The 40,823-nt window shown below is 65.8% G+C and carries 34 protein-coding genes, 1 tRNA gene and 1 pseudogene; 27 read left to right on the forward strand and 9 right to left on the reverse strand.

Features of this window, described 5'->3' with window-relative positions:
• Positions 1-191: 191 nt before the first annotated feature.
• The gene (locus M3C25_RS08345) at positions 192-890 is read right to left on the reverse strand and encodes a rhomboid family intramembrane serine protease (RefSeq protein WP_102163139.1); all 699 of its coding nucleotides are present in this window, start codon (positions 888-890) and stop codon (positions 192-194) included.
• 140 nt (positions 891-1,030) lie between these two features.
• Between M3C25_RS08345 and mfd the strand changes: the two genes are divergently transcribed.
• From mfd to M3C25_RS13165, 19 genes and pseudogenes are all read left to right on the forward strand, one after another.
• Positions 1,031-4,684: a transcription-repair coupling factor gene (mfd, locus tag M3C25_RS08350; protein ID WP_259855809.1), complete on the forward strand. Its 3,654-nt coding sequence runs from the start codon at positions 1,031-1,033 to the stop codon at positions 4,682-4,684.
• A complete protein-coding gene (locus M3C25_RS08355; RefSeq protein WP_259855811.1) occupies positions 4,681-5,583 on the forward strand; it encodes a MazG nucleotide pyrophosphohydrolase domain-containing protein in 903 nt (300 codons plus the stop codon). The genes mfd and M3C25_RS08355 overlap by 4 nt, the downstream gene beginning before the upstream one ends.
• Positions 5,558-6,331, forward strand: a complete 774-nt coding sequence (locus M3C25_RS08360; protein ID WP_259855817.1) for a tyrosine-protein phosphatase — start codon at positions 5,558-5,560, stop codon at positions 6,329-6,331. The genes M3C25_RS08355 and M3C25_RS08360 overlap by 26 nt, the downstream gene beginning before the upstream one ends.
• Positions 6,332-6,394: 63 nt before the next feature.
• Positions 6,395-7,675 carry a phosphopyruvate hydratase gene (eno, locus tag M3C25_RS08365; RefSeq protein ID WP_259855818.1) on the forward strand — a complete coding sequence of 427 codons (1,281 nt, stop codon included), beginning with the start codon at positions 6,395-6,397 and terminating at the stop codon, positions 7,673-7,675.
• 320 nt (positions 7,676-7,995) lie between these two features.
• Positions 7,996-8,565 carry an FtsB family cell division protein gene (locus M3C25_RS08370; protein ID WP_102163135.1) on the forward strand — a complete coding sequence of 190 codons (570 nt, stop codon included), beginning with the start codon at positions 7,996-7,998 and terminating at the stop codon, positions 8,563-8,565.
• Positions 8,562-9,065 carry a DUF501 domain-containing protein gene (locus M3C25_RS08375; RefSeq protein ID WP_259855822.1) on the forward strand — a complete coding sequence of 168 codons (504 nt, stop codon included), beginning with the start codon at positions 8,562-8,564 and terminating at the stop codon, positions 9,063-9,065. Before M3C25_RS08370 ends, M3C25_RS08375 begins: the two co-directional genes overlap by 4 nt.
• A gap of 46 nt (positions 9,066-9,111) precedes the next feature.
• Positions 9,112-10,101 carry a Ppx/GppA phosphatase family protein gene (locus M3C25_RS08380; protein ID WP_259855824.1) on the forward strand — a complete coding sequence of 330 codons (990 nt, stop codon included), beginning with the start codon at positions 9,112-9,114 and terminating at the stop codon, positions 10,099-10,101.
• Between the two features lie 11 nt (positions 10,102-10,112).
• Complete coding sequence (locus M3C25_RS08385; protein WP_259855827.1) at positions 10,113-11,456, forward strand: S8 family peptidase; 1,344 nt, start codon at positions 10,113-10,115, stop codon at positions 11,454-11,456.
• Positions 11,457-11,502: 46 nt separating this feature from the next.
• Positions 11,503-12,876 carry an NAD(P)/FAD-dependent oxidoreductase gene (locus M3C25_RS08390; RefSeq protein ID WP_259834870.1) on the forward strand — a complete coding sequence of 458 codons (1,374 nt, stop codon included), beginning with the start codon at positions 11,503-11,505 and terminating at the stop codon, positions 12,874-12,876.
• Between the two features lie 130 nt (positions 12,877-13,006).
• Positions 13,007-13,083 (forward strand) — tRNA-Leu (locus tag M3C25_RS08395).
• Between the two features lie 289 nt (positions 13,084-13,372).
• Positions 13,373-14,050, forward strand: a pseudogene (locus M3C25_RS08400) (alcohol dehydrogenase catalytic domain-containing protein); the annotation flags it as partial.
• Between the two features lie 253 nt (positions 14,051-14,303).
• Entirely contained in the window at positions 14,304-14,876 is a 573-nt protein-coding gene (locus M3C25_RS08405; protein WP_375545107.1) for a DJ-1/PfpI family protein, read from the forward strand.
• Positions 14,873-15,175 carry a putative quinol monooxygenase gene (locus M3C25_RS08410; protein WP_170275047.1) on the forward strand — a complete coding sequence of 101 codons (303 nt, stop codon included), beginning with the start codon at positions 14,873-14,875 and terminating at the stop codon, positions 15,173-15,175. The genes M3C25_RS08405 and M3C25_RS08410 overlap by 4 nt, the downstream gene beginning before the upstream one ends.
• A 141-nt stretch (positions 15,176-15,316) precedes the next feature.
• Positions 15,317-16,447 carry an NAD(P)/FAD-dependent oxidoreductase gene (locus M3C25_RS08415; RefSeq protein WP_259855831.1) on the forward strand — a complete coding sequence of 377 codons (1,131 nt, stop codon included), beginning with the start codon at positions 15,317-15,319 and terminating at the stop codon, positions 16,445-16,447.
• 521 nt (positions 16,448-16,968) lie between these two features.
• Positions 16,969-17,346 carry an ArsR/SmtB family transcription factor gene (locus M3C25_RS08420; protein ID WP_259855833.1) on the forward strand — a complete coding sequence of 126 codons (378 nt, stop codon included), beginning with the start codon at positions 16,969-16,971 and terminating at the stop codon, positions 17,344-17,346.
• Positions 17,347-17,384: 38 nt separating this feature from the next.
• Positions 17,385-18,332, forward strand: a complete 948-nt coding sequence (locus tag M3C25_RS08425) for a cation diffusion facilitator family transporter (RefSeq protein WP_259800220.1) — start codon at positions 17,385-17,387, stop codon at positions 18,330-18,332.
• Positions 18,333-18,554: 222 nt separating this feature from the next.
• A complete protein-coding gene (locus tag M3C25_RS08430; RefSeq protein WP_259855835.1) occupies positions 18,555-18,926 on the forward strand; it encodes a hypothetical protein in 372 nt (123 codons plus the stop codon).
• Between the two features lie 158 nt (positions 18,927-19,084).
• Positions 19,085-19,585: a hypothetical protein gene (locus M3C25_RS08435; protein WP_259855837.1), complete on the forward strand. Its 501-nt coding sequence runs from the start codon at positions 19,085-19,087 to the stop codon at positions 19,583-19,585.
• Positions 19,582-19,794: a hypothetical protein gene (locus tag M3C25_RS13165; protein ID WP_375545108.1), complete on the forward strand. Its 213-nt coding sequence runs from the start codon at positions 19,582-19,584 to the stop codon at positions 19,792-19,794. Before M3C25_RS08435 ends, M3C25_RS13165 begins: the two co-directional genes overlap by 4 nt.
• Before the next feature lie 69 nt (positions 19,795-19,863).
• Here M3C25_RS13165 and M3C25_RS08440 read toward each other — a convergent pair whose 3' ends face one another.
• The 6 genes from M3C25_RS08440 to M3C25_RS08465 all read right to left on the reverse strand — a co-directional run bounded on the left by M3C25_RS08440 (position 19,864) and on the right by M3C25_RS08465 (position 25,454).
• A complete protein-coding gene (locus M3C25_RS08440) occupies positions 19,864-21,204 on the reverse strand; it encodes a TIGR01906 family membrane protein (RefSeq protein WP_259855839.1) in 1,341 nt (446 codons plus the stop codon).
• Between the two features lie 119 nt (positions 21,205-21,323).
• Positions 21,324-22,250: an AEC family transporter gene (locus tag M3C25_RS08445; protein WP_259855841.1), complete on the reverse strand. Its 927-nt coding sequence runs from the start codon at positions 22,248-22,250 to the stop codon at positions 21,324-21,326.
• Between the two features lie 320 nt (positions 22,251-22,570).
• Positions 22,571-23,041 carry a hypothetical protein gene (locus M3C25_RS08450; protein ID WP_259855843.1) on the reverse strand — a complete coding sequence of 157 codons (471 nt, stop codon included), beginning with the start codon at positions 23,039-23,041 and terminating at the stop codon, positions 22,571-22,573.
• 65 nt (positions 23,042-23,106) lie between these two features.
• Complete coding sequence (locus M3C25_RS08455; protein WP_259855845.1) at positions 23,107-24,048, reverse strand: sporulation-delaying protein SdpB family protein; 942 nt, start codon at positions 24,046-24,048, stop codon at positions 23,107-23,109.
• Between the two features lie 39 nt (positions 24,049-24,087).
• Positions 24,088-24,636, reverse strand: a complete 549-nt coding sequence (locus M3C25_RS08460; protein ID WP_259855847.1) for an SdpA family antimicrobial peptide system protein — start codon at positions 24,634-24,636, stop codon at positions 24,088-24,090.
• 86 nt (positions 24,637-24,722) lie between these two features.
• Entirely contained in the window at positions 24,723-25,454 is a 732-nt protein-coding gene (locus tag M3C25_RS08465) for a sporulation delaying protein family toxin (protein WP_259855848.1), read from the reverse strand.
• 533 nt (positions 25,455-25,987) lie between these two features.
• On the opposite strand from M3C25_RS08465, the gene hrpA reads away from it, so the two are divergent.
• Entirely contained in the window at positions 25,988-30,118 is a 4,131-nt protein-coding gene (gene hrpA / locus M3C25_RS08470; RefSeq protein WP_259855857.1) for an ATP-dependent RNA helicase HrpA, read from the forward strand.
• Positions 30,119-30,157: 39 nt separating this feature from the next.
• Here hrpA and M3C25_RS08475 read toward each other — a convergent pair whose 3' ends face one another.
• Positions 30,158-30,841 (reverse strand): FadR/GntR family transcriptional regulator, encoded by a 684-nt coding sequence (locus M3C25_RS08475; protein WP_375545109.1) that lies wholly within the window; start codon positions 30,839-30,841, stop codon positions 30,158-30,160.
• 257 nt (positions 30,842-31,098) lie between these two features.
• Here M3C25_RS08475 and M3C25_RS08480 point away from each other — a divergent pair, with 257 nt between their 5' ends.
• From M3C25_RS08480 to M3C25_RS08490, 3 genes are read left to right on the forward strand one after another with little or no spacing between them, the layout of a single operon-like run.
• Positions 31,099-32,001 (forward strand): proline iminopeptidase-family hydrolase, encoded by a 903-nt coding sequence (locus tag M3C25_RS08480; protein ID WP_259855859.1) that lies wholly within the window; start codon positions 31,099-31,101, stop codon positions 31,999-32,001.
• Between the two features lie 46 nt (positions 32,002-32,047).
• Positions 32,048-33,442 carry an APC family permease gene (locus M3C25_RS08485; RefSeq protein WP_259855860.1) on the forward strand — a complete coding sequence of 465 codons (1,395 nt, stop codon included), beginning with the start codon at positions 32,048-32,050 and terminating at the stop codon, positions 33,440-33,442.
• A gap of 2 nt (positions 33,443-33,444) precedes the next feature.
• Positions 33,445-34,398 (forward strand): acetamidase/formamidase family protein, encoded by a 954-nt coding sequence (locus M3C25_RS08490; RefSeq protein WP_259855861.1) that lies wholly within the window; start codon positions 33,445-33,447, stop codon positions 34,396-34,398.
• Between the two features lie 120 nt (positions 34,399-34,518).
• On the opposite strand, the gene M3C25_RS08495 is transcribed toward M3C25_RS08490, so the two are convergent.
• The gene (locus M3C25_RS08495) at positions 34,519-34,905 is read right to left on the reverse strand and encodes a hypothetical protein (RefSeq protein WP_259855863.1); all 387 of its coding nucleotides are present in this window, start codon (positions 34,903-34,905) and stop codon (positions 34,519-34,521) included.
• A 104-nt stretch (positions 34,906-35,009) separates the two neighbouring features.
• Between M3C25_RS08495 and M3C25_RS08500 the strand changes: the two genes are divergently transcribed.
• From M3C25_RS08500 to M3C25_RS08515, 4 genes are all read left to right on the forward strand, one after another.
• Positions 35,010-36,605 (forward strand): peptide chain release factor 3, encoded by a 1,596-nt coding sequence (locus M3C25_RS08500; protein ID WP_259855865.1) that lies wholly within the window; start codon positions 35,010-35,012, stop codon positions 36,603-36,605.
• 210 nt (positions 36,606-36,815) lie between these two features.
• Positions 36,816-37,901 (forward strand): inositol-3-phosphate synthase, encoded by a 1,086-nt coding sequence (locus tag M3C25_RS08505; protein WP_259855869.1) that lies wholly within the window; start codon positions 36,816-36,818, stop codon positions 37,899-37,901.
• Between the two features lie 234 nt (positions 37,902-38,135).
• Positions 38,136-39,800: an AbgT family transporter gene (locus tag M3C25_RS08510; RefSeq protein ID WP_259855871.1), complete on the forward strand. Its 1,665-nt coding sequence runs from the start codon at positions 38,136-38,138 to the stop codon at positions 39,798-39,800.
• Positions 39,801-39,988: 188 nt separating this feature from the next.
• Positions 39,989-40,792 (forward strand): Bax inhibitor-1/YccA family protein, encoded by an 804-nt coding sequence (locus tag M3C25_RS08515; RefSeq protein ID WP_170275059.1) that lies wholly within the window; start codon positions 39,989-39,991, stop codon positions 40,790-40,792.
• Positions 40,793-40,823 lie beyond the last annotated feature (31 nt).

A 40,823-nucleotide genomic window follows, 5' to 3' on the forward strand; every position in this document is an offset into this window, starting at 1 on the left:
TGTCTGCTCGAGTCCGGCGGCTTCAGACCGGTTCTACACTCTCAATTACGATGAGCCCGTTTGGCTCAGCCCTAGCTCTTCTCACCAGTGACTTTGCTCAGCGCTAGCCATGCTCAGCTGCAGCGGGCTGCGTGCGCGGGAGAAGCTTCACTCGGCAGCGAGCGGCAGTGGCAGCTATGAGAACGCGGCCCTCAGTACAGTCCGCCGGTGCGGCGCGGGGCGGTGGTCTCACCGCTGAGGGACTGCCAGCGCGGATGCCCGGCGATCCAGGCCGCCAGCCCGCCGCCGATCGCACCGAAGAGGTGGCCCTGCCAGGAGATGCCGGGGAACAGCGGCAGCACACCGGTGAGCATCGAGCCGCCGTAGAGGATGATGACGAGCAGGCCGATGACGCCGAACATCAGCCGGCGCAGGATCGAATCGGTGAAGACCGCGCGCATGATGAGATAGCCGAAGTAGCCGAACACCAGACCCGAGGCGCCGACGGTCAGCGTGCCGGGCAGGTTCACCGCCCAGGCGCCAAGCCCGCTGACAACGGCGATGACGGAGGTGACGAACCAGAAGCGGCGGATGCCCTCGGCGGCGACGAGCAATCCGAGGACGAGGAACGGGATCGTGTTGGCGATCAGATGCGGCCAGCCCGAATGCAGCAGCGGAGAGAAGACGATGCCGATGAGACCGGTCGGATTCCATGAGCGGACTCCGAAACCGTTGAATGAGCCCGGCAGCACGAAATCGGCGGCAGCAATGACCCACATGAGCCCGAGCAGCACGATCGGCTGCAGCAGCCGGGCCCCGACATTCGCACCGGGCAGGTCGAGATCGTACCGGATTCTCGATCCGGTCTGCCGGGCAGGCGTGCGGCTGAGGTCAGAGGGCTCGAAGCTCATGGGCTCATTCTCGCAAGCGAAACTGACAGGGCCCTCCACAGCGGAGCCGTGCGGCGCAGGCCGCAGGTTCCGCACCGGTGTCATGAGCCTCACCGCCAGAGCGGGCCCGCCGGACGCGGAAGCCGAGTAGACTTTACGGCGTGTCTGTGACCGGAATCTCCCGCCTGCTGCAAACCAACACCGCCTACAGTGCTGTCCTGGCAGCGCTCGCCGACAGCTCGACGGCAGGCGGTTCGATCAGCGCGATCACCGGGCTGTGGCCCTCGCTCATGTCGGAGGCCGCCGTGGCCGGGCCGCTGCTGGCCGTCACCGCCACCGGCCGGGAGGCCGATCACCTCGAACGGGCACTGGCCGACTACCTGCCAGCCAGCTCCGTCGCGGTCTTCCCCAGCTGGGAGACCCTCCCACACGAGAAGCTCTCCCCGCGCTCAGACACCGTCGGCCGCCGCCTGTCCGTGCTGCGCCGCCTCAGCCACCCCGGCGATGAACCACTGAATGTCGTCATCGCCCCGATCCGGGCTCTGCTGCAGCCGATCGTCACCGGTCTCGGCGAACTCACCCCCGTCCAGTTGAAAGTCGGCGACGAGGTCGAACTCGCCGACCTCGCCGAACAGCTCTCCGACCTCGCCTATTCGCGCGTCGACATGGTCTCCCGGCGCGGTGAGTACGCGGTGCGCGGCGGCATCCTCGACATCTTCCCGCCGACGGATGACCAGGCGCTGCGCATCGAGTTCTTCGGCGACGAGGTCGATGAGATCCGCCCGTTCTCCGTCGCCGACCAGCGCTCCCTGCCCACTGCTGACGACGCCGTCTACACCCTATGGGCCCCGCCGTGCCGGGAAGTGCTGCTGACCGCCGAAGTCCGCGAACGCGCCCGCGACCTCATCCCAGAGCTGCCGCAGGCTACTGAGATGCTCGAGAAGATCGCCGACGGCGTCGCTGTCGAAGGCATGGAGTCCCTCGCCCCGGTGCTCGCCGGAAAGATGGAGTCCTTCGTCAACACCCTGCCGGCTGGCACCCGGATCCTCGTGACCGCCCCGGAGAAGGTCGCAGCCCGGGCCGAGGACCTCGTTGCCACGACCGAGGAGTTCCTCGCCGCCGCATGGACGTCTGCCGCTGCAGGCGGGAAGGCGCCGATCGACCTGTCGCCGGCCAGCTTCCGCACCCTGGAGGAGACCCGCGAGGCCGCCGCTGCGCGCAGTCTGCCGTGGTGGGAGATCGGCGGCTTCGCCCGCGATGCCGAACTGGCCGAGTCCACCGGTGAGACCGTACTCGAGGTGCCCGGCCGGCAGCCCCGCGGCTACGCCGGCGACGTCGAGGCGATCCTCACCGATGTGCGCGCTCTCGTCCACGACAGCTGGGACGTCGTAGTCCTCACGGAGGGCCGCGGTCCTGGTGAGCGGATGGTCGAGGTGTTCTCCGAAGCCGATGTGCCGGCCCGGTTCGTCGACGACCTCACCGAGCCCACCACCTCGGGCGCGGTGACCGTGACGACGGCCGCGGACTTCGGCGGATTCGTCATCGACACGATGAAGCTCGCCGTCCTCACCGAGGCCGATGTGCTCGGCCGCGCCGCAGCCACCTCGACCCGGGACATGCGCCGCCTGCCGGCCCGCCGCCGGCGCCACCAGGTCGACCCGCTCGACCTCAAACCCGGCGACTACGTCGTCCACGAACAGCACGGGGTGGGCCGGTTCGTCGAGATGGTCGCCCGCACAACGGGCCGCGGGCCGCAGGCCCACACCCGCGAATACCTCGTCATCGAATACGCGCCGAGCAAGCGCGGCCAACCCGGCGACCGCCTTTACGTGCCCTCTGACTCCCTCGACCAGGTCACCCGGTACGTCGGCGGGGAATCACCGTCGGTGAACAAGATGGGCGGCTCGGACTGGGCGAAGACGAAGTCGAAAGCCCGCAAAGCGGTCAAAGAGATCGCCCGCGAGCTCATCCACCTGTACTCGGCCCGCCGCGCCTCCTCCGGGCACGCCTTCGGCCCCGACACCCCGTGGCAGCGCGAGCTCGAAGACGCCTTCCACTACATGGAGACCCCCGACCAGCTCACCACCATCGACGAAGTCAAAGCCGATATGGAGAAGCCGATCCCCATGGACCGACTCATCTGCGGCGATGTTGGGTACGGCAAGACTGAGGTGGCGGTACGTGCAGCGTTCAAGGCGATCCAGGACGGCAAGCAGGTTGCCGTGCTCGTGCCGACGACCCTGCTCGTCCAGCAGCACTTCGACACCTTCTCCGAACGCTACTCCGGCTTCCCCGTCACTGTCGGCAAGCTTTCGCGCTTCCAGTCCCCGGCCGATTCGGAGAAGACGAAGAACGACCTCAAAGACGGCAGCCTCGACCTCGTCATCGGCACCCACCGGCTGCTTTCCGGTGAGGTGCAGTTCAAGAACCTCGGGCTCGTCATCATCGACGAGGAGCAGCGCTTCGGCGTTGAGCACAAGGAAACACTCAAGGCGCTGCGGACCAATGTCGACGTGCTCGCCATGTCGGCGACCCCGATTCCGCGCACCCTGGAGATGGCGGTGACCGGGATCCGGGAGATGTCGACTCTGGCGACCCCGCCGGAGGACCGCCACCCGGTGCTCACCTACGTCGGCAAATACGAGGACAAGCAGGTCACCGCTGCGATCCGGCGCGAGCTGCTGCGCGAAGGCCAGGTCTTCTTCATCCACAACCGCACCCAGGACATCGAGAAGACCGCCGCCCACTTAGCCGAACTCGTCCCGGAGGCGCGCATCGCCGTCGCCCACGGCAAGATGAGCGAGCAGCGCCTGGAGCAGGTCATCGTCGACTTCTGGGAGAAGCGCTATGACGTGCTCGTGTGCACGACGATCGTCGAGACCGGCATCGACATCTCGAACGCCAACACCCTCATCGTCGACCGCGCCGACCGGATGGGCCTGTCCCAGCTGCATCAGCTGCGCGGCCGCGTCGGCCGCTCGCGTGAGCGCGCCTACGCCTACTTCCTCTATCCAGCTGACATGACGCTGACCGAGACCGCCCACGACCGGCTGCAGACCGTGGCTGCCCACACCGAGCTCGGCGCGGGCATGCAGGTGGCGATGAAGGACCTGGAGATCCGCGGGGCCGGCAATCTGCTCGGCGGCCAGCAGTCCGGCCACATCGAAGGCGTCGGCTTCGACCTCTACGTCCGCCTCGTCGGCGAGGCGGTGGCGAACTTCCGCGGCGAAGGCGAGGAGGAGGTCGCGGAGATGCGCATCGAGCTGCCGATCGACGCGCACCTGCCGACCGACTACGTCGAGCATGAGCGGCTGCGGCTGGAGGCCTACCGCAAGCTCGCCGCCGCCACCGATGATGCCGAGATCGCCGAGGTGCTCGCCGAGCTCACCGACCGCTACGGTCCCTACCCCGAGGCGGTCGAGGTGCTCGCTGAGATCGCCCGCCTGCGCATCCGCGCCCGTGCCTCCGGCGTGCAGGAGATCCTGTCGGTGGGCAACACGATCCGCTTCGCGCCAGTCGAGCTTGCCGATTCGCAGATCGTGCGACTCAAGCGGCTGTACCCGAAGTCCCTCATCAAGCCGGCGCTGCGGGCGATCCAGGTGCCCAAGCCGCAGTCCGGGGTCGGGTTCGACAAGAAGGACCTCGTCGACCGGGAGCTCATCGACTGGGTGCACCAGTTCCTCGATGCGATCCTGCCCGCTCCCGAGGCGGAGGCCGGGTCGGCAGAGACGGCCGGCGCTGCTGAGAAGGCCGGTGCAGGGAAGAAGGCCGGTGCAGGGAAGAAGGCCGGTGCAAAGGTGGAGACGAACGCATGAGCACTCCGCGCTGGCAGCGTCCGGACACCACCGGCATGACGGCGGCTGAGGCCGTCGCCTACCTGCTGGCGCGCTGCCCGTGGGGTGCCGCCCAGACCCACACCGGGCTGCAGAAGCACCTCATCGAGGAGACCCACGAGCTCATCGGCGCCCTTGACGACTACGCCGCTGACCCGCACGAGCACACCGCCGCCGAGGTGGAGGTCGAGCTCGGCGATGTGCTCTACCAGGTGCTCTTCCACGCCGCCCTGCTCGACCGGCAGGCCGCCGGCGGGCAGGCACTCGCCTCGATGCGCGACCACGACGATCTGCCGGGCGAACCCCTGACACCTGCGGCGATCCGGCGCGTCGATGCGCGGCTGACAGAGAAGATCATCCGCCGCCACCCGCACGTCTTCGACTCGACTGCGCCAGTCGACATCGACGAAGTCGAACGCCGCTACGAAGCGATCAAGACGGCCGAACGCGCAGCCGCCCGGCAGCTGGCACCCGACCCCGATCCCGCTGGGGAGCACGCCGCTGGCCAGCAGGCCGCGGCCGCCGCCCGCGCCTCGTTCGACTCCCTGCCCGCCAGCGTCCCTGCTCTCACCCGTGCCCAGGCGGTGCTCGGCCGGATCGAACGCCTCGCACTCGACCAGCCGGACACCTCAGGCCCGGACGTCCCGGACCCGGATACCTCGGGCCTGGACACCACCCCAGGCCAGGCGCTCGCCGCCTCGGGAGCGGAAGCCGAACTCGGCCGGGCGCTCTTCGCGCTCGTGAGCCGGGCCCACGCGCAGGGCCTCGACGCCGAGGCCGCGCTGCGTCGGGTAACCTCCGAAGTGGAGGACGCAGCCGTCGAGCAGGCCCGCAGGCAGGGCGTGGAAGGTGGAGATGACACAGCAGATGCACGTCGCTGAGCGGATCCCGATCCCGGGTACGTTCAACTTCCGCGACATCGGCGGCTGGCCGACCAGCAGCGGCACCGTCGCGCGCGGGCTGCTGTACCGCTCCGACGGCCTGCACAACCTCACCGACGCATCCCGGGCAGCGCTGCGTGAGCTGAACCTTGCCACCGTCATCGACCTGCGCGAAGAGCGCGAATCCCACCGCGCCCCCGATGCCCTCAACGGGCTCGACGTCGAGCACATCTCACTGCCGGTCTTCGACAACCGCTACTATCCGCTCGACCCGAACGCCGCGCGCGTCGAACTGCCCGATCACAGCCTGCCGACGATCTACCAGACGATGATCGACGAATTCGGGCCCCGCCTGGCCGCCGGTGTCGAGACGATCGCGGAGCGCGTGCGCACCCCGGTGCTCATCCACTGCTCGGCCGGCAAGGACCGCACCGGCGTGCTCTCAGCCTTCGTGCTCAGCCTGCTCGACGTCGACCGCGAGCACGTCGTGACCGACTACACGATGACCGAGCGCTATCTCGGCGCCGAGTTCGTCGCAGCCCTCGGCGCGAAGTTCGCCCAGGCGGGCATCGTCGCCGACATCTCGAAGACCGCCACGCAGGCACCCGCCGGACTCATCATCGGGGTGCTCGAGAAGCTCGATGACGAGTACGGGGGAGTGGCCGGCTACCTGCGCACCCACGGCATGAATCCCGAGGCGGTCGACGAGCTGCGCGCCGGTCTCGTCCGCCCCGCGCGTGTCGACTAAGCTGAGCCGCGTAGACCCCGTTCCCGCCCCACAGCCGATGCATCAGGCTTGAAGGAGACCACAGTGGCCGAAATCATTGCTGCCAATGCCCGCGAGATCCTCGACTCCCGCGGCAATCCGACCGTCGAGGTCGAGGTGCTGCTCGAAGACGGAGCCGTCGGACGCGCCGGCGTGCCCTCGGGTGCCTCGACCGGTGAGTTCGAAGCCGTCGAGCTGCGCGACTCCGACCCCGAGCGCTACCTCGGCAAGGGCGTCCAGCAGGCCGTCGATGCCGTGCTCGACGACCTCAACAACGCCATCGCCGGCTTCGAAGCCGAAGAGCAGCGCCTCATCGACCAGGCGATGATCGACACCGACGGCACCGACAACAAGTCCCGGGTCGGCGCCAACGCCATCCTCGGTGTCTCACTCGCCGTCGCCCGCGCCGCCGCCCAGTCTGCAGACCTGCCGCTGTACCGCTACCTCGGCGGCCCGAACGCCCACATCATGCCGGTGCCGATGATGAACATCCTCAACGGCGGCTCGCATGCCGACTCGAACGTCGACATCCAGGAATTCATGATCGCCCCGATCGGGGCCGCCAGCTTCCGCGAAGCCCTGCAGTGGGGCACCGAGGTCTACCACGCGCTCAAGGCTGTGCTCAAGGATCGCGGCCTGTCCACCGGCCTGGGCGATGAGGGCGGTTTCGCCCCGAACCTGGAGTCGAACTCCGAGGCGCTCGACCTCATCATCGAAGCGATCGAGAAGGCCGGCCGCAAGCCCGGCAAGGACATCGCGCTCGCCCTCGACGTCGCCTCCAGCGAGTTCTTCAAGGACGGCGCCTACCAGTTCGAAGGCGAGACGAAGACCGCCGCCGACATGACCGCCTACTACGCCGACCTCGTCGAGCGCTACCCGCTCGTGTCCATCGAGGACCCGCTGGATGAGAACGACTGGGACGGCTGGATCGAACTCACCGCCGAACTCGGCGAGAAGGTCCAGATCGTCGGCGACGACCTGTTCGTCACCAACCCCGAGCGGCTGCGCCGCGGCATCGAATCCGGTGCCGCGAACTCCCTGCTCGTCAAGGTCAACCAGATCGGCTCGCTGACCGAGACCTTCGATGCGGTCATGCTCGCCCAGACCAACCGCTACACCTGTATGATCTCCCACCGCTCCGGTGAGACCGAGGACACCACGATCGCCGATCTGGCTGTGGCCACGCAGGCCGGCCAGATCAAGACCGGCGCCCCGGCCCGTTCGGAGCGCGTCGCGAAGTACAACCAGCTGCTGCGCATCGAAGAGCAGCTCGCCGATGCCGCCCGCTACGCCGGACGCTCGGCCTTCCCGCGCTTCCGCGACTGACACCGACCGACCACCGGCTGCACTCCCGCCTCGCCAGGCGAGTGCGGCTGAGGCGACCCGCTCCCGAGGTGGGGTGTACGACCGTGCGTGCACCCCACCTCGTGCATGGGGCGCGCGACGTGGGTTGTGGGGCGCGCGACGTGGGTTGTGGGGGTGGGGCTGCGGCCGGGGGGGGGCGTGGGGCGCGGCCGGGGTGCGCATACGCCCATCTCACACGTGCTCGTGCGAACACGCCGCACCAAATGAGGGCTGTCGGCTGCAAGGCCAGGCAGACTTGGTGCCACACACCTTTCTTCCCCTGATCAGCTCATGAGGTGGCAATGGCTCCGACGTCCTCTGCAGCACAGCGCCGCGCCCTGGCTGCCAAGCGGAAGTCCGCTGCCTCCCGCAAGCCGAAATCCGCCAAGGCCCAGGCGCCTGCTGCCCGCACACGCAGAGCCCAGCCGGTCGTCGACCTCTCAGGCACCGACATCGACGCGACCGCGGCCGGGCGCCGCCTGCCGGCGCGCACCATCATCCTCGGCGTCATCGCCGCGATGCTGCTGACGATGTTCCTGCCCTCGATCTCGACCGGGATCGCCCAGTACCAGCAGATCGCCGCCCTGGAGCGCGACATCGAGGTCACCGAGCAGGAGGTCGCCGATCTCAAGGAGCGGCAGGAGCAGCTCAAGGATCCCGCCTACCTCGCTCAGCGGGCCCGCGAGGACTACCACTACGCCAAGGACGGTGAAGAGGTCTACATCGTCATCGACGACACCGGCGAGGAGGTCGCCACCGAGACCGCGGAGGCCGGGGCAGGGGAGAAGCGCACCGTGCGCAGGCAGCCGTGGTACATCGAGCTGGTAGATTCTCTCAAGGCCGTCGGTTTCGCAACAGAAGAGAGCCCATGATCACCGAATGCACCGAAGCGGACTTCGAGACGATCCGCGCCCAGCTCGGCCGGATCCCGCGCGGCGTCGTCGGCGTCGCTGCACGCTCGAAGACCGGTGAGCCGCTCGTCGTCGCCACCGCGCCCCGGCTGGAGGACGGCACGCCGTTCCCCACCACCTTCTACCTCACGCACCCGGACTACGTCACCGAATGCTCCCGGCTCGAAGCCGCCGGTGTGATGGCGCAGATGAGCGAACAGCTCGCCGCCGACGAGGACATGCAGGCCGCCTACCGCGGAGCACACACCTCCTACCTTGCCGCCCGTCGGCAGATCGGCATTGACGCAGGCATCGGCGAGGTGCTGGAGATCGATGACTTCTCCGCCGGTGGCATGCCCACCCGCATCAAGTGCCTGCATGCGCTCGTCGGCCATGCCCTGGCCGCCGGGCCCGGCGTCAACCCGGTCGGTGACCTCGCCCTGTCGATGATGGACGGGGTGCCGCCCGTCGCCGAGGTGTGAGTCACCTGAACCGGCAAGCTCCCCTGCGGCGTCTAAGCTGGATGGCATGACCCGAGCTGCTGCCATCGACTGCGGAACGAACTCCATCCGCCTCCTCATCGCCGACATCACCGCCCCCGCTGACGGCGGGCCGCTGCAGGTGAGCGATGTCGTACGCGAGATGCGCATCGTGCGCCTCGGCCAGGGCGTGGATGCCACCGGACGGTTCGCAGAAGAGGCCCTGGAACGCACCTTCGCGGCCTGCGAGGAATACGCCGAGCTCATCCGCACGCACGAGCCCGAGCATGTGCGGTTCGTCGCGACCTCGGCCAGCCGGGACGCCGCCAACCGCGAGGAGTTCTTCGCTGGTGTCCGTGAGCGCCTCGGTGTCGAGGCTGAGGTCATCACCGGCATCGAAGAGGCCCAGCTGTCCTTCACTGGCGCGACCGTCGGCGTGCAGGCAGCCGCCGACCCAGCACCGGCAGGCCCGTTCCTCGTCATGGACTTAGGCGGCGGTTCCACCGAACTCGTCACCGGCAGCGTCACGGCCTCCGGGGCTGAGCTGACCGGAGCGCACAGCATGGACATCGGGTGTGTGCGCTTGACCGAACGGCACCTCAACTCCGATCCGCCAACCGATGCCGAGATCACCGCGACCATCTCCGATATCGACGCTGCCTACGAGGCCGCCCGCACTGATGTCGACGTCTCAAGCGTGCGCACGGTCATCGGTGTCGCCGGCACCATCACCACCGTCACCGCCGCGATGCTCGGACTTGAGACCTATGAACCCGAGGCGATCCACGCCGCCCGCCTGGCACCCGACCAGCTGCGAGCCACCTGCCAGGACCTGCTGCACATGCCCCGAACCGAACGCGCGAGCCTGCCGTTCATGCACCCCGGCCGCGTCGACGTCATCGGTTCCGGGGCGCTCATCTTCGAGACACTCATCGACCGCATCACCTCTGATGCCCAGCAGCCTCCTGCGATCTACGCGAGCGAGACCGACATCCTCGACGGCATCGCCATCGGCCTCTTCCAGCGAGCCGGCACCTGAAGGCAGCCGTCATGACCACCGCCGAACCAGACGCCGCAGGCCACCCGAACACGCGGGCCGGTAGCGCTGCGTGGCAGAAGCTCGCCGCCGGTGCCGCAGCCCTCGTACTGGCCACCGGTGCGGGACTTGCCGAGGCGACCCTCACCTCGGGCCCGGTGCAGGCGGCCGAACCCGAGGCGGGACCCGGGCAGTGGTTCATCGCCGACTACGGCATCGACGAGATGTGGAAGACGACAACCGGGAAGGGCACAACGGTCGCTGTCATCGACTCCGGCGTCGATGCCGCGCACGAGAACCTCACCGACACCGTTGTCAAGGCCAAGGACTTCTCCGAAACCGGTGCGGACGGCACCACCCCTCTCGGCGACGGGTCGATCATCCACCACGGCACCGCCGTCGCAGGCGTGATCGCCGGCAACGGTTCCGGGCCAGGGCCGATGGGCGTGGCCCCGGACGCCGACCTCCTCTCCGCCTCGATGTGGCTGGGCAGCAACCGGCCCGACAGCTCCCCGCCGTCCCGGCAGCAGGCCGCGGCCGCGCTGCGCTGGGCCGTTGACGAGGGAGCCGATGTCGTCAACATGTCCCTGGGCTGGGACGACCCAACCTGGGACCCAGACTGGGACGAGGCCTTCGCGTATGCCTTCGAGCACGACGTCGTCGTCATCGCGTGCGTGGGCAACCGCTCACAGGGCGCGCGCAGAGCCTGGGCACCGGCGACTGTGCCCGGTGTGGTGGGCGTCGGCGGGCTGGGCGCCAACGGGCAGGTGCGCGCTGAATCGACCGCCCCGGGCATCGCCGTCGACCTCATGGGACCGGCCGAGGACATCCCCGTCCCGCTGCCCGGCGGCGAGTACGGCACCGGCGACGGCTGTTCGTTCGCCGCACCCGTCGTCGCCGGGGTCGCCGCCCTGATACGCAGCAACGACCCGGATCTGTCCGCCGATGAGGTCGTCGCCAAGCTCTACACCACAGCCACCCCGGTCCCCGGTCACGACGGCACGACGACACCCGAGCAGCCCGACCCAGTCGTCGGCCACGGCCGCCTCGCCCCAGGTGCAGCGCTCAGCGCCGATGTGCCTGACGACGTCCCGCAGGCCAGGCAGCAGCTGGCCGACTGGGTGACGATGCACCGCCGAGCACCGGCAACGACCGAACAGGCCGAGCCGGGCGCCGATTCCGGCAAGGAGACCTCCACTGAAGGTCAGGCGCAGATCACAGCGGCCACCGCCTCGGCGGCGGGGCCGGCTGTGCTCATCATCGGCGCGCTGGCTGGTGCGGGGCTCATCGCCGCCGGGATCGCCCGGATGCGGCGTGTGCGGCCATCTGACGGGGATTCCGCAGCACCCGGGGAGTGAAAGTGAAAGTTTTCACAAACCTTGGGGCGGTCGCTAGTATGGGGTCATGGCACTGATTCGAAACAGCAAACTGCGTCCTCGTATTCTCATCGTCGGAGGCGGCTACCTCGGCCTCGTCACCGCCCAGAATCTGCTGAAGAACCTGGGTCGCGGCGAAGCGACGGTCACTGTCGTCGACCCCAACCCCTACATGACCTACCAGCCGTTCCTGCCCGAGGTGGCAGCCGGCTCGATCGAGCCGCGTCACGCCGTCGTGCCGCTGCGCCGCAACCTCAAGGGTGCGGAGGTCGTCACCGGCTACGTCCGGTCGATCAATCACGCTGACAAGTTCGTCACCGTTGAACCCGAAGGCGACGAGCCCTTCGAGCTCGACTACGACCAGATCATCCTCGCCGCAGGCTCGGTGGCCCGCACCCTGCCGATCCCGGGTCTGGCCGAGGAGGCCATCGGCCTCAAGCGGATCGAAGAGGCCGTCGCCCTGCGCGACCACGTCCTGAACAACATCTCCGAGGCCTCCCTGCTTGAAGACGACGAAGAGCGCCGCCGGCTGCTCACCTTCGTCTTCGTCGGCGGCGGCTTCGCTGGCATGGAGGTCCTCGCTGAGCTCGAGGACATGGCTCGTGCCGCCGTTGCCCAGTACGAGACCCTGACCGAGGCTGACCTGCGCTTCGTCCTCGTCGAGGCGATGGGCCGCGTCATGCCCGAGGTCGGCGAGGCTCAGGCCCGTTGGGTCGTCGAGCACATGCGCGAGCGCGGCATCGACGTCTACCTCGAGACCTTCCTGCAGGATTGCACCAACAAGCACATCCAGCTGTCCAACGGCGAGGAGTTCGACTGCGACACCGTCGTGTGGAGCGCCGGTGTCAAGGCCAACCCGGTGCTCGTCGATTCCGACCTGCCGCTTGACGAGCGCGGCCGCGTCACCGTGCGCGCCGACCTGCGCGTCGAGGGCGATGAGGGTGTTGTCGAAGGCGCCTGGGCTGCTGGTGACAACGCTGCTGTGCCGGACCTCTCCGGCGGCGGCGTGGGCGGCTACTGCGTACCCAATGCTCAGCACGCTGTGCGCCAGGCTCCGGTGCTGGCTGCCAATGTGCTCGCTGCGCTGCGCGGTGAGACCGAGTTCCGCCAGTACTTCCACAAGACCATCGGCACGGTTGCCGGTCTGGGCCTGTACAAGGGTGTCTCGCAGATGGGCGACTTCGAAGCCCGCGGTGTGCTCGCCTGGGCGATGCACCGCGGCTACCACGGCTACGCCATCCCAACCATCGACCGCAAGGTCCGGGTGTTCGGAAACTGGGCGCTCAACGTCGTCTTCGGCCGCGACGTTATGCCGCTCAAGGACCTCGATGTGCCGCGCAAGTCGTTCGTCGACGCCGCACACTCGAAGCCGGCCCCCAAGAAAGAGCCGGCCAAAGCCTGACCGTGACGCTCATCTGAGCTGCGAACACTGCTCGTGGGGATCCCGTCTGGGGTCCCCACCAGTGTTTTCTATGCGGTGGCCTGGGTGGAGGGCGTTGGGCGGCGCTGACTCGGTTAGACTGTCTGCCGTCGCCCCTATAGCCCAATCGGCAGAGGCAGTCGACTTAAAATCGATTCAGTGTGGGTTCGAGTCCCACTGGGGGCACCAAAAATACCAGCACAAAACGCCTGTTCAGCCGCTCAATCAGCACCGTGAATTGTCCCGGGTTTCATTCCGAGATGGTGGTCGAAGACGGTTCACGCCAGACATTGCGATAATTCATCTCTAGTAAGTGCGCTGCTTCAGCTGTAGTGTCGGAACGAGACCCAGGACAGATCAGTTCTGAAGGTCACCACACAAGGATTGGAGACTCGCCGTGAAGGCTGTCGTCTATCAGGGCCCCAGAGATGTCGCGGTCACGGATGTTCCGGACGCCAAGATCGAGCGGCCCACTGATGTGCTGGTCAAGGTGACAGCAACCAACATCTGCGGTTCGGACCTGCACATGTACGAGGGCCGGACCTCCTTCGAGCAAGGCCGGACCTTCGGTCACGAGAACATGGGAGAGGTGGTGGAGGTCGGCCAGGGAGTGGAGAAGGTCAAGGTGGGCGACCGGGTCGTGCTGCCCTTCAACATCTCGTGCGGTTTCTGCAAGAACTGCGAGCGCGGGCTCACGAACTACTGCCTGACGACGCAGCCTGACCCGTCGGCCGCCGGTGCGGCCTATGGGTTCGCCGAAATGGGCTCGTACGGCGGCGGGCAGGCAGAACTGCTCCGGGTGCCCTTCGGCGACCACAACGCGCTGCGCCTGGGTGAGGACGCGGAGGAGAAGGAGAACGACTACGTCATGCTCTCCGACATCTTCCCCACCGGCTGCCACGCCACCGAGATGGCCGGCGTGGTCCCGGGCGACAGCGTCGTCATCGCCGGGGCCGGCCCCGTGGGACTGATGGCCGCCTTGTCCGCGACGATCAAGGGCGCCGCGAAGGTGATGGTGGTCGATCGCCACCCCGACCGGCTGGCGCTGGCCGAGCAGATCGGCGCGATTGCCATCGACGACTCCAAGACCGACCCTGTGCAGGCCGTGCTGGACGAGACAATGGGACTCGGAGCCGACCGCGGCTGCGAGTGCGTCGGTTACCAGGCCCACGATCCCCAGGGCAACGAAGATCCGGCTGCCACCCTGAACATGCTCATCAACTCGGTCCGTTTCACCGGCGGGATCGGAACCGTCGGCGTGTTCGTCCCTCAGGATCCTGGGGCCAAGGACGACCTGGCCAAACAGGGCAAGGCGGCTGTCGACTTCGGCTTGCACTGGTTCAAGGGGCAGACCATGGGCAACGGTCAATGCCCAGTCAAGAAGTACAACCGCCAGCTGCGCGACCTGATTGCGGCGGGGAAGGCGAAGCCGTCATGGATCGTCTCCCACGAGATTTCGCTGGAGCAGGCCGCCGACGCCTACAAGAACTTCGACTCCAGGGCTGAGGGCTGGACCAAGGTCGTCATCAAGCCCGGCATGTCGAGCGGAGAGAAGGCGAGCTGATATGGCCGCGGATCTGGCGGGCACGTTCACCGTCGACGGGGTGGTCGCCGACGCCTCGGTGGGCGACCACGACGCCCTGCTGCTTCCCGGCGGCACGGTAAACCCCGACCAGCTGCGGGTCGACAAGGACGCCGTTTCCTTCGTCCGCGACTTCGTCCGGAGCGGCAGGCCAGTGGCGGCGATCTGTCACGGGCCGTGGACGCTGATCGAGGCTGGCGTGGCCGCCGGTCGCACCCTGACGTCGTTCCCGAACATCCGCACCGACCTGTGCAATGCCGGCGCCGACGTCGTCGACCAGGACGTGGTGGTCGACAAGAATCTCATCACCAGCCGCTCGCCGGAGGACCTACCGGCGTTCTCCGAGGCGATAGTGTCCCAACTCGCGGGCACCACGACAATGGAAGAGGAGAAGCCATGAGTGTGACCAAGGGATTGCTGGTCAGGTTTGACGCGTTACCCGGGAAGGAGGACGACGTGAAGGAGTTCCTTGACAGCGGCCGTGCGCTTGTTGAAGACGAGCAGGCGACCACCGCGTGGTTCGCGATCCGCCTCGGGCCGACCTCGTTCGGGATCTTCGACGTGTTCCCGGATGACGCCGGACGTGATACCCACCTGTCCGGCCCTGTTGCGGCAGCTCTCGGCGAGCAGACCGGCACGTTGTTCTCCGAACCCACGATCGAAAAGCTCGACGTACTGGGCTCCAAACTCCCCGCCTGACACCACAGACCGGGAGTACTGGCTCAGAGAGGAGGGGTCGCTGCGCGCGGTGACTTCGGGCTAACGCAGCCCGCTGACGTCGTGGCAGCGGCCCCTTCTCCTGCGGCCTATCGCTCGTCACCAACAGATCAAGGAAGCGCGATGACAGGAACTGACGACGGCGTGGCCACGACGCGTTCACCCGAGGTAGCAGTGATCGGGGGCGGGATCGTCGGTCTGTCAACGGCGTACGCGCTGCGGGAGCAGGGCGTGCCGGTGCGCTTGTACGAGGCGGGTCTGCCCGGGACAGGTCAGTCTGCAGGCGAATCGCGGATCTTCCGGCATGCCCACGACGATCCGCGACTCGTCGCTTTCGCGCGCGAAAGCCGCGGCGTATGGGATGAGTGGGCCGAACACTTCGGCGTCGAGCTGGTCTCATCAGACGGTGTCGTCGCGATCGGCGACAGCGCCCTGGCGCGGCTGCGGGTGCTCGACCAGGTCGGCGGCGTGGTAGCGCACGAGATCGACGCTGCCGAGGTCGCCCAGTGGATGCCGCTGCTCGCTGGGTACTCGGGACCAGCAGTGCTCGACGAGTCGGGCGGGGCGATCCGCACCCGCGCCGCGATCACGACACTCACGGGTGCCCTCGCAGATGCGGTCACCACCAGTGAGGTCATCTCCATCGATCCCCGCGCCGACGGGACGGTCGAGGTGCGCAGCGTCACCGACCGGGCTGTCTACTCCACGGTGGTCGTGTGCGCCGGCCGCGAAACCGCCCGCCTGGCACGCAGCGTCGGCCTGTCGCTGCCGGTTCGCCTTGCCGCACACGTCCGGCTGACCTTCGACGTGAAAGCCGCCGCCCCGGCACGAGTCGCGTGCCTGCAGGACAGCAGCGGCGTCTTCGGCGAAGCCGGCGTCTACGCGACGCCGCTACCGGGCAACAGCAGCTATTCGGTCGGACTCAGCGACACCGTCGGCGTCCGCGACGACGGAACATTCATCGACCCAGCGGCGATTCGATCGCTGGACGAACGCGCACGCGACTACGTGACACGGGCGCTGCCCGGTCTCCATCCAGAGCCGCGCGACTTCCTTCACTGCTGGGTGACTGACCTCCCGTGGAGCGAGGACGGCGTGGCCGTGTGGGAGGCAGGCTCGGTCTTCTTCGTGGCCGGTCACAATCTATTCAAGCAGGCGCCGTCGCTGGGTCGCGCTCTTGCCCGAGCTGCGACCGGCGGCGGACTCCGCGCCGAGCTCACGCCCGAAGCCCGCCTCGGCGAGGCCCAGGGCTAGCCTACGGTGGTCTGCGGTTGTCGCACTGCGCCCGCTGGGGCGAATTCCGTGGTCTTTCAACGTGAGTGGACCGACCACCAGGCCCGGTTCGAATCCTGAACGCTGAACCTCTTCGGGATGTTCAGAAGACGAACCTCGAGCGGGACCGTGGGGTCACGTCCCCGGGCGTGGTGCAACGAACCATCCTTCGGTGTGGGGTCAGAAAAGGGCTGCGCGCCGTCGGCGAGCTGGGTATCGCGGCTGGTGGGCCTCCAATCGCGGTCGGGGTCGAAGAAGTCCTCGGCGAAGGGTTCGGGCTGGCCCGCTGCGGTCAGCCCTTCCTGGCGCCCGACGCCGTCCGCGTGGCCTGCGCCTGGAGCTCAACGCTGTACTTCCTCGGTGCTGCCATGCTCCTCATCCGCTTGTGGGATCAGAGCCTCGACCAGACCCGGGGCGAACCAGGATGAACGGCCCAGAAGCCGTCCCAGGCAGAGCGGCTCCCGGATGGAAGCGGAATCACCTTTGAGTGATACCATCGCTCTATGGCGATGAAAGCTGATGTGATATCAATCGACGAAGCGGCCACGATCGCGTACGCCCATCTATTCCAGGCGCTGGCCGAACCGACCCGCCTGGCGATCGTCCAGCACCTGGCCTCCGGCCCGCACCGGGTGCGCGACCTGGTGGCGCACATGTGCCTGGCGCAGTCGACGGTGAGCAAGCACATCGCCTTCCTGCACGAATGCCGGCTGCTCACCGCCCGGCCCGAAGGCCGCGCCACCTGGTACGCACTGGCCGAACCCGAGCTGCTGCGCGGGCTCATCACCGCAGCCGAACGCGTACTGACTGCGACCGGCGCCCACGCGGTGCTCTGTCAGCACCTGCACGCAACCGAACCGCACCAGCCGGCCGCCGGCTGAACCGAGCGCCAGCCACAGCATCAGGGGAGGAGGAGACCATGGGAGCACACCACAACCACAGCCACGCACCCAGCGCCGCCGAAGCCTCACACGCTCCGGGCATGCGCCGCCGACTGCTCATCGCCTTCGGCCTCGTCGCCTCCATCGTCGTCGTCCAGCTCATCGGCGCCTGGCTGTCAGGCAGCCTTGCCCTGCTCGTCGACCTCGTCCACTCCTTCGTCGACTCCTCCGGTCTGCTCATCGCCGTCGTCGCCGTCACCCTCATCGCCCGCCCGCCGTCGAATGAGCGCACCTGGGGCTACCGGCGGCTTGAAAGCCTCGCGGCCCTTGCCCAGGGCCTGCTGCTGCTCGGTGTGAGCATCTACGCGATCATCGACGGCATCCGCCGCTGGGCCGCCCCGCCCGAGGTGGCCGCCGGTCCGCTGCTCATCGTTGCCGCACTCAGTCTGGTCCTCAACGTCGCTGCGATGCTCGCCCTGGCAGCCGGGCGGAAGGCGAGCCTGAACATGCGGGCCGCGTTCCTCGAAGTCCTCGTCGACGCCCTCGGCACGCTGGCGGTCATGGTCTCGGCGATCCTCATCCTCACCACCGGCTACACCCGTGCCGACACTCTGGCCGCCTTCCTCATCGCCGCCCTCATCATCCCGCGCGCGGTCGTCCTGCTGCGTGATGCCGTCCGGATCCTCATGGACTTCACCCCGGCAGGCCTCGACCTCGATGAGGTCCGCCGTCACATGCTCGCCGTCGATCACGTCATCGACGTCCACGACCTGCACGCCTCGACCGTCGCCTCCGGGCTGCCGACACTCAGCGCCCATGTTGTGCTCGACGACTCCTGCTTCAGCGACGGCCATGCGATCGAGATCCTCGACGGGCTGCGCCGCTGCATCGCTGAGGACTTCGAGGTCTCGATCGAGCACACGACGTTCCAGCTAGAAACTGAGGACATTCGCCGGCGTGAGAGCCGCGACACAGTTCATCCGTAACGAGAAGGCCCCGCGCAGCATCACAATTCGGTAACGTCGGCCGAGCGGAGAAGTTGCGCACGCCACACTCAGCCCTCCTGCCAGCGGCGGGGCGTTGAGGGTATGTCTCAATCCCGTCATGTGCGGCACGAGACGATAACACCGGCTGATTCGCAGAGTTCACTCAGCTAGCCTTGTCACTGACGCGGCATGCGAAACGCCGCACCAGGCCCACTGACTCCCATGCACAACTGCGAACCTGCCGAAGCCGAAAGAAGCACGATGCTCAAAGAGCTCATCATCCGGTTCCTTCTCGTGGCCGCCCCCGCCTGCGCCGTCCTCTGGATGTTCGCATTCACCTCTGGGGAGCTGCGCACGCCCGCCGGACTCACCGACCACCTGACGATGACCGCCACCCTGCTCGGCATCATGGCAGCACTCTTCGGCATCATCTTCCTCATCGCAGCCCTCATGAGCCGTCTCGCACCACGCCCGGTGCGCGTCGAATCCCAGCCCCTTGAAGCCCCGGCGACCCCCGCCCCGGCGCCGGCACCGGCGGCCTCGAAGACCGCCGCACCCGCCGAGCCGCGGCTCATGGCCGGCGCGCAGCAATAGCCGACACCGCCGCCGTCAGGCGGCACGCACCGCCCCGCGCCCCTGCGCATATGCGACACTGACATCAGGATGAGCGAGGCGAGGAACACCACACAGAGGCGTCACACTGCGGTGCCGCCGAGCGTTACCAGCGGTGGCAGCAGCTGACCGAATGGCCGATGGCGATCGCCGCTGTCATCTTCCTGGGCGCCTACGCCTACGTCGTGATCGACAACTTGCGGCCCTCGGAGATCATGTGGCCCGAACGTCTCATGCTCGCCATCTGGGTCGTCTTCGCCATCGACTGCATCGTCAGCTTCATCCTCGTGCGCCGCCGCTTCCTGTGGTTCTGGACCCACCTGCACGAACTCGCCCTCGTCATCTTCCCGTTCCTCAGGCCGCTGTATCTGCTGCGTCTCATCACGCTCATCCGATTCATCCACCGCACCGCCGGTGCGCGCCTGCGCGGTAAGGTCACCTTCTACATCTGCACCGCCTCGGTCGTGCTCGTCTTCGTCGCAGCACTCGCCGTCCTCGATGCGGAGCAGAACCACCCCGGTGCGAACATCACACGCTTCGGCGATGCGCTATGGTGGGCGGTCGTGACGATCACCACGGTCGCTACGGTGATCACTTCCCGATCACCGCGCTCGGCCGGATCATCGCCGTCGGGCTCATGATCTGCGGCATCGCCCTCATCGGTTCGGTGACCGCGACGCTGGCCTCGTGGATCGTCGATACAGTCTCCGAGGACGAGGAGACCGCGGCGCGTCATCGGAGCGACGACGCGGCCGCGCTGCGCGAGCGACGCGGTCCGGCTCATGCCGGTGAGCTGTCAGACGCGGACCCAGGAGTGCTGCGGCCCAGGAGGCAGCGACTCGACCTCTAGGGAGAGTTCGACCCGAGTGGCAGGGGAAACAGCCACTCGGGTCGATGGGGGAAGGATCGTGGGGGCGCGTCAGCTGCGCGTCGTGCCGGCCGGGTCCTCCGGATGCTGCGGGCGCACCGTGACCGGGCGCGTCGTCTCCTCCGGCGCCGAGGCGGTGCCCGCCTCCCGGGTGGCGCTGGCCTGGCTGGCCGGGTCGGGCAGCTCACCGCGGCGCTCAGCCTTCTTCTCAGCCTTGGCCGCGCGGCGCTCATTCGAGCGCTCCTTGCGCTCGGCCCGCCGGCGGCCGATGAACGACAGCGCGAGGATGAGCGCGGAGATCAGCAGCACGATCGTTGCTGCGGCGATGCCGGCATCAACCCAGAACTGGCCGGGGAAGAGCCGGATGAGTGCGTCGTCGACGTAGAACTCCCAAGTGCCGGCGTCGAAGAACATCGCGTGGAACTGGGTGAAGAACCGGTCCCAGCCCAGCATCGCCAGCGCACCGAGAGCGAGGAAGGCGATGATCGTCAGCAGCGCCCCGAAGCGCAGCGCGTGGCGCAGGCCCGGCCCGTTGGCCCGTGACATGTACAGGCCGAAGATGAGCATGCCGATCGCGCCGATGACGGCGACGAGGTAGAGCAGGGACACGAGGTCCTTGACGTCTTCCATGTGGGCGATCTCTTCGGGCTGGAAGAGCGGCACCCCGTTGGGCAGCACGACATCGGAGAGGTACCGGCTGGAGTCGAAGTTATTGAGGTAGTCGACGACGTAGGAGCCGTAGTGCAGCCGGTCGTCGTTGGTGAAGCCGTAGGTGTCAGCTGGGAAGCCGGGCCGCCAGAAGTACGCGAACTTCAAAAACAGGCCCGAGGCGATGAGCCTGACGGCCAGGCCCGCGAGCACGAAGGGAGTGGCTAAGGCGATCCAGATGCCGCCGATGATGTCGAGGGCGTTGACGGGCCGCTTGCCCGGCTCGTCGACGTCGTCGTCATCGTCGTGGCGGTCGCGGGTGCGGATCTGCTGGGTGGGTGCCACGGCCGCGCCCGAGGTGGTGGCACCGGCGGCAGCGCCGGTGCCGGTGGCCGTGGCGCTGGTGGCTGTGCTGGTGTCCGGGTCGATGGGGCGATGTTCGGCGGTGGCGTGAGGGTCGGGGGTGCTCTGGGCGAAGGCGCGGTCGCGCAGCTCCCGGTTGCGGTGGGCGATCGGGTCGAACTCGACGGTCTCCTCACTCAGCGGCGAGCGGGACGTCTCATCGTCCGTGCCGAGCGCGAAGGTCTGGTCGTCGGCGACATGCTCGCCGATGTGCGCCTCGCGGTTGTGGCGGCGGGAGCCGGAGGCACCGTCGATCGACTCGGCAGATGATTCCGGTTCGCTGCCGGAGCTCATCCGCCGTGAGAGCAGGTCGTCGGTGTTCTTCGGGTCATCAGTAGCCACACTCCCATTGTTCGACGGATGACCGCTGCGCCTGTGGAGCGACACGCACGAACCGGCAACTCAGGCCAGGCGCCCGCCGGCCTGCATCCAGCCCTGCGGCTCAGATCCCAAACCCGGGTTCAGACTCCGAACAGCAGCGCCGCGACCACCACGGCAGGCACCGAGAGGATCGTGGTGATGAACACGGCGTCACGGGCCAGTTGAGCCGAGGCCTTGTACTCCATGGCGTAGATGTAGACGTTCTGCGCCGTCGGCAGGGTCGAGGTCACGACGATGCCCATGAGCATGAGACCGTCATAGCCGAGCAGCACCCCGCCGATGAGCCAGGCGATCAGCGGTTGGATGACGAGTTTGGTGACCGTGATGATGACAAGCTGGCGGCGCGAACCGGCCGGCGGGAGCTTCCAGCCGTCCTTGAGTGAGATGCCGAAGGCCAGCAGCATGCCCGGCACCGACATCGCCGCGAGCATGCTCACCGGCTCGTGGACCACCTCGGGCAGCCGCCACCCGGTCAGCGAGCCGGCCACGCCGAGGGCGGCGCCGATGACGATCGGGTTGCGCAGCACCATGAGCAGCGGGCGCCACCACTGACTGCCGGCCTGTGCTCGGGTGGAGTCGAGCAGCACCATGATGATGGGGCTGAGCAGGATGAGCTGGAAGAGCAGCACCGGGGCGACGAAGCTCAGGTCCTTCAGCACATAGGTGGCGATCGGGATGCCGAGATTGCCGATGTTGACATAGCCCGAGGCCATGGCGCTGATCGTCGCCTCGCCCAAGCTGCGCCGCCGGATCCACAGCGTGAAGGCGAAGATCCCGGTGAACACGAGCATCGCCGAGCCGCCGGTGGCCAGCAGGGCAGGCGAGAAGATCGCATCGATGTCCGTCGAGGAGATCGTGACGTAGAGCAGCGCGGGGGTGGCGACGTAGAAGACGACACGGGCGAGCACCTGCTGGCCGGTCGGCCCGAGCACCCCAGAACGGCCGAGCATGAGGCCGGCGAAGATGACAACGGCGATGACGCCGAAACCTTCGAGCACATCGAGCACGGTTCGGTCAGTTCCTTCTCTCGGGGGCGTTCATCCGCCCGGCGGATCGTCAGCTGTGCTGCGCGAGTGTGCGAACGGCGCTGGCGACGAAACTGCGATCGTGCCTAGGTCTTAGAGTCCCGCTCCGGTTTCCAGGTGGACCCTATCGAATCCGATTCTCCTCTGCACACCGCGACCGTCAAGGAGAACGCATGAGATGGAGCGGTCGGTCACCAGTACGGCACATGCTCGATCTGTGCCGGGGCGCTGCGCCGGGCGAGGACTGGGGTCAGATGCCGACAGCGTCGTGGAATGCGGATCGCATCGACAGCCCCGAACTGTCAGCGCAGCAGCGTGTGGCGCTCAAGGTCTGCGGCGAAAGCCGGTGCGTCGTTGAGCGTGACGGTGATGAGCGAACCGTCCCGAGACCTGATCTCGAGCCCTGGGCCGCCGTGGGTGATGATCCCCTTATCGCGGACACCCCGAATGCGGTAGCCCCAGCCGAAGAACTCACCCAGGGGCTTCACATCCACGATCCGCACCGATTCGATTTCCGCCACCGCGACAGACAGCCGGGGCCAGCCGAGCAGTGACCCGGCGGTGAACCTCGAATCGTCGAGAGACACCTTGAAGACGCTCGTGGCGAGTGCGAGCCACAAGGACGCGATGGTGACGATCGTCAACAGGATGAGGAGCCACGTATCAAGCGCATTCCAGAGCGCGATCAGAATGACGACGAGCGCGAGCATGGACAGCCAGAGCACCAACTGGATCGGCCAGGCGAGAGAAATGAACGACGTGCGGCGGGCCATTGTATTACCTCCGGGGTGCGGTGAATGAGATTTCTCGGGTGAGGACGATAGAGCGTGACGACATGCTAGAGCCCTGAACTCGACGTGACCCGAGGTGCCGTCTTCTCAGTGCTTGGCGACGAGCGCCAGATGGTTTCAAAGGGTGTGTTGCCGAGTCGCATGCTCAGGATGAGAAGGGCTGCGAACATTGCGATACCAAATGACCAAAGCCCCATGAAGACGATGATCCCAACATGGAACAGAGCGCCAGCAAGGATGGTGAGCCGGCGCGCTCGTACTGCGAAGAGCGGGCTGAGCGCCAATGCAACCTCGAGGAGAATCACAGACCATGTGGCTGCTATCGCGACGAGCGGGAACGCGAGCAGCTCTCCCAGCGGATCAAGGTATCGCGGTATGCCGAACTGCCCATTCATCGTGTAGTAGACGGCAGACCCTTCGGACCACTCCTGCACTCTGATCTTGCCGAGTCCGGAGTGTGCGTAGATGAAACAGACCTGCAGGATCGCCAGCAGCAGGGCGAACCGGCAGATGGATCGCACGGCATGGCTTCTGTCCGCGAGGAGCTGTGCGAAAGGCACCTGCTTCGACCAGCCGTTCAGGCGGTTATCGAACAGTGCGATGATCGCCAACAGCAAAGACAGATTGTGATTCACCTGGTCGCCGCCCTCGCCGAGGGATACGGACCAGTCGAACGACATGGCGAACCACGCTTGGGGCAGACCTGACCACCTGGGGAGGAAACCGGAGATCACCCAGAGCAGGATGATGATTCCGACCACGTTCGCTGCGATCACAGACGGGAAAATGCAGTAGGCCCCGATAGCAAGATAGCGCTGGCACTCGATGACTTCGTTTGCGTCGACGAGCAGTCTGAAGAGGGCGGTAGGCGCAGTGAACGTCAGAGTGATGAGCAAGGAGACCGCGAGGAGTGTGCGCGCCAACTGAATCGCATTTCCCGGCACATGGTTCTGTGCAGCCGACAGAGCGCTGCTCAAAGGGTTCGTCACAGGAAAGTCCTTCTAGGTGTTCTGCATGTTCGAAGCGGGTCAGTTGGCAGGGCAGGCGATCTGCAGGCTGGTGAATGCTTCGATCCGGTAGCGTTCCTCTGTGACGTTCCGATACGCGCGTGGTGTCACCTTCTGCTTCGCCATGACGTATGAACCGCAGAAGTATGCGCCGTCGACCGGGTTCACCGCCTCAATCGCCTGATCCGCCTCGTACGTCAAGCATGACTCGACTCCGCCAGCGCACTCGTGCCAGTCGTCATCATGCCCGACCTGAGGTGCCAGATGGCCCAGCTCGATGCCTCTGGCCCTCATGTTGCGGCTGATGCCGAAGGCGGCGTTCGGGGAGGAGGATTCGTGAACCTGCAGCTCAAGTGATGTGTCGTCTTCCACCGAGTACATGACGAGATAGCTGTCGGTCGGAGGTTTTGTGAAGAAGTTCCATCCCTGCGGGAAGATTGTTCGGGCAATGACCTTCTGGTTCTGGCTTGCGGCGTCCGATGCGATGTTCCCATCAATCTGGATCAGTGAAAGATATGCCAGCAGACCTACAAACACCGTGGCGATGCTGCGATATAAGAATTGGCGCATTCTGCGGTTCCTTGATGAAGCGCCCGGCGGTGCGCACCGCTGGTGCGGCACCGCCGGGCTTCTCGCACTCGAGTGGGTGAACTCGATTACTTTCCAGCGAGCGCTGTGGTGAGCTTTGCCACGCGCTGTTCGAACTCGTTGCGGCTCGCAGGTGCCGCAGCTGCTGCGCTGTTCGATTTGTCGAGGTTCATCTTGACGGTGACATTGACCGCTGCTCCGACATTGACCGCTGCGGCGTAGTTCACGGCGGCGCCGGCGCTCCACACGACCACCACGGCAACCGCGACTGCCGCAGCGGCAACGACGAGCGGCGAGGCCGGGTCTGCGTCTGCTGCTGCGCTGATGTCTGTGCCGAGCTTGTCTTTGAGCTCCGGGTTCGCTTCGAGCTCCTCGTGGTAGATTTCTTCGAGCTTCTCGTTGGTCAGCTCCGATGCTGCGATGACGGCCTCTTCAGCTTTGTAGGCATCGCCGGAGGTGATGTCGCTGCGGAAGTCGTCCAGGAAGTTCGGGCTGTCTTCCCCGATTCGCGCAAGCACTTCCTCGGCTGTCTTGTCCACCTCTGGGTCTTGGTCGATCGCGGAGGCGAACTCGACATACTTCGGATCATCGAGAGTGTCAGTCAGGGTCTGAACCCCGTCCCCTGTCGCGAAGAAGAGTGCTTTGTAGACGGATTTCGGGTTCATGTCGACTGCTGATGGGGAGTGGCTGTCCTGCGCGGCGACTGCGTTGTCATCCGCGAACAGCGGTGCTGAGTGTGAGATTGCTGCTCCGGTAGCAAGCATCACGCCGGCAAGCGCCATGCTTATCGGCTTCTTCATGGATTCCTCCTATGTCGGTGGTGATGAGAACTTACGTGGTGCTGCCGATCTGGCTTCTGCCATTCCCTGAGGATCGATACCCCGATCGGGCGTTGAATTGAGTGTCAGTATGTGCTGTGGTGTCACGGAGTCATACCGTGGCCGGTCTCTGTTCGTCTTTCTGCGGATCTGTACCCAGGTGCACCTGTGCCCTTCTCGTCTGCTCTGCTCCGCTTTTCGGAGCATTTCTCAAAGTCACGCTACTGTTTCTGCGGATCGCCCGATATTGCGCGAAGGTCGTATCGGCTCTCCTTTGGTTGTAGCTCCGTTGGTCGCAGTTCCCTACGACCGTGCGGTCTTCTGTGGCAGACATCCCTGTGACTCCGAGGCCATGTCATCGCGAGCCCGGGGGTGAATCGCCGAAATGCAGTGAAGGAAAAACTGGTGGCATGCAATCCGACGATGGGCGCGTGGAGTTTTGAACATGTGATGGAACCTTGCGCGACTGAATGCACGATGCTGCCGCAGAGCCGAGGGGTTAATCTGGTGGGGATATGTCTGACTCTCGGCCCGGCCGCCGGCGCCGCGGCGCGCGCTCGCGCAGCGACCGCCCGCACCGTCCCTCCAAACGACAGCACGCCCAGCGCGCTGCTGCCCGCCGGGCTGCCCGCGCCGGCCTCGATATCGCCATCACGTATCCGGCCGAGCTGCCGGTCAGCGAGCACCGCGACGAGATCGCCGAGGCGATCCGCGCTCACCAGGTCGTCATCATCGCCGGTGAGACCGGTTCGGGAAAGACCACCCAGATACCCAAGATCTGCCTCGAACTCGGCTACGGCATCACCGGGCTCATCGGCCACACCCAGCCCCGCCGCATCGCCGCTCGCGCCGTCGCCGCCCGCCTGGCCGACGAACTCGACCAGGAGCTCGGCACCGGGATCGGATACCAGGTGCGGTTCACCTCCCAGGTCGCCGACGCCACCCGGGTCAAAGTCATGACCGACGGCATCCTGCTGGCCGAACTCCAGCATGATCGGCAGCTGCGCGACTACGAGGTCATCATCATCGATGAGGCCCACGAACGCAGCCTCAACATCGACTTCCTGTTCGGGTCGCTGGCCCGCCTGCTGCCCACACGGCCCGATCTCAAGGTCATCATCACCTCGGCGACAATCGACCCGGAGTCCTTCGCCGAGCACTTCGCCTCCGCTGACGGCCCGGCACCGATCATCAGTGTGTCCGGGCGGACCTATCCCGTTGAGGTGCGCTATCGTCCGCTGGCCGATGACACCGCCAGCGACGACGACCCTGACGGCCCCGGCGCCGACGGCGACTACGAAGCAGGAGCCGCCGACCAGACCGAGGGGATCCTCACCGCCGTCGACGAACTCGCCCGCGAAGCCCCCGGCGACATCCTCGTCTTCCTCTCCGGCGAACGCGAGATCCGCGACACCGCCGACGCGCTGTCGACCCACCTGCAGAAGAAGGGTCCGAGGTTCGCTCAGTGGGAGGTCATCCCGCTGTTCGCCCGGCTCTCGTCTGCCGAACAGCAGCGGGTATTCGCGCACCATGACCGGCCGCGGATCGTGCTGGCCACCAACGTCGCCGAGACCTCGCTGACGGTGCCGGGCATCAAGTACGTCATCGACGCCGGCACCGCCCGCATCTCCCGGTACTCCAACCGCACGAAGGTCCAGCGGCTGCCGATCGAACGCGTCTCCCAGGCCTCGGCCAACCAGCGCATGGGCCGCTGCGGGCGCACAAGCGAGGGCATCTGCATCCGCCTGTACTCAGAAGACGACTTCGACACCCGCCCTGAGTTCACCGACCCGGAGATCCTGCGCACGAATCTCGCCAGCGTCATCCTGCAGATGATCTCACTGGGCTTCGCGCAGACCGAAGCCGACATCAGCTCGTTTCCGTTCCTCACCCCACCCGAATCGAAAGCGGTGCGCGATGGCCGCGTGCTGCTTGGCGAACTCGGCGCCACCCGCACCGATGAGACCGGCCGGATCCGGCTGACGAAGATCGGCCGGATGCTCGCCAAACTGCCGATCGACCCGAGGCTCGCCCGCATGGTCCTCGCCGGCGCCGAGGCCGGCTGCGGTGGCGAAGTCGCCGTGATCGTCGCAGGCCTGTCCGTCCAGGACCCGCGCGAACGTCCGGCTGAGGTGCGCGCGCAGGCCGATGAGCTCCACGCCCGCTTCACCGACCCGCACAGCGACTTCCTGACCCTGCTGAATCTGTGGAACCACCTCGCCGACAACGCCGCCGTCCTGTCGTCGTCGAAGTTCCGCAAACTGTGCAAGGCCGAGTTCATCAACTTTGTGCGCGTGCGCGAATGGCAGGACCTCGTCACCCAGCTGCGCCACCTGCTCGGCGGCGTCGGCGTGAAAATCGACCGCTCCCACTGGCGGCCCGGCAGCGACGACGACACCACCACGCATGCCGGCAGCCGGTCCCGAGGCGGCGGCCGCGACGGCAGGAAGGGCGCGCCGAGTGCCCCGGAGGGGATGGATCCGCATGCCGCGGCCATCCACCGGGCGCTGCTGACCGGCCTGCTGTCGATGATCGGGGCCCGGGCACCGGAACCCAAGCCCCGGCCCGGTGAGCGCCGGCCCAAGCGCCGCGGCTACGACTACCAGGGCGCACGCGGCACGAAGTTCCAGATCTTCCCCGGTTCCGGGCTGTTCAAGTCCGCGCCCGAGGTCGTCGTCGCCGCCGAACTGGTTGAAACCTCCCGGCTGTGGGCCCGGACGGTCGCCGCTGTCGAACCGGAGTGGATCGTCGAGGCCGCAGGCGAGCTCGTCACCCGCCAGCACTCCGAACCGCACTGGTCGAAGAAGGGCGGGCAGGCGATGGCCTATGAGCGGATCTCGCTCTACGGCGTCACCCTCATCTCCGATCAGCGCATCGGCTACGGGCGCATCGACCCGGAAGCCGCCCGCGACATGTTCATCCGGCACGCCCTCATCGACGGGGAGTGGAATGACCGCCACCCGTTCCTGGGCCGCAACGCCCAGGCCATCGACGAGGCCGAACGACTCGCCTCCCGGATGCGCGACCACCGCCTGCTGGCCGAAGACGATGTGCTCTTCGACTTCTACGACAACCGGCTGCCAACCACCATCATCTCCGGAGCTCACTTCAACTCCTGGTGGAAGAAGAAGCGCCGCAGCGAACCCGAGTTCCTCGACATCGACCCCGAGGCGCTGCTCGCCGACGATTCGGCCGATATGTCCGCCAGGGCCGCCAGCGACTTCCCGCTCACCTGGACGCTGCCGGACGGTTCGGAGGCGAAGCTGCACTACGCCTACGCTCCTGGTCAGGCGACCGACGGCGTGACCGTCGAACTTCCCGCCGCTGCGCTCGCCGACGTCGACACCGACGTGTTCACCTGGCAGGTGCCGGGCCTGCGGCATGAGCTCGTCACCGCGCTCATCCGCTCCCTGCCGAAGGCCAAGCGCCGCTACTTCGTGCCCGCCCCCGATGTCGCCACCGACATTCTTAACGTGCTCGAACCCTACGCCGGCCGGCTGCCTGAGGTGCTCGCCGCCGAACTCACCGCCCGCGCCGGCGGGGGAGAGCTCACCGACCTCGTCCCGATCACCGTCAATGCCAGTGATTTCGATACCGGCCGGCTGCCGGCCCACCTCGTCATGGAGTTCACCACCCGTCACGGGGGGAAGACGAGCCAGCCGACCCGCAATCCCCGCCAGCTCACCGCCTCGGCCGCGGCACCGAAACCGGCCGAGAAGGCTGCACAGAAGACGACTTTCACAGAGCGAACCGGGATCCGCACCTGGGATTTCACCCTCGACACCCGGCCAGTGCCCACCGGAAAGGAGACCGAGGTCCACCCCGGCCTGCGCGATGATCGCGACGCCGTTGCCATCACCGCGTTCTCAACCGCTGAAGAGGCCGCCCGCCGCACCCGGGCCGGGCTCATCCGGCTGCTCGTCATCGCCTTGAAATCGCGCATCGACTACATCGCCGAGCACCTGTCGACGAACGAAAAGCTCGTGCTCGCCGGGCATGCGAAGACCGGATTCGGGGCAGCGACTCCACAGGCACGGCCCGACCTGCTCGGCTCGTGCGCCCGGATCGCCGCCGACCGGCTGCTCGGCTCCGATACGACCGTGCGCACCCGCGAGGAGTTCGACACCGTGTTCCGGCGGGTCGATGCCGGGTTCATCACCGAGGCAACCCGAGCTGTCGGCCTCGTCGTCGACATCCTCACCCGTGCGACCGCTGTCGACAAGGCGATCAGTGCGGCCTCCTCGCTCACGCTTGTCCAACAGCTGGCCGATGTGCGCAGCTGGCTCATCGACCTCATGACCGCCGATGTCTTCGAGATCACCGACGCGGCAGCACTCGCCCGCTTCCCGGTGTACCTGCAGGCAGCCGAACACCGGGTGGTGAAGATGCAGGAGAGTCCCGCCCGTGACCGGCAGCTCATGGACCGCATCAGCGTGGTGGCGGGCAAGGTCGAACAGGCGCTGACCAAGGCTTTCCCGAACCTGGCGGATCTGCCGGTTCCGGTCCAGGCGGCCGGCGTGCCCGCTGACTGGGCTGCGGTGCTGTGGTCAGTTGAGGAGCTGCGCATCTCCTACTTCGCCCAGCACCTGCCGACCGCCCACCCAGTCAGCGACACCCGGATCCACAAGGCGCTCGCCGCACTGTGAGGGCGGCGTGCTGTCGAACTCGCCAGTTCGTCCAGGCCCCTACTTTTCATGCAGCAGCCCGAGAACGATGTCGAGATCGATCAGAGCGTGCGAGTAGGACAGGTCGAAAGAAGCGCTTCTGTCTCGGGCGCAGATCGCAGCATAGATCGCCTCGTGATCGGCGAGGGCCCGCTTCTGCATGGGGCCTTGCTGTTCTTCGCTTCCCCACACATGCAGCGGGGCTCCAAGACTGACAGCCCGGTCGAGATCGAGGATGAGGCGGTGGAGAGTAGGCTGCTTCGTGGCATCGACGATCGCGCGGTGGAATGCCGCGTCTGACAACTGAGCGCGCTGCGGATTCTGCTCCGATACCGCATCGCGGAAGTCGGAGAGAGCGGTCGAGATCTTCACGAGGTCATCCGGTTCGTGCCGCATCGCAGCGGTTTCCGCTGCCAAGGCGTAGGCCAGCGCGATGGCATCGACCGTTTCCTCCAGTTTCGAAACATCGCCGCCGAAGACACGAGCGACGGCTTCGCGCGTTGTTGCGGTTTCGGTCTTGAGGACGAATGCCCCACCGTTGCGTCCGCGACGCGTTTCGATGATGCCTTGCTCAGCGAGTGCCTTGATTGCGCTTCTAACCGTGTTGCGCCCTACGTTGAGAGACTCCGCCAGAGCTCGTTCGCTCGGCAGTCTGGTGCCGGGCAGGAAGTCTCCGGCCGCGATCGCAGTGACGAGCCGATCCACGATGGAGGCAACTTTTGAGTTGTCTGGAAGTGGTGAGAGCGAGGAAGCAGGCTCACGCTGCAACTGATGCACCCCCAATGTGACATCTGATTCTTGAGCACCAGCGCTTTTCAGCGCGGTTCCAATAGCTTCACGCTAACCCTTTCAGGGTACCAACAGTGAATGGTATCTTCATGGAACCATTTATGTTGCTCGGTCGACTCGTGGATCGAACCGGGCCTTCGCTGCAAGGTGCAGCGACGAGGAGGTCAGTAAACATGTCGTGGACCGTAGAAGAGCGAAACGTGCAGTTCGGCGAGCATGAAACCTGGGTGCGCATCTCCCAGCCAGACAACCCAAGACCGGCGATGTCTCCTGTCTTCGTGCTGCACGGCGGCCCGGGAATGGCGCACAACTACATGCTCCCGTTCGAACAGCTGGCAGCCGATGGGCGCACGGTCATTCACTATGACCAGTTGGGGTGCGGCAACAGCACGCATCTTCCGGAGGTCGACTCCAGTTTCTGGACACCCAGTCTGTTCGTTGACGAGTTCTTCAACCTGGTTGAAGCTCTCGGTTTCGATCGCTATCACCTGGTAGGGCAATCATGGGGAGGGATGCTCACTGCCGAGATCGCAGTCCGGCAACCGGAAGGGCTGAGGTCGCTCTCCATACTGAATTCTCCGGCGTCAATGGAGCTGTGGCGTGAGGCGGCAGCGCGGCTGCGGTCAAAGCTGCCGGCCGGAATGGATGAAGAGATGAGGCTCTACGAGGAGAACGGTCAGACGAGTGCGCCGGAGTATCTGAAGTGCGTCGATGAGTTTTATCGGCGGCATGTGTGCATGACTGAACCGACTCCGCAGGTCTTCCTGGACAGCGTCGCTCAGATGGAGGCCGAGCCGACTGTCTACCACACGATGAACGGGCCGAATGAGTTCCACGTCATCGGCACTCTTCGCTCCTGGTCCATCATCGACCGTCTGCCGAAGATCAATCGCCCTGCGCTGGTGCTTGCCGGCGAGCACGACGAAGCGACGCCGGAGACATGGCAGCCGTATCTCGATGGCATTGCGGATGTGAAGTCTGTTGTTGTCGAGGGCGCCAGCCACTGCGCTCACTTGGAGAAGCCCGACATTGTCCTCGACGCAGTTGGCCAGTTCCTTGCTGGCAATGACGCGTGAGTTCTGCTGTTCATCGGCCTGATTTTTCTACTTTTAAGGATTTCTTGTGAATACGTCTTCTGAAGCTACAGTTGAGTCATTTGGTTACAAGCAGGAGTTGAAGCGATCCGTTTCGACTATCGACCTGATCGTCTATGGCCTCATCTTCATGGTCCCGATCGCCCCGTGGGCGATCTTCGGCACGGTGTACAACGAGGCAAAGGGAATGGTGCCGCTTGTCTACACCATCGGTCTCATTGCCATGATCTTCACGGCGTTGTCATACGCTCAGATGTCGAGGAAAGTCCCACTCGCGGGCTCTGTGTTCTCTTACGTCGGCGCAGGCGTTCACCCGAACCTGGGCTTCTTCGCCGGCTGGTTCATGCTGCTCGACTACCTGCTCGTGCCGACGCTGCTCTACGTCTTCGCTGCAGAGTCGATGATCGGGATCTTCCCCGGAACCGAGCGTTGGATGTGGGCGCTCGTGTTCGTTGCGATCAACACTGCTATCAATCTGGCGGGCGTCAACTCGATCAAACTGATGAATAGGGCGTTCCTGGTGATGGAGCTGTTCTTCGTGATCGCATTCATCGTCATCGCGGTCAGCACGCTCAACGGGCACACCCTCCCGGAGGCCGAGTGGTCGATGACACCCATTTGGAACTCGTCCGAAGTCACTGCTCCGCTGATCGCAGCGGCTCTGTCGATCGCCGTGCTGAGTTTTCTCGGCTTCGATGGAATCGCGACCATGGCCGAGGAGTCGACCGGTGGTCATCGTTCGGCGGGCCGCGCAATGATCATCGCGCTCTTCGTAGTGGCAACTCTCTTCATCTCACAGACCTGGCTCGCGAGTATGTTGGCAGGGGATATCACGGCGTTCCCGGATGAGCAGGCAGGGAATGCGTTCTTCGATATCGTCGCTGCAGCTTCGAGCACCGGTTGGGCCAAAGCCTTCCTCGCTTGCAATGTCCTGGCAGTCGGAATCGCGAATGCCATGGCTGCACAGGCAGCAACGTCACGCCTATTGTTCTCGATGAGCCGGGATGGAAAGCTGCCGGCGTTCCTCAAGCAGATCAGCAAGACGCAGGTGCCCCGGAATGCGATCATTCTCGTTTCTGCCCTCAGCGCGTTCCTCGTGCTGTTCTTCGTCGGTCAGATCGGCCTCATCTCGTCGATGGTGAACTTCGGGGCGCTCAGCGGTTTCCTCATGCTTCACTTCGCAGTGGTCTGGTCCTTCGTCGTTCGCGATGGATCTCGCGATTGGCTCAACCATGTCATCCTTCCCGCAATCGGATTCCTCATCATCGGATACGTGCTTGTCAACAGTGACGTTCTGGCGAAGGTCGGCGGCTTGACCTGGTTGCTCATCGGGGTCGTTGTTTTCCTCGTCTACCGCACCAGGGGCGCTGGCATCTCAGCTCGGGGTGTAGATTCAGTACCAGCAGATCAGGAGGTTCGGTGACCATGTCTACGACGATCGATCATTTCCTCGACAACTCATACGGACAGGCCGGGTTCGATCCGGCGGTCGAACCTGCTCTCACCCTTTCTCCGGGGTCTGGAGAGACCATCGGGTTCGAAACCGACGATGCGGTGTATGCACAGCTGCACGAGCGCGGATCGCTGGACGCGGTGACGGCGCAGATCAATCCGGTGACCGGCCCCGTGTTCGTCGAAGGGGCGGAGCCCGGAGACACGCTCGCAGTCAAGATCCATGAGATCCAGCTGATCGACTATGGCTGGTCGGTCTATCTGCCCGGCGTCGGGGCCCTTGCAAATCGCATGGGAGGAGAAGCGGTATCCAGGAAGATTCCCATCCGTGATTCCGAAGTCGTCCTGACGGAGGAGCTGACAGCGCCCATCCGGCCGATGATCGGCTGCATCGGGACAGCACCAGCAACAGGGTCGGGCTCCACCGTCATGCCGAGCTACTCCTTCGGCGGAAACATGGATCTCACTGATGCGAAACCGGGCTCGACAGTGTTCCTGCCTGTGAATGTCCCGGGTGCGCTGCTGTCGATCGGTGACATCCACGCCGCGATGGCGCGCGGCGAATCGTCGTTCGTTGCCATCGAAGCTCAGGGAACGGCCGTGGTGTCGGTTGACCTCATCAAATCGGATGCCGCCGCTCCTGCCACGACAAGCCTGCGAGCTCCGCGCATCGAAACCGATGATGAATGGATCTTCGTCGGCCTGGGTGACCCGGTGCAGGACTCCATCACTCGTGGGTATGAAGACATGTTCGACTTCCTGGTCGAAGGGCATGGTTGGAGCGCAGCAGATGCTTATGTTGTTATGAGCGCGCTGGCTCATTCCGAACTCGGCGGGCCGACGGGCTCGATTCAACCGGACCCGCTGCATCCGATGACCGCACGTGGTGCAGTCACCGTGCATCGGCTCCCGAAGTCGATCCTGTAGGTCAGACCAGCTCTGAAGCGCCCGGTCTGAGAACGACCGACGATCCATCACCGGCTCGCCCATCGGCGGGCCGGTGATGGCATTCATAAACGCGAGGACGGTCAGCAGTCGATCTGCCGCTCACAGCGGCAGATCGGCGGTGTTGCCGAACAGAGCCCAGGTCAGCGGGGCGGCACTGAGCGCGGCGCAGCCGAGCACGCCGGCAGCCCAGCTCAGCCGCCACTTCCAGGCCTGCTGCTTGAAGCCGCGCCACAGGCACACGAGCACCCCGATGAGCCCGATGACGCCGAGCAGGGAGAGCACCCCGAGGCCGAGCATCCGCCCGGCCGAGGAGCCGAGCAGCACCGCATAGTAGATGACCTGGCCGAGCAGGAAGGAGAACCGCAGCGAGAGCCACAGCAGCGGCGCGCTGATGAGTGCTGCGATGATGAGCGGCAGCGCCATGAGGAAGCGGTCGCGGCGGTGCGGGTCGCGGGCGACGTGCGAGTACTCGTCGTGCTGGTTCATGGAGTCCTCGGCATCATCTGGAACGGGTGGTCGGCGCTGGGAAGGAAGTGAGAGACGCAGGGGCAGGATGCCTGCGCCAACCCCAAGGTACTAGACTCTCTTGGGTGACTTCCACCGGTGATTACAGCTCTAAGACCATCCGCGAACAGGCCGCCCGCAGGCGCACCTTCGCGGTCATCTCCCATCCTGATGCCGGTAAGTCGACCCTGACCGAGGCGCTGGCCCTGCACGCCCGGGTCATCGGGCAGGCCGGCGCCACCCACGGCAAGGCCGGCCGCCGGGCGACCGTGTCGGACTGGCAGAAGATGGAGCAGGAGCGCGGCATCTCGATCTCCTCAGCCGCCCTGCAGTTCGAGTACCGGGATGCGGTCCTCAACCTCATCGACACCCCCGGCCACGCCGACTTCTCCGAAGACACCTACCGGGTGCTCTCGTCCGTCGACTGCACGATCATGCTCGTCGACGCCGCCAAGGGCTTAGAGACCCAGACGATGAAGCTCTTCGAAGTCTGCGCCCACCGCAACATCCCGATCATCACCGTCATCAACAAGTGGGACCGGCCCGGCCTCGAACCCCTCGAGCTCATGGACGAGATCCGCGAGCGCACCGGCATGCTGCCGACCCCGCTCACCTGGCCGGTCGGCGTCTCCGGTGACTTCCGCGGCGTGCTCAACCGGGCTGATGGCACCTATACGAAGTACACCCGCTCCGACGGCGGCGCCTCGATTGCCGGTGAGGAGACGATGGACGCCGAAGCCGCCGAGGCACTCGAAGGCGACGCCTTCACCACCGCGGTTGACGAATCCGATCTGCTGGAGATGGAAGAGCAGAACCACGACCAGGAGTCGTTTCTCGCAGCAAAGTCGACCCCGGTGATGTTCGCTGCTGCCGTGCTGAACTTCGGCGTGCACAAGATCCTCGACACCCTCGTCGACCTCGCCCCGCCGGCCGAACCCCGGCCCGACAAGAACGGCGAGCCCCGCCCGGTCGACGACCCGTTCTCCGGATTCGTCTTCAAGGTCCAGGCCGGCATGGATGCCAACCACCGCGACCGCCTGGCCTACATCCGCGTCTGCTCCGGCGTGTTCGAACGCGGCATGGTCGTCACCCACGCTTCAACCGGCAAACCCTTCGCCACGAAGTACGCCCAGCAGGTCTTCGGTCGCGACCGCGCCGTCATCGACGAAGCCTTCCCCGGCGACGTCGTCGGCCTCGTCAACGCTTCAGCCCTGCGGGTCGGCGACTCGCTGTATCTCGACAAGCCCGTCGAGTTCCCCGGCATCCCGACCTTCTCACCTGAGCACTTCATGGTCATCCGCGCCAAGGACTCCTCGAAGTACAAGCAGTTCCGCCGCGGCATCGAACAGCTCGACCACGAAGGCGTCGTCCAGGTGCTGCGCTCCGACCTGCGCGGCGACCAAGCGCCCGTGCTCGGCGCGGTCGGCCCGATGCAGTTCGAAGTCGCCGAAGACCGCATGGTCCAGGAGTTCAACGCCCCCTGCCGGCTCGAGCCGCTGCCCTACACGATCGCCCGCCGCACGACACCCGAATGTGTGCCGACCCTGGCCCGGGAGCGCTCCGTCGAGGTGCTCTCGCGCTCCGACGGCGAACTGCTGGCACTGTTCTCCGACCGATGGCGGCTCCAGGGCGTCGAACGACAGCACCCCGAACTCGTCCTCGAACCCCTCGTCGTCTCCTGAACCACGACCTCGGCGCCGGCACGTCGCACACGCTGGTGAACATGTGACGATCTCGTCTCTCAGGAATAGAAGATCATGCAGCTTTGAACCGGTCCAGGAGAGGACTAAGATGGTCATCTGTGCCTTCACAAGGGCTGTCACATCATGAACCCGCTGGGCAGGCATACCTCTTCACAATACGAAGGCGTTCATCAGGAAAGGTCGACAACAGTGACAACTCAACCGATTCGCGTCGCAATCGCCGGACTGGGCAACTGCGCAACGTCCCTCGTCGAAGGCGTCACGTACTACGCGGACGCTTCCCCCGAGGACACCATCCCCGGTCTCATGCACGTGAACTTCGGTGACTACCATGTCAGCGACCTCGAGTTCGTCGCCGCCTTCGACGTCGACGAGGCCAAGGTCGGCCTCGACATCGCCGAGGCGATGCGCGCAGGACAGAACAACACCATCAAGATCTGCGACGTCGAGAACACCGGTGTGAAGGTGCAGCGCGGCCCGACGCTCGACGGTCTCGGCCGCTACTACCGCGAAACGATCACCGAATCCGCCGCCGAACCGGTCGACGTGGCCCAGGCACTGCGCGACGCGAAGGCCGATGTGCTCGTGTGCTACCTGCCGGTCGGCTCCCAGGAGGCCACCGAGTACTACGCCCAGGCCTCGATCGATGCCGGCGTCGCCTTCGTCAACGCCCTGCCGGTGTTCATCGCCGGCACCAAGGAATGGGACGACAAGTTCCGTGCGGCCGGGGTGCCGATCGTCGGTGACGACATCAAGAGCCAGATCGGCGCGACGATCACCCACCGCGTCATGGCCCGCCTGTTCGAAGACCGCGGCGTCGTCCTCGACCGCACCTATCAGCTCAACGTCGGCGGCAACATGGACTTCAAGAACATGCTCGAACGCGACCGGCTGGAATCGAAGAAGATCTCCAAGACCCAGGCGGTGACCTCGAATACGTCTGCCGAGCTGACCGACAAGGATGTCCACATCGGCCCCAGCGACTACGTGCAGTGGCTCGATGACCGCAAGTGGGCCTACGTCCGCCTCGAAGGCCGCAACTTCGGCGACGCACCCGTGTCGCTGGAGTACAAGCTGGAGGTGTGGGACTCCCCGAACTCCGCAGGCGTCATCATCGACGCGATCCGGGCTGCGAAGATCGGCCTCGACCGCGGTGTCGGCGGTGCGCTCATCTCCGCCTCGTCCTTTTTCATGAAGTCCCCACCCGAGCAGCAGAACGACGAACTGGCCCGCCAGGCCGTCGAGGACTTCATCGCCGGGCGCATCGAACGCTGAACCGGGCGCATCGAACGCTGGAGCGGTCGCGTGACGCGCCGCTGACCACCATCAACGGGCCCTGCTCGACGGCAGGGCCCGTTGTGGCATCTGGAGACCCGTCGGCTGGAGTGCGGACCCGGCAGTGGGGAGGGCATCGTCTGCGAATGCATCCCATGGCTGTCATTCCTGTGCTGTAGTAGGCTACAAGCCGCGCGTCGAATCGTCGTTGTCTCCGAGTGAAAGATCCCCGCTATGTCCACTGCAGCAGCACATCCGGGAAAGCAGAAGTCCGAGGAGGACCTCAGCTGGCTGATGAAGTCGCTGGTCCTCATCGAGAAGGCCGGCAACAAGCTCCCACATCCCTTCTGGCTGTTCCTCAGCCTTGCCGCCATCGTCATGCTGCTGTCCTGGTGGCTGGCCAGTGCCGGCGTCTCCGCCGTCAATCCGGCAGATGACGAGGAAGTCGCCGCCGTCAACCTGCTCTCGACCGAGAGCCTGCGCGAGATCGTCTCCGGCATCACCGAAAGCTACGTCACCTTCCCTGCGCTGGGACTCGTGCTCGTCGTGCTCTTCGGTGTGGCGGTCGCTGAGCAGTCGGGTCTGTTTCCCACCATGATGCGCGCGGCCCTGTCGAACGTCTCCCCGCGGCTGGTCACCCCGGTCGTCGCTCTCGTCGGTGCGGCCGCCTCGATCGCCTCCGACGCCTCCTACATGATCGTCATCCCGCTCGGCGGGCTGGCGTTCAAGGCCGTCGGCCGCAACCCGGTCATCGGCTGCGCGGTCGCCTACGCCGCAGTCTCCGGTGGCTACTCCGCCGCCCCGTTCGTCAACAGTCTCGATGCGATCCTCGGCGGCATCTCGACCTCTGCCTCCCACATCATCGACGAAAACTACACCGTCACCCCGGTGGCGAACCTGTACTTCAACTTCGTCTCCATGTTCGCCGTGGCGCTGGCGATCACGCTGGTGACCGAATTGCTGCTCAACAAGCGCGGTGAGCAGATGGAGCTCACCGAAGTGAACGGCACCAGCACCACCAGCGGAGGCAACGGCTCCGGCGCCGCCGCGACCGCCGCCTCGGCAACGGCCGGCAGCGACGACGGCACCGCCGGCCGCGACGTCCAGGACCAGGACCTCTCCGCACCGGTTACCGCGTTGGAGAAGCGCGGCATGCTCATCACCCTCGTCGTCGCGATCATCGGTGTGGCCGCCTGTGTCGCGATCGCGTGGCCTGAGAACTCCTTCCTGCGCGATGCCGACGGCGGCTTCACGATGGAATCCGGGCTGATGGCCGGCATCGCCCCGATCATCGGCATGGGCTTCTTCGTCCTCGGCATCGTCTACGGCGTCGTCACCGGCAGCATCAAGCACCCCAACGATGTCCCGGAGATGATGGTCAAGGGTGTGGCCCCTTTTGTGCAGGTCCTTGTGCTGTTCTTCGCCGCCTCCCAGTTCCTGGCGCTGTTCGCGATGTCGAACCTGGGTGTCATCCTCGCGATCCGCGGTGCCGAGTTCTTCCAGAACATCGGCGCAACCACCTTCCTCATCCTCATCGGCGGCTACCTGCTCACCGCGCTCGGCGCGATGTTCATCACCTCCGGTTCAGGCCTGTGGACGCTCATGGCCCCGGTGCTTATCCCGATGTTCATGCTGCTGGGCATCGCCCCGGAGATCACCCAGGCCGTCTACCGCATCGGCGATTCGACGACGAACATCATCTCGCCGATGAGCCCGTACTTCGTCATGATCCTCGGGTTCATCCAGCGCTATAAGAAGGACGCCGGCATCGGCACGCTGCTGTCGCTGACGATCCCGCTGTCCTTTGCGATGTTCATCGTGTGGGGCATCCTGTTCTTCCTCTGGTGGGCCACCGGCATCCCGATGGGTCCCGGCGCGCAGACGCACTACCAGATGTGACCCAGCGCCCGGTCTGCGAGGCAGTCGGTACCCGGGCCGGGGTGCACCCGTTGCCGAGGCGTCGGTAACGGGTGCATAACGGCTGGCCAGAGCACACTCGGCCACAGCGGCCGTACAGCTTCCTTCGGTAGACTGGCAGACAGTCGCGGACCGTGACGACAAACCAGCGATACCCGGAGGTAACACGGATGTCCAACCCGCTCGTTCGACGCGGCCTTGAACAGGGAATCAAGGCTGGCCACCAGCCGGCCACCCCAAGCGCCGAAGAGCTCAACTCGATGTACATGCAGCCCTCGGCCGAGCCGCAGCGCCCGGTCGATGAGCGTGTCATGACCTATGACGACGTCCTCATCAAGACCGGCATCTGCTTCGCCGTGCTGCTCGCCGGTGCGGTGCTCGGCTGGTTCATGCCCGTCCTCGCCCTGCCGGCGATGCTGCTAGGTCTCGTCCTCGGCCTCGTCAACGCCATCAAACGCGAGCCGAACAAGGGACTCATCCTCCTCTATGCCGGTGTCGAGGGCGTGTTCCTTGGCGGCATCTCCGGTATGTTCAACGCCGCCTACGAGGGCATCGTCGTTCAGGCTGTGCTCGCCACGCTGTGCGTCTTCGGCCTGATGTTCGCTCTCTTCCGCTTCCGCATTGTGCGCATGAGCGGCAAGATGACGAAGTTCCTCATGCTCGCCGTTGGCGGGTATGCGATCTTCGCGCTCGTGAATTTCGCTTTCGCAATGTTCACCGGTGGTGCGATGAACGCCCGCAACGTCGAGATCACCATCATGGGCATGACGATGCCGCTCGGCGTCGTCATCGGCATCGTCGCTGTCATTCTCGCTTCGCTCACCCTCGTGGCTGACTTCCAGATGATCGAAGAGGGCGTCAAGCACCGCATCCCGGAGAAGTACTCCTGGACCTGCGCGTTCTCGCTCATGGTGACCCTCATCTGGCTCTACGTTGAGATCCTGCGCCTGCTGTCGTACTTCAGGCAGAACTGACCTAAGGGGCTTCCCCTGAGATGAATACCCA

This window comes from Brevibacterium luteolum, assembly GCF_025147615.1.
Lineage (GTDB): Bacteria > Actinomycetota > Actinomycetes > Actinomycetales > Brevibacteriaceae > Brevibacterium > Brevibacterium luteolum.

Coding starts and splice junctions, on each gene's coding strand:
- M3C25_RS08450 (WP_259855843.1), bottom strand. CDS start 23,041: ATGGCCCGCCGCACGTCGTTCATTTCTCTCGCCTGGCCGATCCAGTTG.
- M3C25_RS08460 (WP_259855847.1), bottom strand. CDS start 24,636: ATGCGCCAATTCTTATATCGCAGCATCGCCACGGTGTTTGTAGGTCTG.
- M3C25_RS08510 (WP_259855871.1), top strand. CDS start 38,136: ATGTCCACTGCAGCAGCACATCCGGGAAAGCAGAAGTCCGAGGAGGAC.
- M3C25_RS08515 (WP_170275059.1), top strand. CDS start 39,989: ATGTCCAACCCGCTCGTTCGACGCGGCCTTGAACAGGGAATCAAGGCT.
- M3C25_RS08385 (WP_259855827.1), top strand. CDS start 10,113: ATGACCACCGCCGAACCAGACGCCGCAGGCCACCCGAACACGCGGGCC.
- M3C25_RS08490 (WP_259855861.1), top strand. CDS start 33,445: ATGTCTACGACGATCGATCATTTCCTCGACAACTCATACGGACAGGCC.
- M3C25_RS08465 (WP_259855848.1), bottom strand. CDS start 25,454: ATGAAGAAGCCGATAAGCATGGCGCTTGCCGGCGTGATGCTTGCTACC.
- M3C25_RS08380 (WP_259855824.1), top strand. CDS start 9,112: ATGACCCGAGCTGCTGCCATCGACTGCGGAACGAACTCCATCCGCCTC.
- M3C25_RS08425 (WP_259800220.1), top strand. CDS start 17,385: ATGGGAGCACACCACAACCACAGCCACGCACCCAGCGCCGCCGAAGCC.
- M3C25_RS08390 (WP_259834870.1), top strand. CDS start 11,503: ATGGCACTGATTCGAAACAGCAAACTGCGTCCTCGTATTCTCATCGTC.
- M3C25_RS08480 (WP_259855859.1), top strand. CDS start 31,099: ATGTCGTGGACCGTAGAAGAGCGAAACGTGCAGTTCGGCGAGCATGAA.
- M3C25_RS13165 (WP_375545108.1), top strand. CDS start 19,582: ATGATCTGCGGCATCGCCCTCATCGGTTCGGTGACCGCGACGCTGGCC.
- M3C25_RS08415 (WP_259855831.1), top strand. CDS start 15,317: ATGACAGGAACTGACGACGGCGTGGCCACGACGCGTTCACCCGAGGTA.
- M3C25_RS08410 (WP_170275047.1), top strand. CDS start 14,873: ATGAGTGTGACCAAGGGATTGCTGGTCAGGTTTGACGCGTTACCCGGG.
- M3C25_RS08430 (WP_259855835.1), top strand. CDS start 18,555: ATGCACAACTGCGAACCTGCCGAAGCCGAAAGAAGCACGATGCTCAAA.
- M3C25_RS08435 (WP_259855837.1), top strand. CDS start 19,085: ATGGCGATCGCCGCTGTCATCTTCCTGGGCGCCTACGCCTACGTCGTG.
- M3C25_RS08370 (WP_102163135.1), top strand. CDS start 7,996: ATGGCTCCGACGTCCTCTGCAGCACAGCGCCGCGCCCTGGCTGCCAAG.
- M3C25_RS08420 (WP_259855833.1), top strand. CDS start 16,969: ATGGCGATGAAAGCTGATGTGATATCAATCGACGAAGCGGCCACGATC.
- M3C25_RS08360 (WP_259855817.1), top strand. CDS start 5,558: ATGACACAGCAGATGCACGTCGCTGAGCGGATCCCGATCCCGGGTACG.
- M3C25_RS08495 (WP_259855863.1), bottom strand. CDS start 34,905: ATGAACCAGCACGACGAGTACTCGCACGTCGCCCGCGACCCGCACCGC.
- M3C25_RS08375 (WP_259855822.1), top strand. CDS start 8,562: ATGATCACCGAATGCACCGAAGCGGACTTCGAGACGATCCGCGCCCAG.
- M3C25_RS08355 (WP_259855811.1), top strand. CDS start 4,681: ATGAGCACTCCGCGCTGGCAGCGTCCGGACACCACCGGCATGACGGCG.
- hrpA (WP_259855857.1), top strand. CDS start 25,988: ATGTCTGACTCTCGGCCCGGCCGCCGGCGCCGCGGCGCGCGCTCGCGC.
- M3C25_RS08345 (WP_102163139.1), bottom strand. CDS start 890: ATGAGCTTCGAGCCCTCTGACCTCAGCCGCACGCCTGCCCGGCAGACC.